The organism is Stenotrophomonas sp. SY1 (assembly GCF_021202945.1).
Taxonomy (GTDB): Bacteria; Pseudomonadota; Gammaproteobacteria; order Xanthomonadales; family Xanthomonadaceae; genus Stenotrophomonas.
Window position 1 is genome coordinate 344,967 of sequence record NZ_JAJOYR010000001.1, and the last position, 56,638, is coordinate 401,604.

The following is a 56,638-nucleotide window of genomic DNA, read 5'->3' on the forward strand; positions in this document are numbered from 1 at the left end:
TGGTGGAGAGTGGCGCTACGCGAACTGCCCACCGGCATGGTGCTTGGCGGCATTCTTGGTGTGCTGGCGATCGTGCGCATCACCATCTGGCAGCTGGGCGGGCTGCACGATTACGGCGAGCACTGGGTGCTGCTGGCGGTGACGATCGGCGCGGCGCTGGTGGGCATCGTCACCTTCGGCTCCTTGTCGGGCTCGATGCTGCCGTTCGTGCTCAAGCGTCTTGGCTTCGACCCGGCCAGTGCCTCGGCGCCGTTTGTGGCCACGCTGGTGGATGTGACCGGGCTGGTCATCTACTTCAGCATCGCCGCGATGATCCTGGGCGGGACGTTGTTGTAGCGGGCGAGCATGTCGCTGGGTGGAGAGGCAGGCGGCTCAAGGGAATGAGCCGTTGGACCCTGCCGCAGAAATCAGCGCATCCCGCTCAAGGTGATCGTTTGTACCAGCCCGATCAGCATGAAGATCATCGCGCTGAAGACCAATGGAAGCTTGCTTCTGTACTTGTAGGTTTCTCCATTTCGTTTGGCGAAAACATCGCCAGTTGCGCAGATCAGGAATAACCCGGGGATGAACACGAGCAGCATCAACAACAAGAACCAGCGCCTTCGATAAAAAGGCACATCGTCATAGGAAAGAGTGGTGTGTATGAAGTTGGGGTTGGGTTTTTCCATGAAGATGTTTGCTATGCGAAAGGACAAGGGCGATCAGTTCAGAGTGAAGAGGGGGCCGTGCGGCTGGGTGATCTGCCCGCCGCATAAGCAGGCTTTCAGTTGGCCGGGTCCTTTGCTGTGTGAACCGTCTCGTTGACCCTGGATAGGCTAGCTGCCACTGGAGGCGCTGGAGAATGTGCTCCAGTCCTATTTGAGGTGGAGTTCTTGAGAGCTGTCGTGCTTGGATGGCACTGGCTGGAAGATCTGAAGAAATCTAGGCAGCACGGCTGTCGCTTTGCTCACACCTGCCTTCTGCATCCTCTGCCGTGAACGGGAGAGGAATTGATGTGGCAGCAAGGGTTGCTGTTACAGCCACAGCCACCGCGACCGAAACTTCAGCTTCAACCGAAGCTGCAGCAGCAACACCAACAAGGCCACATGCTGCGATTGCAGCCGCAGCCGCAGCCGCAGCCGCAGCCGCAGCCGCTGCGGCCGTTGCTGTTCAAGCTTTCCCCTCTCCCGCCTGCGGGAGAGGGGTAGGGGTGAGGGCGTTTCTGCTTCTGCTTTTGTCTTCGCAGGTGGCGTTGCTCCGTCTCCTCCTTTCCGCACGAGCCCCTGCTTCACCCATCCCTCACATCCCCAACTTGATCCAAAGCAAGCCCAACGCGCATCCAGCCGTGTACCTTTGACCCGGTTCCCGCAACAGGCGTCGCCATGAGCACCTATCACCTGCAGACCGTGTTCCGTCCCCGCTCGGTGGCCGTCATTGGCGGCAGCCCGCGCGAACGCTCGGCCGGGCGCGCGGTGGTGCGCAACCTGCGCGCGGGAGGCTTCGCCGGGCAGATCGGTTGGGTAAACCCACGCCACGCCGAAATCGACGGCATGCGCACGGTCAAACGGCTCAAGGACCTGCCATGGGTTCCGGACCTGGTGGTCATCACCGCACCGGCAACGATGGTGCCGCAGGTGGTGGCACAAGCCGCCGAGCTGGGCGTGGCCGGCGCCATCATCCTCACTGCAGGGCTGGGCAAGGGCCCCGGCTCGCTGGCTGCACAGGTGGAAGCGGCGGCGCGGCCCAAGGGCATGCGCGTGCTTGGCCCACATTGCCTGGGCGTGATCGCGCCGCATGCACGGCTCAATGCCAGCATTGCCGCGCATACACCGCAGGCCGGAGATCTGGCACTGATTTCCGAATCCAGCGCAATTGCCGCCGCGCTGGTGGAATGGGGCGTGGCGCGCTCGATCGGCTTCTCGGCGGTGGTGTCGCTGGGCGACGCGCTGGACGTGGACTTTGGTGACCTGCTCGATTACTTCGCCACCGATTACCGCACCCGCGCCATCCTGCTGTATGTCGATCAGATCAGCGACGCGCGCAAGTTCATGTCCGCTGCGCGTGCGGCGGCGCGTGCCAAGCCGGTGGTGGTGGTCAAGTCCGGCCGCCAGCCCAAGGCCAATGGTGAAGCGCTGGGCACGCATTCCCAGGCGCTGGCCGACTCCGATGCGGTGTACGGTGCCGCCTTCAATCGTGCGGGCCTGTTGCGCGTCAATGCGCTTGATGAGTTGTTCACCGCTGCCGAAACACTGGGCCGGCTCGGCACTTTTCCGGGGCGTCGCCTTGCCATTCTCAGCAACGGCGGTGGCGTGGGGCGGCTGGCGGTGGACCAACTGCATGCACTTGGCGGCACCCTGGCCGAACTGTCGCCGGCCACCATCGCGCAGCTGGACAACGCGCTGCCGCAAGGCTGGTCCCGCGACAACCCGGTGGACATCGTGGTCGATGCCGATGGCGGCCGTTACGCCTCGGCCATCGAGGCACTGCTGTCCGATGATGCCAACGATGCGGTGCTGGTGATCAACGTGCCCACCGCGTTCACCTCTTCGGCCGAGGCCGCACAGGCGCTCACCCAAACGCTGGGATTGCGCTCGCGGCAGCTGCGCGACAAGCCGGTGTTCGCGGTGTGGCTGGGCAACGATGAGCGCGCAACAGTGACCCTCAATACCGCGCGTGTGCCCACTTATCCCAGCGAAGCCGAAGCGGTGCGTGGCTTCCAGCATCTGGTGCGCTACCGCCAGGCGCAGGCGGCGTTGATGGAGACCCCGCCCAGCCTGCCGGCCGATTTCGTGGTGGATGTGGCCGCGGCACGCGCATTGGTGGAAGCGGCCTTGGCCAACGACCAGCAATGGCTGGACCCGGTCGCCACGCATGCGTTGTTGCAGGCTTACGGCATTCCGTCGCTGGAAGTGATGGTCGCGCGCGATGCGCACGAGGCGATGGACCTGGCGCAGCCTTTGCTGGAACAGGGCCAGACCGTGGCGGTCAAGATTTTCTCGCCGGACATCCCGCACAAGTCCGAAGTCGATGGCGTGCGTTTGAACCTGGGCACGTTGCAGGCGGTGCAGCAGGCGGCCAATTCCATCCTGCAACGCACCCGCGTGCAGCGCCCGCAGGCGCGCATCGAGGGCGTGCTGGTGCAGCCGAGCCTGATGCGGCCCAAGGCGCGCGAACTGATCGCCGGCATCGCCGACGACCCGGTATTCGGGCCGGTGGTGGTGTTCGGGCGCGGCGGTACCGCGGTGGAAGTGATCGGCGACAAGACCCTGGCATTGCCGCCGCTGGACCTGCGGCTTGCCCACGAAGTGATCGGCCGCACCCGCGTTTCGCGCATCCTCAAGGCCTATGGCGATGTGCCGGCGGCCAACGAACGCGCAGTCGCGCTGGTGCTGGTGAAGCTGGCGCAGCTGGCTGCCGACATTCCCGAGATCCGCACGCTGGACCTCAATCCGCTGCTGGCCGACCGCAACGGCGTGGTGGCGCTGGACGCGCGCATCGCCATCGCCCCGGCCAAGCGGCTGCACAAGGGGCGCGGCCATCCGCGCTTTGCGATCTTCCCGTATCCCACCGAGTGGGAGCGCACCATCGAACTGTCCGACGGCGGCAAGGCCTTCATCCGCCCGGTGCGTCCGGAGGACGATGCCTTGTTCCGTGCGTTCTTCGCGCGCGTCACCGATGACGATCTGCGGCTGCGCTTCTTCCAGTCGGTCAAGCATTTCAGCCACGAGTTCATCGCCCGCCTGACCCAGTTGGATTACGCGCGTTCGATCGCGCTGGTGGCCATCGACCCGAAGAGCGGCGACATGCTCGGCGCGGTCCGTCTGCATGCCGATGCCGATTACAACCGCGGCGAGTACGGCATCCTGATCCGCTCGGATCTCAAGGGCCACGGCATCGGCTGGAAGCTGATGCAGATCATGATCGAGTACGCACGCTGGCAGGGCCTGAACATGGTGGAAGGCCAGGTATTGCGCGAGAACACGACCATGCTGGCGATGTGCCAGAGCCTGGGCTTCAAGGTGAAGTCCGATCCGGACGACTCGACCCTGATGATTGTCACGCTGCCGGTTGGGGAGAGTGCGTTGTAGCGCGAAGCCAGAGCGGAAGCACCCCTCCCCAGCCCTCCCCTTGCCTGCGGCAAAGGGAGGGGGTGGTTCTGCATCATCTGTCGGATAGCAGAGCAAGCCGCTTCTGCCCCCTACCTTTGCCGCAGGCAAGGGGAGGGCTGGGGAGGGGTGCTGTTCGCGGCAAACCAACAACAACCACTGCATTCCAGCCATGACGCTGCGAGCTTCTCCCGGAAGCTTCAAACTACGGCCATGGAAATTGCCCACCCCGGGAACCAACCCGAAAAGATCCCCCTGCTGCTCCTGCCCGGCCTGCTCAACGACGCCACGCTGTGGCGCGCGCAGCTCGACGCGCTGGCCGATATCGCCGATTGCCAGGTGGGTGATCTCACCCGTCACGACACCCTGCGCGCCACCGCCGAGGACGTGCTGGCTAACGCGCCGGCTCGGTTTGCACTGGCCGGCTTCTCGCTGGGTGGCTACATCGCCCAGGAGATCCTGCGCATCGCCCCGGAACGCGTGCAGCGGCTGGCGCTGCTGGATACCTCGCACAAGGCCGATTCACTCGAACGCGCCGCGCAACGTGTGGCGCAGCAAAACAGCGTGCGCATGCCGGGCAACTTCCACGGTTTCGGCGACAAGCTGATGCGCAGCTACATCGATGCATCAAGATTCGACGATCACGTGCTGGTGGAAACCGTGCGTGGCATGACCGCGCGACTGGGCGCGGAGGTGTTCATCCGCCAGAGCCGGATCGCGCGGGTCGATGGCAGCGAGGTGCTGCGTGCATGGAAGGGGCCGACACTGGTCCTGTGCGGGCGCAACGATGCGATCACACCGCTTGCCGTCAGCGAACAGATCGCCGCGCTTATGCCGCAAGCGCGCCTGGTGGTGCTGGACGACTGCGGCCATCTGGCGCCGCTGGAAAAGCCGGAGCAGGTGACTGCGGCAATGCGTGAGTGGCTGTTGCAGGATATGCCTGCCTGAGCGCGGAGGGCGCTGCTGGTGCGCCCTCCATTTCCAGCAGTTACGCATCAATAAGCGAACGCATCACGGTGCTTGCGGATGAAATCCGGCCACCGCACCGGCTCGCGGCCGGTGATCTGCGCGAAGTTGTCGTACGTATTCTCGATGCCGGGGACCCGGCGCTCGGCAACACGCCGGAAGTTGTCACGCACGCATTCCATGTAGGCCATCTCGGCGCCAGCTGCGCGCATGTCCTCCAGGAAAACGTCCGGGCTCAGGGCGTCATAGCGGAACGCCTGGCCGAGCATCTCGCTCATCAATGCGGCAACCTCGCCATAGGATTTCGCGTCATAGCCCAGCCGGTAGGTCTGGCCGGCGTGCCGCTGCGGGTGCATCAGCGCCTGCGCGGCCACGGCGGCCACGTCATCGCCATCAACCCAGCTGAAGCGTGCATCGCCGGTGTATTGCCGGATCACCCCGGAAACAACCGCGCGGGTGCCGTCATAGCTCAGCAGGTTCTGCATGAACGCTTCGGGCCGCAGGTGGGTGAAGGAGAACCCGTGCCACTCGATGTAACGCTCCACCAACTGGTGCCACGCCCAGTGGCCGATGCTGGCGTCATCGCCACCGCAGGCGCCCAGATGCACGACATGCTGCACGCCCGCCTGTTTAGCCGCATCCAGGAACACCTTGCTCTGGCGCAGCATGTCCACGGTGTAACCGGTGACCAGCAGCACGCGATCGATGCCCTGCAACGCTGGCAGCAACGTCTCCTCCTTGTCGAAATCGAGAATGACGGTGCCGATGCCGCGTGCCTGGAAGGGCGCGGCCTTGGCCGTCGAGCGCACCGCCGCGACCGGTGCCACGGCGTCATCGAGGAGAAGGTGTTTCAGTGTTTCACCGCCGATCTGGCCGGTTGCGCCGGTGATGAGGACGGTGGGGCGTTGCTGGGTCATGTGCTGCCTGGGTACGGTTGCTCGGAAAGTGCGGGCAGCCTATCGTGGCCGTGGATTCCGTTCCGCGATGGTTTCTATCGTTTTTACGGAACCAGATTCCCGAATAAGGACGGCCCTGCCGATGCATCCCTCTGAACGATTGAAAGGCCTTGATGTGTTCGTCTGCGTCGCCGATGCCGGGAGCTTCACCGCGGCCGCAGAGCGGTTGCACCTGACAGCGTCGGCAGTCGGAAAGTCCATTGCGCGGCTCGAAGAACGACTGGGTCGCCGCCTGTTCCATCGCACGACGCGGCGCATGTCACTGACCGAAGCGGGCATCGCCTTCCACAGGACCTGCATCGCCGTGCTGGCGGACCTGGAAGAAGCCGAGGTGTCATTGCGTGCGGAGGACGCCGAGCCCAGCGGTCGCGTGCGCATCGATCTGCCGGCCGCGTTCGGGCGGCTGCAGGCGCTGCCGATCATCCTGGGCTTTGCCCAGGCGTATCCATTGGCGCGGCCGCAGGTTTCGTTCTCCGACCGCTTCATTGATCCGGTCGAAGACGGCGTGGACATCCTCGTGCGGATCGGTGGACCAGACTCCTGGTCAACGCAGCTGGAACACCGTTTGCTGGGCCATGAGCGGCACGTGTTCTGCGCGGCACCGGCCTATCTGGCGGCGCATGGCGTGCCGGCAACGCTGCAGGATCTGGAAGCACACCGTTGCATCGCCTATGGCCGTGCCGACGGTTCCATCAGTCCGTGGCGCTTTGCCGCCGCGACGCCCGGGGAGGTGGATCACCGCGTGATTCCTTCGCCACTGGTGGTGGGCGATGGCGAAGGACAGGTCACGGCGGCGCTGGTGGGATGCGGCATCGTGCAGCTTCCCACCTGGCTGGTGCGCAGCCACCTTGAAGACGGTGCGCTGATGGAAGTGCTGCCGGATCTGGCCAGCGAAGGTTTGCCGCTTACCTTGGCATGGATGAAAAGCCGGCAGGACCTTCCCACCGTCAGCCTGTTGCTGGACGCGCTGGCCGAAGGACTGGCGCCGCGTATCCGCTAGGGCGGTGCGAGCGTTCCCTGCCGAGCGCTGCTCGGCACTACCCGGTGGTTTCAATCCCAAGCCGGAGCGATTTCCGGATTGGCCACGCGCTCGCCACGATCCAGTGTGGCGATCTTCGCCATGTCCTCATCGTCCAGGCGCAATGCCGCCGCCTTCAGATTGCCCGCCAGATTCTCGCGCCGCGTCGAGGACGGAATCACCGCGTAGCCCTGCTGCAATGCCCACGCCAACGCCACCTGCGCGGTCGTTGCCTGATGCTTCTCCGCGATGGCCTGGATCACCGGGTCTTTCAGCACTGCGCCATACGCCAGGCTCATGAACGCGGTGACATGGATGCCCTGTTCGCGCAGGTATGCGATCAACGCGCGGTTCTGCAGATACGGGTGCACTTCGATCTGGTTGGTGGCGATGGCATCGGCACCGAGGATGTCGATGGCCTGGCGGGTCAGGTCGATGGTGAAGTTGGAAATGCCGATAGCGCGGGTCAGGCCCTGTGCTTTCGCCTCCGCCAATGCGCCGAGGTACTCGCGCATCGGTACTTCATCATTCGGCGACGGCCAATGGATCAGCGCCAGATCGACATGATCGGTACGCAGCTTGCGCAGGCTTTCGCGCAGGCTGGCCAGCAGGTCGTCGTGGTGGAAGTTGCTGATCCAGACCTTGGTGGTCAGGAACAGCTCTTCGCGCGGTACGTTGCCGCTGTCCAGCGCGGCGCCGAGGTCGGCTTCGTTGTCGTAGATCTGCGCGGTGTCGAAGACGCGATAGCCAAGGTCCAGTGCGTTGTGCACGGAATCGGTGAGTACCTGGCCTTTCAGGCGGTAGGTGCCAAGGCCGATGGAAGGAACAGTCATGGGGAGTCTCCACAATGATGTCGCGATACAGGCCGCGCCGCGCATCGCGAACGGAAAGTAACGAGGGATGTCAGTGCGCGGCGACGGCGATGCCTTCGGCGCGGTCGTCGATGCCATCGCGGCGATCCAGACGGCCGCTGAGCACGGTCAGTCCATAGGCGCCCACCACGACCAGCGCGCCCAGCCATGGCGTGTGCATCAGGCCGACGTGGTCAACGACCAGGCCACCGAGCGATGCACCCAATGCGATGCCGACATTGAATGCGGCGATGTTCAGTCCCGAGGCAACATCGGCGGCCTGCGGAACGAAACGCTGCGCCTGCTTGACCACGTACACCTGCAGGCCCGGCACATTGCCGAAGGCCACCGCGCCCAGCGCCAGCACCGTCAGCAGCACCAGCCAGGTGTTGTAGGCGGTGAAGGTGAGCACGAACAGCACCAGCGCCAGCAGCGCGAAGATGCGCTTGAGTGCGGGAATCGGGCCCATGCGGTCGGCAAGGCGGCCGCCCCACAGGTTGCCGATCGCCACCGACACGCCATACACCAGCAGCACCAGGCTCACCGCATTGGCGGAAAAACCGGTCACGTCCTGAAGGATCGAAGCCAGGTAGGTGAAGGACAGAAAGGTGCCGCCGTAGCCCAGCGCGGTGATCGCGTACACCAGCAGCAGGCGTGGTTGTGCCAGTACCGCGAACTGCTGGCCGAACGTGGCCGGTGCGCTGCGCGGCAGGTTGCGCGGTACGAACAACAGGCTGCCGACCAGCGCGATCACACCCAGCGCGGCCACGGCCAGGAAGGTCGCGCGCCAGCCCAGGTGCTGGCCGATGAAGGTGCCCAACGGCACGCCGGTGACCAGTGCGACGGTCAGGCCGGTGAACATGATGGCAATCGCGCTGGCGGCTTTTTCCTTCGGCACCACCGAGGTGGCGATGATCGAGCCGATCGAGAAGAACACACCATGCGCCAGGCCGGTCAGCACCCGCGCCACGATCAGCGAGCCGTAGCCCGGCGACATCCATGCGATCAGGTTGCCAACGGTGAACAGCACCATCAGCGCGACCAGCAGCGCCTTGCGCGGCACCCGGCCGGTAAGCGCGGTGAGCACCGGCGCGCCGACTGCCACGCCCAGCGCATAGAGCGACACCAGCAGGCCGGCCGAAGGCAGGCTGACGTGCAGGTCGGCGGCGATGGTCGGAATCAGTCCGACGATGACGAATTCGGTGGTGCCGATGGCGAACGCGCCTAGCGTCAGCGCCAGCAGGGCAAGGGGGATGCCACGGGACATGGGGCGTTTCCGGGAAGGGACAGGCTGCGAAGTCTGGGCGCCCGACTCTTGCTGAAAAAGCGGTCTTCACGCCAATGACTGTTGAGTTTCAGTCAATAATTGGCCGTCCCCCTCGAATGCACGCCGATGAAAACCACCCTCGATGAGATGCAGGCCTTCATTGCGGTGATCGACGCCGGCTCGATCACCGCCGCGGCCGAGCAGCTGGACCAGACCACCTCCGGGGTCAGTCGGGCGCTGGCGCGGCTGGAAGAGAAGCTGGGCACCACGTTGCTGACCCGCACCACCCGGCGCCTGCGCCTGACCGAGGAAGGCGAAGCCTTCCTGGAACAGTCACGCGCGATTGTCGCGTCGGTGGAGGCGGCTGAAGAGCAGATTGCCGCGCGTCGCGAGCGTCCTTCTGGCCGTTTGCGGGTGGATGCGGCCATGCCGTTCGTGCTGCATGTCATCGCACCGTTGGTCGCCGGTTACCGCGCCCGTTACCCGGAAGTCGCGCTGGAGCTCAACAGCAGCGAGCGTTACATCGACCTGCTTGAACGCCGTACCGATGTCGCCATCCGCATCGGCCCCTTGGCCGATTCCACGCTGCACGCAAGGCCATTGGCGCACAGCCGGCTGCGGGTGTTGGCCAGCCCGGTCTATCTGCAGCAGCACGGCGTGCCGAAGAATCTGGCGAGGTTGCACGAGCATGCCTTGCTGGGCTTCAACGAACCCGACTCGCTTAACCATTGGCCGCTGCGTGATGAGGACGGCACGTTGCTGCACGTACGTCCGGCGTTGGCGGTATCCAGTGGCGAAACCCTGCGCCGGTTGGCGTTGGAAGGCGTCGGGATTGTCTGTCTGTCCGACTTCATGACCGAGCGTGACCGCGAGGCCGGCACCCTGGTGGAAGTGCTGCCGAAACAGACCGTGGAAGTGCGCCAGCCGATTCACGCCGTGTACTACCGCAACACCGCGGTATCGGCGCGGATCACCTCGTTCCTGGATTACCTGGCGCAGGCGATGGTGAACGCACCATTCGCAAGGTGAGCGCTGCGCTGCTGCGTTGCTTTTGCTTAAGCCCCTCTCCCCTTGCGGGAGAGGGGTTGGTGAGAGGGAGCCGCAGCCGCGCTGATGGCCCAATGTCAGTCTTTCCGAAGCCGATCAAAAAGCGCAGAGGCCCCTCATCCGCCCCTTCGGGGCACCTTCTCCCGCATGCGGGAGAAGGGAAGAGCACATGCCAAGAGCGGGAGCCAAAGCCAAGAGCCAAGGCCTTGGCATTACAGCCTTGTCATCGGCGCCGAGTCTCAACTCCTCAATGCAGTCCCCGACCTGATTCCGCGTGGTGCCACGCGCGCCGTACCAGCCAGCGCGCTTCATCCCAGGGCACTGCCAATGAGGGTTGGTGACGGTGGTAGCTGTCCTGCAGCACGCGGTAGAGCTGCGCTTCGTTGGCGCGTGGATGGGCCTGGTAAACGTCGTAACTCATTTCCAGCAGGCGCTGGTAATGGTCGAAGTCATGCTGACCAAGCCGGCCGATGGCATGTACGCCGCGCCAGTAGGCAAGTTCGGCGTCACGGTTGAAGCTGCGTTGGGCTGCGGATGTGGTTTTCATGGGCAGGACTCCACTCGCGGTCGGCTACCCCCTGTCCGGCCGATGCTACGGCGCGCCGTCCTTGGCGTCCAATCCGTAGCGCATTCAGTTTTGTTCGGCGCTGGCCTGGTCCAACTGCACGATTTCCTGCGGCGTCAGTTGCAGGCGGGCGGCGGCCAGCACGTCGTGCAATTGCGCCACGCTGGTCGCACTGACGATGGGTGCACTGATGCCGGGGCGGGCCATCAGCCAGGCCAACGCGACCTGTGCCGGCGTGGCCAGGTGCTTGGCGGCCAGGTCGTCCAATGCGGTCAGGATGCGCAGGCCGCGCGGGTTGACGTAGCGGTCCACCACCTTGGCGCCGCGCGCGCTGCTCTTGGTGGCGTCATCGGCATGGCGGTACTTGCCGGTGAGGAAGCCACTGGCCAACGAGTAGTAGCTGATCACGCCCAGCCCATGCTCGCGCGCCAGGGGTTCCAGCTCGGCCTCGTAGCCGGTGCGGTCGTAGAGGTTGTATTCGGGCTGCAGGGTTTCGTAGCGCGGCAGGTGGTAATCAGCAGAGACCTTCAATGCATCACGCAGGCGCTCGGCGCTGTAGTTGGATGCGCCAATCGCACGTACCTTGCCGGCCTGGATCAGGCGCGCGAAGGCGCCAAGGGTTTCTTCCAGCGGTACCGATTCATCGTCTTCATGGGCCTGGTAGAGATCGATCACATCGGTCTGCAGGCGTCGCAGTGAATCCTCGACCGCGGCATTGATGTTGTCGGCGGAAAGCCCCGGACGTTCGGCCCATTTGGCCACCTTGGTGGCGATGAGCACCTTGTCACGTTTGCCGCCGTGCGCGAGCCAGCGGCCGATGATGGTCTCCGATTCGCCGCCGCGATTGCCCTGCACCCAGGCCGGATACACATCAGCGGTGTCGATCAGGTTGAAGCCGGCATCGACGAAGGCGTCGAGCAGGGTAAAGGCCGTTTTCTCGTCCGCACTCCAGCCAAAGACGTTGCCACCGAAGGCGATGGGGCTGGCCTGCAGGCCGGAGCGACCAAGTTCGCGGCGCGTGGTCATAAGCATCTCCCTGATTTTTTCCCAAGCCTCGCAGCATAGACGCAGATTGTTCCGGATCGAGGACGTGCGAGTGAAAACAGCGTTCCGCCGCACGAGGCCGCGCTAACGCCGTGTGAACATTTACCCCCGCTCGCCCGTCGCTTGGCGCGTGCTAGGCTCGCGCCACATCCACTGCCGGAGTAGCCCATGAACAAGCCCGTCCCGTTGCTGTGTGCCTGCCTGCTGGGAATGAGCGTGCTGATCTCCAGCCTGCCCGCCGATGCGAAACAGAACACCGTGGCCGCTGCCCAGATCCAGGTGCCCGCCTCGCTGCAGGCGGCGGTGGACGGCAGCTGGCGCACGCCGGCCAATGTGCTGCGCGATGAGTACCGGCACCCGGCGCAGACGCTGGCTTTCTTCGGCCTGAAGCCGGACCAGACCGTGGTCGAGATCACCCCGGGCGGCGGTTGGTATGCGGAAATCCTGGCGCCGTACCTGCGCGACGGCGGCAAGTACATTGCCGCCGTGGTCGATCCGCAGGCGCTGCCGGCCGGCGGTGGGCGCGATTACCAGCAGCGCTCGCGCGACGGGCTGGCCAAGAAGTTCGCCGAGTCGCCGGCGCAGTTCGACCGCGCCACCGAAGTGGCCTACGACCCGGCCGCGCCGGTGCTGGGCGCGCCCGGGTCGGCTGACCTGGTGCTGACCTTCCGCAACGTGCACAACTGGCGTTCCAACAACCAGGCCGAGGGCCTGTTCCGCGCGTTCTTCGACGTACTCAAGCCCGGCGGCACGCTGGGTGTGGTCGAGCACCGCGCCAAGGCCGATGTGCCGGCCGATGACAAGAGCGGCTATGTGGGCCAGGCGCAGGTGATCGCGATGGCTGAGGCGGCCGGCTTCCGGCTTGACGCCAGCAGCGAGGTCAACGCCAATCCGCGCGACACCAAGGATCATCCCAAGGGCGTGTGGACGCTGCCGCCGTCCAACAGCCACGACGCAGCCGATGCCGCCAAGTACAAGGCCATCGGCGAAAGCGACCGGATGACGCTGCGTTTCATCAAGCCGTGAGGCAGTACGGCCGGGAATAGGGAACAGGGAACCGGGAATGGGACAATGCAGGTCTGTCGCGCTGGCCGGTTGTGGCCGGGCGCAGGGCTGGTGAAGGCGCGGATCTGAGGTCCGCGCCCGGCAACCATTCCCGATTTCCCGTTTCCCATTCTCCGCCTCCGATGCTCATCGCCTTCAACAAACCCTTCAACGTGCTGTGCCAGTTCACCGACCGCAGCCAGCCGCCGCGCGCGACCCTTGCCGGCTTCGGCCTGCCGGCCAACGTGTATGCGGCAGGGCGCCTGGACTACGACAGTGAAGGACTGTTGCTGCTCACCGACGACGGCAACCTGGCCCACCGCCTGACCGACCCGAAGCACAAGCAGCCCAAGACCTACTGGGTGCAGGTGGAGGGCGTGCCGACGGAGGAGAAACTGCAGGCGCTGCGCGATGGCGTTGTGCTCAACGACGGTCCCACGCTGCCGGCGGGGGTGCAGCTGCTGGAAACCGCGCCGGCGTTGTGGGAACGCGATCCACCGGTACGCTTCCGCAAAACCGTGCCTGATGCGTGGCTGGCGGTGACCCTGCGCGAGGGCCGCAACCGCCAGGTACGGCGGATGACCGCTGCGGTCGGCCTGCCGACACTACGGCTGGTACGCGCTTCGATGGGACCGCATGCGTTGCAGGATCTGCAGCCGGGGCAGTGGCGGGAAGTCTGAGAAACGCAGGAGCTTCCGGCGATGGGGGCCAGAAACCAGCAACAGCAGAAGCTTTGGCTTTTACGGGTTACCGGTTTCTGTCCACCAATGCCTGGCTTTAAGCGTCGCTGCCGATATCGCTGGTTTCATCGGTGACGCTGGCCGCGTGACGGCGGCGCTGGGCAATCTGGCGTGACTTGGCTTCCACCGCTTCGTTGTCGCGCTTGTTCTTGCGGTACAGCGCGTAGCCGAGCAGGCCCAGGCCAACGGCGGCCACGGCGATGGTGGCGGTGGGGTTGCGCTTGGCAACACGGGTGACGGCACGGCCACCGGTCTTCATCGCACCGATCGCGGCGCCGGCCTTGAGCCATTCGGCGGCATTGGCACCGCCACCCTTGATGCTTCCGCCTGCGTGGTTGACCAGCTCCAGAGCACGTTCCAGTGCCGGGCCGGTGATATCGCTGAACTTGCTCATGTGGGGACTCCTCTGTCGCGGGCAGGCACCCAGTGTGGCTGCACGGGCGTGTAAAGGATGTTAGCCGGACGCGGGCGTGGGTTTGAAGGGGGCTGCGTGAACGGAAGGCGCGATGGTAGGGGCCGGAGCGTGATGCAACGGCACCCCTCCCCAACCCTCCCCTTCGCTGCGCGAAAGGGAGGGAGCGCAGCGCCTGCACTGCGATCTGCGCACGCCGGAGCTTCTCTCACCACGCGCTGGAACCGCCCCCTCCCTTTCGCGCAGCGAAGGGGAGGGTTGGGGAGGGGTGCTTGTGCTGTAGCAGCCGCGACACCCGCACCCGCTCACGCATCACGTCCCGCGCGGCTTTGCGCGGTGGGTGGCGGTTGCGCTCCAAGGATCGTCCGGCCAGGGATGTCGCGGATACCGGCCCTTCATTTCCTTTTTCACTTCCGCGTAGGTGTTCTGCCAGAAGTTCTTCAGGTCGCCGGTGACCTGCAGGGGCTTGCCGCCGGGTGAAAGCAGATGCAGCAGCAACGGCACCCGGCCATCGGCGATGCGCGGCGTGTCGGCCAGGCCGAACAATTCCTGCAGTTTCACCGCCAACACCGGTGGCCTAGGAAGGACGCCTTCATCGTCCAGCGCGTATTCAATGCGCCGGTCCATGCCCGAAGGCACGTTGATGCGCAGCGGCGCGTACCGATCGATCAATTGCCGCGTGTTCCAGTCGATGCCGGATTTCAGCGCTTCACCGAGCTCATCTTCGGACAACGCCTCCAGACGCGTCTTGCCGTTGAAGGCAGGCAGCAGCCAGTCGTCCAACGCTGTCAGCAGGGCCGTGTCGGAGGGATCGGGAAGTTCCAGCTCCGGCATCCAGTGGCGCAGGCCCATCACCCGCCAGCGCCATTGCTGCAGGTTCTCGGTCCATGGCAGCGCGTCCAGGCCCAGTTCGCGCACGGCGTCGGTCAGTGCACGTGCGGCGTGCGCGGGGTTTACCTGCCCGGCCGGGCGGCTGTCGAGCACGATGCGCTCGAAGCTGCTTTCGCGGCGTGCTTCCAGCGCACGCTTGGCGCTGTTCCAACGCACCACGTCCTGCTGCCGGAAGCGCTCGGGAAAGTCGCTGCGCAGGCGCGCCTCATCCACCGGTGCGGCACGCAGGATCAAGGCATCGCGCGGATCGTGGCGCAGCTCGCTGATGACCAGCCACGGTTCGCCACGCAGGTCGCTGTTGTCGAACTGACGCGCGCTGCGGCCATTGGCCAGCTGGTAGCGCTGCGGATCGTTCGGATGCTGCACGGCGATGCGGTCGGGGAAGGCGTGAGCCAGCAGGTCGCCAAGTTCATGTGCTTCGATATCGGCCGGCGGCGTGGAATCGCAGCGCAGCCGACGGCGCCATTGCTTTGCTGCGGCATCGATGGCGGCCAGCGCGCTGCGGTTGGCATCATGCGGTGCGCGTCCACTGCGGAAGGCCGCGAGCGCGCGCCAGCGGGCAGCCAATGCGTCGCCGCCCTGGCGCAGCGGATCGCGCGCTTCCAGCAGTGCAGCCAGATCCGCGGCGAGGGCTTGTTCGCGGGCGTTCGCTGCGGACAAGAGCATCGCGGCCATGCGCGGGTGCGTGCCCAGGCCGAGCATGCGCTTGCCCAGCGCGGTGATGGTGTTGTCCTTGCTCAATGCGCCCAGGCGTTGCAGCAGTTCGCGTGCGGCGGCCAATGCGCCCGCTGGTGGTGGATCGACGAAGCGCAGTTCATCGCTGCCCCAGGCGGCCAGTTCCAGCGCCAGCGACGCAAGCTCCACCTGTGCCATTTCCGGACGGCGCTGTGGTTCCAGTCGTTGTGACTGCGGCCACAGGCGCCATGCCCAGCCCGCAGCGACGCGCCCGGCGCGGCCGGCGCGCTGGTCGGCCGAGGCCTGCGAAATGGCTACTGCATCCAGTCGAGAGAAACCGCTGTTGGGGTCGTAACGCGGCTCTCGCGCCAAACCGGCGTCGATCACCACGCGCACGCCGGGCAGGGTCACCGAGGATTCGGCCACGTTGGTGGCCAGCACCACGCGGCGACGGCCGTCCGGGTCGGGTTGCAGCACCCGCGATTGCTGCTCGATCGGGAGTTCGCCGTGGAGCGGGAGCACTTCGTACCCTTCTCCCTGCGGGAGAAGGTGGCGCGCAGCGCCGGATGAGGGTGCGCGCGAAGCTTGGTGTTGTTGAGAGTTGTGGGAGGCTGCGGCTCCTACCCTCTCCCCAACCTCTCCCCCGGAGGGAGAGGGGCTTAAGGCAGCCTGCACCTTGGCGATCTCCCGCTGCCCCGGCAGGAACACCAGTACATCGCCCGGATGCTCGGCCAATGCCTGTTCCACTGCCCGTCGGGTCTGCGCTTCCAGCGACTCGTCACGGCGGGCCGGGAAGTGGCTGACCTCCACCGGGTAGCTGCGGCCTTCGCTGGACAGGCGCGGCGCATCGAGGAAGTTGGCAAGGCGTTCGCCGTCGAGCGTGGCCGACATCACCACGATGCGCAGGTCATCGCGTAGCTGACTTTGCACATCCAGCGCCAAGGCAAGGCCCAGGTCGGCGGACAGGTGGCGCTCGTGGAATTCGTCGAACAGCAGCGCGCCGACGCCTTCCAGCAGCGGGTCGTCCTGCAGCATGCGGGTGAGGATGCCTTCGGTAACGACCTCGATCCGGGTGCGTGCGGACACCTTGTTCTCGAAACGGATGCGGTAGCCGACTGTCTCGCCAACCGGTTCGCCCAGTTGCCGGGCCATGAACAGCGCGGCGCTGCGTGCGGCCACGCGGCGCGGTTCGAGCATGATGATCTTGCGCCCGGCCAGCCACGGCGCATCCAGCAGCGCCAGCGGCACCTGGGTGGTCTTGCCGGCGCCGGGCGGGGCTTCCAGCACCAGGCGCGGATGCGCGGCCAGGTGTTGGAGGAGCTCGGGGAGCAGCGGGGAGATGGGGAATGCGGGTGACATGCCGCACATTGTAGAAGCCCTGTAGAGCGCAGCCATGTGCGCGGGAGCATTACCGGGAAAGCCCCGGCGAGCGTGGCTCGGAGCCACCGGGCGGCACAATGACTACAATTCCCCGTTCCCGCTTCCCTGTTCCCCGCATCAATGCAACTGATCGACATCGGCGCCAACCTCACCCACGAATCCTTTGATCGCGACCTGGACGCGGTGCTCGAGCGCGCCCGCGCTGCCGGCGTGGTGCAGATGGTGATCACCGGCGCCAGCCGCGAACACTCGCCGATGGCACTGGACCTGGCACGACGTCACCCCGGTTTCCTGTACGCCACGGCCGGCGTGCATCCGCACCATGCCAGCGAATACACCGACGAATGCGACGCCGAAATGCGCGCGCTGCATGCGCACCCGGAAGTGGTGGCAGTGGGCGAGTGCGGGCTGGATTACAACCGTGATTTCTCGCCGCGCCCGGCGCAGCGCAAGGCCTTCGAGCGTCAGTTGCAGATCGCCAGCGAGAATGGCAAGCCGTTGTTCCTGCATCAGCGCGATGCGCATGATGATTTCATCGCGATGATGAAGAACTTCGACGGCCAGCTCGGTCCGGCAGTGGTGCATTGCTTCACCGCCGAACGGCGCGAGCTGTTCGACTATCTGGACCGCGATTACTACATCGGCATCACCGGTTGGCTGTGCGATGAGCGCCGCGGCGCGCACCTGCGTGAGCTGGTCAAGCACATCCCGGCCGAGCGCATGATGATCGAGACCGATGCGCCGTACCTGCTGCCGCGCACGCTGCGTCCGATGCCGAAGGACCGCCGCAACGAGCCGGCGTTCCTGTCGCATATCGTTGAAGAGCTGGCGCGCGATCGTGGCGAAGACGTGGCATTGACCGCCGCCAACGCCACTGCCGCCACGCGCGCGTTCTTCCGCCTGCCGCCGGTCTGACGGCAGGCGGAGCCAATCAACCGGCGCGCTGCGCCTCGTAGGCCTGCAGATGGCAGTACGCCGTCTGCAGCAGCGGTGCCGCCTGGCCGGCGGCGAGCGCACGTTCGAGCATGTCGCCGACGATGTGCGCCGCTTCCACGCGCTGGCCGGCTTCCAGATCACGCAGCATCGAAGCCTTGATCGGTGAGCCGGGCTTGGTTACCGCCGTCAGCGCGATGTCCTGTGCTTTCTGGGGAATCGGCTGCCCGGCCTGCGCCGCAACGGCCAGGCATTCGTTGTACAACGCCTGCATGAAGGCAGTGCCGTGGTCGGTGGCGACGATGTTGCCGACGTCGGCACGCATCAGGCAGGTGCCGGCGGCCAACGCGGTGAGGAAGGTGTACTTGATCCACTGCTCCTGGGCGATATCCGTCGAAGCGACGTGATCCAGGCTGGCGCTTTCACACGCCGCCGCCAGGGAAGCAACGCGCGCACTGATCGCACCGCCGTCGCGTTCGCCGAAGGTGAGTTTGGCCGGCTTGTCCAGATGCAGCACCGCGCCATCATCGGCCTTGGTCGCGCTGATGAAGCACAGCCCGCCCAGCACGTTGTCGCGACCGAAGCGTGCGTCCAGTGCAGCGTAGTGGCGTAGGCCATTGAGAATCGGCAGCACGGTGGTGTTGGCACCCACGGCCGGGGCAATCGCCTCGATGGAGCTGTCCAGGTCGTAGGCCTTGCAGCTGAGGATCACCAGGTCGAACGGCCGCGCCTGCGCAAGTTGCGGCAATGCATCGGCGGTGACATGCGCTACCGGGAATGCGGCATCGCCGAGCGGGCTGCGGATCACCAATCCATCGCGATCCAGCTGTGCGGCGCGGTTGGGCCGCACCAGGAAGGTCACATCGACACCGGCCTGCGCCAGGCGACCACCAAAGTAACCGCCGGTACCGCCGGCGCCGAGAATCAGGATACGCATGAGATCGAACGTCCATCCATCAACGGGAAACGAGTGCGGCCATGATAGGCGCAAGCGGCAGCACGATGCGCCCCTGTAGGAGCGGCGTGAGCCGCGAAGCTGATGGTGCTGCGGCTACCAGAACAACTGCAATTGCAGATGAAAAGGTGGGTGGAACCATTATCAGCTTCGCGGCTCACGCCGCTCCTACAAGAGCGCAACAACAGAAGCGCAAAAGCAAACGGCGCCTTTCGGCGCCGTTTGTGCAGAACAACCCAGCCAGTTCAGCTGCGCAGGCCAACACCACGCTTGAGCAGCCACAGCGCCAGTGCGGTGAGTGCGGCGACAAAGCCCAGCATCAGCGCATAGGAAATCCACAATGGCACGTCGCTGCTGCCCAGCAGGCCATAGCGGAAGGCGTTGACCATGTAGAAGATCGGGTTGGCGTGGGTCATTGCCTGTGCCCAGCCCGGCAGCAGCGTGACCGAATAGAACACGCCGCCCAGGTAGGTCAGCGGGGTCAGGATGAAGGTCGGCACGATCGCCACGTCATCGAACTTCTTGGCGTAGACGGCGTTGATGAAGCCGGCCAGCGAGAAGATCGTGGCGCCCAGCAGCACCGTGCTCAGCGTCACCAGCGGATGCGGGATGCGCACCGGGGTGAAGAACATGGCGATGATCAGCACGATCACGCCGACCATCAAGCCGCGCAGCACCGCACCGGCGACATAGCCGCCCAGGATCACCCAGTTGGGCATCGGGCTGACCAGCAGTTCCTCGATGTGACGGCCGAACTTGGCGCCGAAGAACGAGGAGCTGATGTTGCCGTAGCTGTTCTGGATCACGCTCATCATCACCAGGCCCGGCACGATGAACTGCATGTAGCTGTAGCCGCCCATCGGCCCGATCTTGGAGCCGATCAGGCCACCGAAGATCAGGAAGTACAGGGTCATGGTGATGGCCGGCGGCACCAGCGTCTGGCCCCAGATGCGCAGGATGCGGTTGACCTCGCGGCGCACGATGGTGCCCAGCGCGACCCAGTTGCGTTGGCCGTTGCTCGGCACGTCGGCGCCGTCGACGTGCTTGGTGATAGGCGTGTTCATGCGGCGGGAGTCTCCAGGTTGCCGGTCAGGCGCACGAACAGCTCTTCCAGGCGGTTGCTCTTGGTGCGCATCGAACGCACGCGGATGCCGGCGGCATTGAGCGCCTCGAACACGCGGTTCAGGTCCATCGCGCGCGGCATGTCGATGTCCAGCGTGTGGCTGTCAGTAGCGATCAGCGTGGCGCCTTCGATGTGCGGCAGCTGCGCGGGCAACTGGCCGTCGATGTCGAACAGGAAGCCTTCCACGTCCAGCTTGGCCAGCAGGCTGCGCATCGGGCCCTGCTCGACGATGCGGCCATGGTTGATGATGGCCAGGTTGCGGCACAGCTGCTCGGCTTCTTCCAGGTAATGCGTGGTCAGGATGATGGTGGTGCCGGCGGCGTTGATTTCCTGCAGCGTCTTCCACATGTCGCGGCGGATTTCGATGTCCACGCCGGCGGTGGGTTCGTCGAGGATCAGCAGGCGCGGCCGGGTCATCATCGCGCGGGCGATCATCAACCGGCGCTTCATGCCGCCCGACAGCGTGCGGCTCATCATCTGCGCCTTGTTCCACAGATGCGCACGCTTGAGTTCTTCCTCGGCACGCGCCTCGGCCTGGGCACGCTCGATGCCGTAGAAGCCGGCATAGTTGACCAGGATGTCGAAGGGCTTCTCGAACAGGTTGAAGTTGATCTCCTGCGGCACCAGCCCGATCAGCCGCATCGTGGCGCTGCGCTCGGCCACCAGATCGGTGCCGAACACCTCCACCTGGCCTTCACTGAGGTTGACCAGCGAGGAGACGATGCCGATCAAGGTGGACTTGCCGGCGCCATTGGGGCCGAGCAGGGCAAAGAAGTCGCCGGGGGCGACTTCCAGGCTGACGCCCTTGAGCGCCTGCACGCCGTTGTCGTAGGTTTTGCGCAGATCGTGGACGCGCAACGCCGGCGCCACTGGGGAAGTACGGGAATCCAAGCTCGGGCCTTCGCGCCGGGTATGCGGCGCTGGATGAGTGCAGGTCGGCCATTATAGGTGCCCGGAGGGTCCCGGCCCGGTTACACACTGTTTCTTGTGGCGGCACAATTTTGCCCGGAACCGGCCTGCCATGGCCGGGCGGTGCCGGTATCATGTGAGCCCCCGCGGCACCTGCCCGGTTACACACTGTTTCTCGTGCCTGTCCAATTCCCCCTCAAGCTGGTCGGCCGGCGCATGCTGGCGCCCACCGTCGGTCACTATCAGTTCGTCCGTGATGACGGCCAGCCGCTGGATTTCCTGCCCGGGCAGTTCATCCAGGTGCATTTCAGCTACGCCGATGGCACCGCCACCAAGCGCAGCTACTCGCTGGCAACCATTCATGACCACGCGCTGGGGCCGGGCGATGCGGTGGATATCGCGGTCAGTTTCGTGCCCGGCGGTGCGGCTACCGCGCTGTTTGAAGGCCTGGAGCTGGGTGGCCACATCAGTGGCAGCGGCCCGTTCGGGCGTTTCTGCCTGAACCCGGGCGACCACAATGCCCGTTACCTGCTGATCGCCACCGGCACCGGCGTCACTCCGTACCGCTCGATGCTGCCGCAGCTGCGCCAGGCCATCGAGCAGCGCGGCGTGGAGGTGGTGCTGCTGCAGGGCGCGCGCACGCCTGAGGAACTGCTGTACAGCGAGGATTTCCGCGCGTTCGCCGAAAGCACGCCGGGTTTCCGCTACATGCCGTGCCTGTCGCGTGAACTGCCGGCCGACCCGCATCCGGATGTACGCCAGGGCTACGTACAGCAGCAACTGGCCGAAATCGACCCGGACCCGGCACGCGACATCGCCTACCTGTGCGGCAACCCGGACATGGTCGATGCCTGCGCCGAGCTGTTGAAGGCAGCCGGCCTGCCGCCAGCGCAGATCCGGCGTGAGAAGTACGTCAGCAGCAAGTAAGCCGGCGGTGTCGGCCTGCCGCCTGGGCTTCACGGCGGAGTAGACCGTGGTCGGAGCAATCCGCTGCGAATGCCCCGTTGCTGGAACATCGATGATCGCTCTGTGCACTGCGCCGTTCTCGGGAGCTCGCAGCTCTGCTCACGCTTCCATGATGGTCCTCATGGTGAACGGGCGATGCAGCTTCCGGCGGGCGGCAAGGGCATCAACAACGCAACCGGGTGGCTGGTGTGTTTGTCCCGGCTATCAGCCGCTTCTGTCAGTAGCGGCACATCAGGAACCTCTGGCCAACCAGTCCTGCCTCCTCGTTGCCTGCGAGGGGAATAGACGATTGGCTCCGAGCCAGCAGACGGCTGTGATGCGTTCAATCGCATCAGCTACGTACTGATATAGGCCGAGTCCTATGCTTGCGCCCCCCCTCCTGGGGCCCGCCTGATCGTTGTCTGTGATCAGGCCTGAAACAATTGCGCCATCGCATTGCAGTGGGCTGAGAAGTGTCCGCTGAAGCAGACACTCCAGGGATTGGTATGTGCTTTTCGATCCGCCTTGAGGAAGTGCTTTGAGCGCTGCTTGGCCTCACCGAACCCATCAGGCTTGTTTGAAGGGTGCAGTAAGTGCTCAGGACGATGCTGGACTTTCCGTCGGATTCGTCTCGCAGTCTGCTCTTCGATAGCAGGGATGCGTTTGCGAAGTTGATTGTTTACAAATCCGAGAGGCATTAATGAAAAATTTCCGCAAGATCCTCAAGAACCTCGTCTTCGTGGCCGCGTTAGTCGGCGCGAATGCAGGTGCCATGGCTGCGGTTACGTGTACTTCGGCGCCGTCGGGCATTTACCGCGTGCCGATCAGTACGCCGAGCAGCATTGCAATCGACCCGGATGTTGACGATGGCACGGTCCTGAAGATCCTGACCTTCAATAACAGGCCTTCCGGATTTCCGACAGTTACCTGCAAGAACGGCAGCACCAACGTTTCTCCCATCAGCCTCCGGTATGCAATGGTCACCGGAGCCCTGCAGACCGACGGAATTACCTACGCCAGCGGGATAGATGGCATCGGATTGAGGCTGATGACTCCGGGCGGGGCATACCTTCCACGGACCGTGGCGAGCCAAGTCGCGCCATTCCAACCGGGGATTGACGGCACCGCTCAACTGTTAATCGTCAAGATCGGAGCTATTTCCGGAAAGGGCGTTTTGGGGGCGAAGAGGGTCGCGGAGGTCCGCACGGGGCCGACGTCCGGCGACTACCTGTACACGTCCTATGAGCTTGCAGGTGCCGTGGAGATCGTCCCGCAGAAGCCGACGTGCTCTGTTACCAACTCCGTCATCCCGGTTTCCATGATGCCGGAACAGCATCTGCCATTCACGGGTGTTGGCAGTACTTCCCGCGAGGTGCCATGGGCAATCAAGCTGAGTTGCGGCGGCGGGTTGGCAGGCTCGTCCGTAGCCGTCTTCGGCGTGCTGACGGATGCGGCCAATCCAATGAACAGGTCTGACATGCTGCCGTTGAGTGCCGATTCCTCCGCCAAAGGCATCGCGATCCAGGTGCTGCGTGAAGGCAAGTTGATCCACTTCGGACCGGACTCGGCTGAGGCGGAGGTCGAAAATCAATGGGCTGGTGGACGTGCCCCGAACGGTACTTACAGCATTCCATTTACGTCACGCTACGTGCAGACCGAGCACCTGGTAACTTCGGGTACAGCCAATGCGCGTGCCACTTTCACGCTCAGCTATCGATAAAAGCAGCATGGCTGTATTAGCCACTGGACAACCCAGTGGCTTTCCGATCACGTGACGCCAGAAGGAATCGCGCATGAAATATCTGCTCCAGGTTGATTTCCCCTACGCAGGTCCGTGGGGCATCGAGATGGCGACGGCAATGCAGGACCTGGCCGCCTCGATCGCCACGGAGAAGGGGCTGATCTGGAAGATATGGACCGAGGACGCGGCGAGCGGACGTGCCGGTGGCGTCTATCTCTTCCAGAGCAGGGAAGAGGCGCAGGCCTATCTCGACATGCACGCCGCGCGGCTGGCAACGTTCGGTATTCCCGAAGTGCGGGGCATGATCTTCGAGGTCAACGAAGCACTGTCGGCCATCGACCGGGCGCCGCTGTAGGACCCCCCGAGGAAAAGGCCGGGGCGGGCAAGGCGATTGCAGTTGCGCCAGGAGCCATCCTGATTGCCGATGCCCGGCTGACCTGATCCGGTGTCGGTGGCATACCGGAGTGCACGTGCCCGGTCCGTCGCATCGGCATGAACTCCCGCTCCCTGCGCCGCACGCCAAGCACGCGGCTCTGTCGTGCGATCCGCCGCTGTCCCGACCGCAGATGATGCTTCCCGCACGTTGGGTTGCAATGATCGGCGCGGGTGTTCGATCAGCGTGTCCGGCGCTAGCTCTGATCGCAGGGAACGTCCTGCGTCATGCCGTTCCTGCAGGCCCAGCGGACCGGCGCCTCGTCGGCAGCCGCGCTGCGGTTGTCGGCCGGATCATCATTGCTTGGTCACACCGGGCACCGCGTCGATCCGGTCCAGTTCTCCTGCGACGGCTTCGGCTTCCGTCTGCTCGCACGCGAGGGCGGCTGGTCTTCGAGCAGGACGTGACGCCTTGATCGTCAGGCCATTCGTCGGCCACGGCCGCCGCGTGGTCGAGGTGGCTACAACCGCTTGACCCTGCTTCCCATACAGGGCCGCCTTCATCGTCAAGGGCAGCACAGGCGATCCGTGCAACGCGGGCGCAGAGGCGACAACGCTGCACATCACCCGGGTCAGGGCACAGCTGCGTGGGCTGAAATCAGGTGTCGCCGGGAAGCTCCATCCACCTTGAGTTGGTCATGGTGCGTTGAGCGGCATATTCGGAAAAGCCTGATCGTTGTCGACTACCACGGTTGAAAGAATGGCGCCTCCTCAAGAGGCGTAGCACCACACACGCCAGTCGCCACCGCCGGTGGTCAGGTTGTCGGGTGTGGGCTCGGGAAGCGGCTTGCTTCCCTTCATTCCATTTCGATCAGGACGCAGGTGCCCGGATGAACAGAAGAACATGCACGACCGCGTGGCCGGTCGTTGTGACCTTGTTGCTGGGTGTCAGCGGCACGGCCATGGGCGAGGTCTGCACCACCAATACCGGTCAGCCGAGTACCTTCGTGATGGCGCTTCCCGCGAAGATCAACATCGATCCGGATGTCGGCGAGGGCAACGTACTGGCCGATATCAGAGGCACCATGATGCTGCGGTCTCCCACGGAGACCCGCTGTCCTGGCATCTCCGGTGAGGTCCCGAACAAGTACATGTTGTCCAGCGGCGCCTATCTGGGCGGGAGCATCTATGAGAGTGGAATTCCTGGAGTCGGTGTACGGTTCTCCTTCAATGAATCCGTGTTTCCTCTGGAGAACAAATTTATCTTTCCCTACATGGACAGCCACAGCTGGCCGGCGCGGCTGCAGTTGGTGAAGACCGGGCCGATAAGCCAGTCGGGCTCGCTTGCGGGTTTGCGGGGGGGCGCGTACCTGACCAGCAACGGAAACCACGAATGGCGAGTGTTCGTGTTCAGTGGTGCGACGGATGTGGATGCCGGCAGGCCGACCTGCAGGGTTGTTACGCCATTGGTGCCGGTGCCCATGGGCTCGGCCATGCTGAAGCACTTCAACGGCATCGGCAGCACGGTGGGCGGGCAGAGCTTCAAGATCGCCATTTACTGCGAAGGCGGACGCCCGCAGATCTCCACGGCGGTGTACGGATTGCTGATGGACCAGAACGATCCGCAGAACAGTTCCACCACCTTGTCCCTGAGCAGCGGTTCAACCGCAACCGGGATAGGCATGCAGGTGCTCCATGCCGGTCAGGTGCTGGCTTATGGCGGAAGTTCCGGCGATCCGGGTGCAGGTGCCCGCTGGTTCGCCGGGCGGACCCGAAACGGCAACTTCGATATTCCGCTGGAGGCACGCTACGTACAGACGCAGCCGGTGGTCACTGCAGGAAGCGCCAATGCCAAAGCCGCCTTCGTGCTGAGCTACGAATAAGGCCGCGACGCGCGCGTGTGACGAACACGTCCGCGCGGCTCACGTCTGCAATGGCTTGCGCTGCTGCAATGCATGACGGCCTTGGTCGCGCAGAAGGGTCAGTTCAGCGCGTAGTGCGGCAAGGTCTCGTTGCTCCAGCAGCGCTTCCATCTGTGCACATCGCGCGGTCAAGCTTGTTTCATGGATCAGCGCAAAGCCGCCACGGACGGAATGCAGTTGCTGGCCTATGTTGCCGAGGATGTCATCGGTGGTGGCAACGCCGGTTGAATCATCGACCTGGTTGATCAGGTGGTCCAGCGTGTCCAATGACTGCTCGAACGCGGCATCCAGGGCCGAATGCACCGCCTGCGGCAGTGGGCCTGCCGCGAGGTCGGATGCGCCGGCTTGTTGGGCCGGTGCGAACGCAGCTGATGGTTCCTGCGCAATGATGCGCGTGATTCTTTCCAGCAGCACCGGCTTGACCAGTACCTCACTGATACCCGCCTCCGCGCAGCGTTGCCGGTCATGTGCGGACGCATGCGCGGTAATGGCGATGATCGGCTGCACAAAGCCGCGGGCGCGCAGTGCGCGGACCAGCATGCAGCCGTCCATCTCGGGCATGTTGAGGTCGGTGAACACCACGTCGTAGGCGTGGTGCTCCTGCAGTGCCAATGCGTCGGAAGCGGAGGCCACGATGTCCGCCTGCTGGCCGAGTGCATCGAGCTGCATCCGCATCAGTTCGCGGTTGGCGGGGTGGTCGTCGACCACCAGGACACGCCGTCGCACGAGGGATGGTTCGGTAGCCTGTCGCACATCCGTGGCCAGCATCGCCGCCGGTGCAGGCTGCAGTGGCAAGGTCACCAGGAACGTGCTGCCCTTGCCCGGCACGCTGTGCACCTGGATGCTGCCGTGCATCAGTTCGACCAGCGCCCGGCACAGGGCCAGGCCCAGGCCGCTGCCGCCGAAACGGCGGGCGATGGAGCTGTCCGCCTGCGAGAAGCGCTGGAACAACCCGGCCTGCTGCTCGGTGCTCATGCCGATGCCGGTATCGCTGACGCCGATCACCAGCGCCGAATCCGGCCGGTCTTCATCCTGCAGGTACACCTCCAGCAGCACATCGCCTTGGTGGGTGAACTTGAGCGCGTTGCCGAGCAGGTTGTAGAGAATCTGGCGGATGCGGGTGGGGTCGCCCTGGTAAGCCGGGGCCAGTCCGTCGTCCAGGCTCGTCTCCAGCGCCAGGCCCTTGGCCTGTGCCATCGGCGTGAAGAACGCCGCCGTTTCGATGGCAAGGGCCTTCACGTCGAAGGCAATGGACTCCAGCTGCATCTGCCCGGATTCCACCCGCGAGAAATCCAGGATGTCGTTGATGATGTCCAACAGCGTGGACGAGGATGAAACCACGGTGCGCACCTGCTGCAGCTGGCTACCGTCGAGCGGCGAGCGCTCCAGCAGTTCGAGGTTGCCGAGGATGGCATTGAGCGGCGTGCGGATCTCGTGGCTCATCGTGGCCAGGAACGCCGACTTGGCCTGGTTGGCCGCGTCGGCGGCGCGGCGTGCCTGTTCCAGTTCCTGCTGGACCTTCTTGCGCAGCGTGATGTCCTTGAAGTTGCACAGCAGTGCCTGCCTTCCCTGGTAGCGGGTAGGCACGGCCACCACCAGCAGGTCGCGACGTGAGCCATCGGCCATGGCCAGGCCGAATTCGGCTTCGCGTGCGGACAGGTCTTTGTCGACGGGGCCGAACCATTGCAGCAACTGCTGATGCAGCGGCGGATCATCCGGACGTGCCCGCTCGGCATAGGACTGCATCACCGCGTTCTGCAGCAGCACCTGGCCGCTGTCCGGCGAGAGCAGTGACAGGCCGAACGGTGCCGTTGTCACCATCGTGCGATTGAGGTCTTCGCTTTCGATGATGCGCAACGATCGTGCATGGGCGGGTCGGAATACCTTTCGATCGATCAGCGAGAGCACGTACCAGACGAAAGCGATCACCAGCAGCATCGCGCCGGTATAGGCGGCCAGGCGGGGCCACAGATCGGCCAGCACGGTCCGCCAAGAGAACGTGTGCACGAGCTTCCAGCCTGATGCGGACACAACGTCGGCGGCGACGAAATGACCATCGAGGTAGTGGAAGTCCTCCGCCATCGACGGCAGCGTCAGTGCCGCCTGCAGTACACCTGACGTGCTGGAAGTGCCCTCCGGTTCCAGCAGCAGGCGTCCTTCATGGTCGGTGATCAGAAACTGCTCATGCGGGCGCTCGGTGCGCAGCCGCGAAGCGGTGACCTCTGCCGGGTAGGCGGCCACGAAAATCGCGAAGAGCTTGCCTTCGTGGGCCGCACCCTGCACCAGTCGAATGGCCGGCAGACCGCTCAGCGGGTCCCGGGAAAGCGGCAGCCACAGCGGAACGGTGGGGTCCAGCAACCGTGCCACCACGCTGGGATCCTGCAGATTGCCCAGGTCCGGTGCGACACGGCTGATCAGATCCGCCGCATCGGCATTGCCGAATTGCTCGGCCATGTCATCGGAGCGGAGTGGCCCCAGGCCGATGAAGCTTCGTTGCGGGTTGTAGAAGTATCCCGATGCCAGCAGTGCATGGGAGTAGGCGCCGGCCTGGTAGCTCACTTCGTCGGCCAGACGAAGATAGGGCGCATGCACCTCCAGCGGGTGCTGCGCGGTGATGTCGCCGCGCACCAGAATCGGCGGAAAGCTGCTGTTGCGCTGCAGGATCATCCGGCCATGGTGAGCGCTGAAGGCGGCCAGTAGCGCCGGATCGGGAAGCTGTCGGGTCGACCAGGCGTATTCCTCCTGCCTGACATTGATGCGCATGGCCCCTTCGTGGATCGCGAACTGGGACCGCAACGCGGTGCGTCGCATGACGAAATCGCCATGGCGCTCGCTGATGTAGTCATTGATCTGCGCGTACAGCATCACTGCGGTGACGGCAGCCAGCACCAGTGAAGTCACCAGCCCGCCCACATACAGCAGCAGTCGCTGGTGACGGCTCAGCAGGCTCAGCGCGTCGCTGCCTCGCCCCGGGCGTCCCGGCTGCGTCTTGCCGGACTCTGTCTGCGTTGTCATCGCTGGGGCCCTGGGCTGAATGGCACCTCATCATAGGGCCAGACCGGGCGCGGAAATGTCCTACCTGGCAACCGGAAGAATAGGACTGAGCCGATTGGGGCACATGCCAGCCGTTGGAACAATGTCTCCTGACAAAAAGCCAACAGCGGCACCAGGTCTGCCGCCCGGAGACGTCCACCATGAACGCACAGCTACGCCGCGCCTTTCCCCACGCTGATGTGCACCCGATTTCCTCCGCCTTGGTGGTGGATGCGAATGAGCTGCATCTGGCGTCCCTGCAGAAGACGTTGGCTCAGCTGGGCGTGGGCACGGTCAAGGGCATGCACGAGGGAGGCGCCGGCATCCAGGCCCTGCGTGAGGGTGACTGGGGTGTGGTGTTCGTGGACCTGGACCTGCAAGACGTCACCGGCATGCAGCTTATCGACGTGCTGGCCGACCGCGGCAGCAACGCCGGGTTGGTGATCACGAGCAGCCATTCCAGTCGCATCCTGCACGCGGCCTCGTTGCATGCCACCGCACGCGGGCTGGATGTGGTGGCTACCCTGCGCAAACCGCTGGACACGGTCCTGGTCAAGGACGTGTTGGATGACCTGGTGCTCGCGCGTGCAAGGGCGGTACATGCACCACAGGCTGCTGATTCAGCCATACCGGACTTCACGCTGGACGAACTGCGGCAGTCGTTGTTGTCCCAGCCGATAAAGCCCTATTTCCAGCCACAACACGATGTGGTGACCGGTGCGCTGCGCGGTGCCGAGCTGCTGGCACGCTGGCATCACCCCGCTGGCAAGGTGCTGGGGCCACATGTGTTCCTGCCTGCCTTCGAGCGCGCCGGAATGATGGAGTGCCTGACCAACTACATGCTCTCCTGCGCCCTGGATGCGTTGGCCAAGGACCCCCACGGCGCGGGGTGTTCGCTGGCAGTGAACGTACCGGCGGCGGTGGCCTGTTCCGTGCAGTGGGCGCAAAGCATCGCCGACCTGGCCAAAGCAGCGGGCGCGGATCCGGCTCATCTGATCATCGAGATCACCGAAGACGGTGGTCCGGCCTGCAACGCGACGCTGTCCGGGGCGGTTACCCAGCTGCGCCTGCGTGGTTTTCAATGTGCCATTGACGACTTCGGTACCGGCGATTCTTCGCTGGATCGGCTGATGGGTGTTCCTTTCAACGAGATCAAGATCAACCGCGGGATGATTCTGCAGGCGCGGGAGCACGTCCATGCCCGCAGCGTGCTGGCCAGCATCATTGCGATGGGACGACAGTTGGTGGCCACCGTGGTGGCTGAAGGCATCGAGGACGAAGAGGACCTGCAGATGGTGCGGAATCTGGGTTGCCAGGTAACGCAGGGTTATCTGCACGCGCGACCGATGTCACGTGCTGCCTACATGCGTTACGCACTGCGCAGCAACAACGTCTGATCCTTGTTCCAGCGTCGGTGAAGGTCGGTGATGGCGCGGGCGCTCATGCCCGCGCATGCCATTCATGCCTCTACGATGATTTACGCCGGCGCTGGTGGCGCCTGGTCATGTTCATGAAAGGCGCGGACGCGGCGCCGGTGTGCTGCTCCTCCTGACTGCCTTGTCCGCGATGGAAAGCAGGTAACGGACGGATGCTTCCGGGAGCTACCGCAATCTGTGCGGCGGGATGGTTCACGAAGATCAGCATCCGGTTGAAGCGGAAGCCTTCGGCAGAAGTCATTGCAGGCCGCGCGTTTCCACCCAGCAGTGCATGAGCGGATTGGTTTCAGTTGATTGGGATTAATCCTACTCGGAAGAGGCGCTAATTCAGGCGCGGCCGATTATCCGGCGCCGGACAGAATTCTAGACTTCCCACGCCCTGACGACACAGCGCACGACACGCATGACCGGGCGGAAGTCAGGCCCTTGTTGCAATCCAATCTCTCAATCCAGGAACACTCAAATGAACAAGCTCTCCCTCGCTTCTGCCCTCGCCCTCGCCCTGCTGGCCGCTCCGGCCGCCTACGCCGCCGACGGCACCATCGAGTTCACCGGTAACGTCACCGCCGTCACCTGCACCATCAATGGCGGCAGCGCAGATTTCAACGTGGTCCTGCCGACCGTCTCCGCTGGTTCGCTGGCCACCGAGGGTGACGTCGCCGGTCGTACCCCGTTCAAGATCGAAGTGAGCGGCTGCACCCCGGATACCGGCTCGATCTCGGCCTTCTTCGAAGCCGATGCCCAGGTGAACTCGCAAGGCCGTCTGGACATCGACGCAGGCGGTGCCAAGAACGTCGAAGTGGCCCTGCTGAATGACAGCCACAATGAAATCATGCTGGGTGCCTCTGGCAACCAGGGTTCGCAGAAGGTCAGCCTGGCCGGCGGTTCCGCTGTCCTGAATTACTACGCGCAGTACTACTCCCTGGGTGGCGCCGAAGCCGGCGCAGTGGCGACCCGCGTCCGCTACACCATGTCCTACGAGTAAGCCGATGCCGCGTGGCGGCACCGCCGCCACGCACGGTTTTCCGTCGCGCCGTCTCCTGCGGGAAGACGGCGCGACAACCGGGTCCCACGGCCCCCAGGAGAAACGACCATGAACAGCGGTATCCGTACATTGATGATGTCCACCAGTGTCGCACTGGCCATGTTTGCATCGCAGGCCGACGCGAGCGTGGTGATTGCAGGAACCCGCGTGATCTTTCCGGGCCAGGACAAGGAAGTAACGGTTCAGCTGGACAACGCCGGGCAACTGCCAGCGCTGGTCCAGGCCTGGCTGGATGACGGTGATGCCGCTGCATCGCCGGAAACGATCAACGTGCCCTTCACCCTGACCCCGGCGATGTTTCGCCTGGATCCGGGCAACGGCCAGGCACTGCGCCTGCTGCATACCGGTGCCGCGCTACCCAAGGACAGGGAAAGCCTGTATTGGCTCAATGTCCTGGAAGTGCCGCCGAAGGTGAATGACGATGCCAACCGCCTGCAGCTGGCGATGCGCACCCGGATCAAGGTGATGTACCGCCCGACCGGTCTGCCTGGCAAGGCGGCCGACGCACCCGCTGCGGTTCGCTGGGAACTGCAGATGCAGGAAGGGGGCAAGGGCTACGCGCTCAAGGCCAGCAACCCGACCCCGTACTACGTGAACTACGGCAGCATCAGCCTGGGTAGCACCGAAGGCACTGTCAGTGCTGGTGCAGGCCATGTTGCTCCGGGCAGCTCCAAGCTGTTCCCGTTGGAAGCAGTGAAAACTGCCGGATTCACCCGCCCCGAAGTGCAGTACAGCGCGATCAACGATTGGGGTGGTGCAATGCAGGGCACGCAGCAGATCACCGCGCCAGCCCCTCGGTGACGCGTGCGCCGCCTGGAGCGGCGTCCCGCTGAGACCTTCAACACTCCCGCACCCGGGGCTTCCGGAAACGGAACAACCGCGGAACGGATTCCCGAATCGAACAGCAGGTGCCCCGAACCGGGGCCGCCTGGTGCGTACCTGGATGACTGCCGTGAAACTGCACGCCGACTCTTGCTCCCGCCCTGTGGCACCGCCTACGCGCCGGCAGTTGCCCGCCTTGATCGTCGCCATACTCGCGACTCAGTGCATGGAAGCGGCGGGCCGCGAGACGGCCATCGCGGCTGCAGCGGTGGTCCAGTTCGATACCGAGTTCCTGGTTGCCGGTGGCGGGCGCAATGTCGATATTTCCCGCTTCGAGAAAGGCGTCGTCGTGCTGCCCGGTGTCTATCGCGCCGACGTGCAGGTCAATGGTGACTACGTCACGCGCATGGACGTCCAGTTTCGCAGCATCGGGGACGACGTCGATGCGGTGGCCTGTGTCGATGAATCCATGCTGGCCCGCTTTGGCGTGGATATGGGCCAGCTGGATGAGGCTACTCGCGCCCGGTTCGCCGCCGCGGCCGCCTGTGAGCGCATCGAGGATGCCATCGCCGATGCGACCGTGCATTTTGATTTCGCCGCCCAGCGCCTGGACGTGAGCATTCCGCAGGCGGCCATGGTGCGCCGCGCCCGTGGCTATGTGGATCCGTCGAACTGGGATGCCGGTGTCAATGCGGCATCGCTGGGTTACAGCTTCAATGCCTACCGGCAGAAGATGCGCGGCTACGATGCCGTCACCCAGGGCTATCTGGGGCTGAACGCTGGCCTGAATGTCGCCGGCTGGCGCCTGCGCCACGATGGCTCCTACAGTTTTGATACGCGCGGGCGCCGCGATTACCAGGCCATGGCGACCTACGCCAAGCGGGAAGTGGCGGCATTGTCGGCCGAGTTGACCATTGGTGAAGCCTTCACCAGTGGCGACCTGTTCGATTCGGTCGGCTTCCGCGGCGTGCGCCTGGAAACCGATGACCGCATGCTGCCCGAATCGCGTCGCGGCTATGCACCTACCGTGCGTGGCGTGGCCAACAGCAATGCCAGGATCACCATCCGCCAGAGTGGTTCGCTGATCCACGAAACCACGGTGGCCCCGGGTGCGTTCGAGATCGATGATCTTTATGCCACCGGTTACGGCGGTGACCTTGAGGTCACCATCCAGGAAGCCGATGGCAGCCAGCGCGTGTTCTCGGTGCCGTTTGCCGCAGTGCCGTTGTCGTTGCGCCCAGGGGTGAGCCGCTTCAGCGCCACGATGGGTGAGCTGCGCCAGACCCAGGCGCAGAAGGAGCCGCTGTTCGCGCAGGGCACCTGGCAGCATGGCCTGTCCAACCGGGTTACCGGTTATGCCGGCATCACCGCTGCGCAGAACTATGCCGCCGGCATGGTCGGCGTGGCGCTGAACACCCGCCTGGGTGCGTTGGGTGCCGATGTCACCCAGTCCTCGACCGAATTGACCGCAGGCAATGCCGTGCGCGGTGCCAGCTACCGGCTCAGCTACGCACGTGACATCGCTGCCAGCGGTACCAACGTCTCGATTGCCGCATACCGCTATTCGACCGGCGGCTTCTATGGGCTGGGTGGGGCGATGCAGGCGCGCGAAGCCGAACGTCACAGCGATGTCTGGGCGCCGCAGCGTCAGCGCAATCGCGCTTCGTTGAGCCTGGGGCAACGCCTGGGCGAGCGTCATGGACGCATCCATGCCACCGCGTCGCTGTCCGATTACTGGAACCGCCAGGGTTCGGACGTGAACTATTCCTTCGGCTACAGCGGCTCGCTGGGACGCATGAATTACGGCGTCTCGGCCAACCGCCTGCATGCGGCCAATGGCCGTGCGGAAACCCAGTACTACGCCAGTCTGACGATCCCGCTGGGCGATGCGGGCCGTACACGCACCCTCACCAGCAATCTGTCCCACAACGACAGCGGCCGCTCGCGTGTACAGAGCACGTTGTCCGGCACTGCGGGCGAGGGTCATCAACTGGCTTACGGCCTGTCGGTGGCGCATGCACGTGGCGGTGACATGGCCAGCGACTCGGACCTCAATGCCAACCTGATGTACCGCGCGTCCAAGGCCGACCTGCAGGCCAGCATGGCGCTGGGCAGCAACTATTCCCAGGCATCGGTGGGTGCGCGTGGCGCGCTGGTGATCCATCCCGAGGGCTGGACATTGTCGCAGCCGCTGTCGGAAACCTTCGGCATTGTCGAGGTGGCCGACGCGCAGGGCGCACGCGTGCTCAATGCCTCCGGTGTGAAGGTGGATGGACGGGGTTACGCGGTTGTCCCGCACCTGACCCCGTACCGCTCCAACACGATCAGCATCGATCCGAAGGGCCTTTCCACGGACGTGGAACTGAAGCTCAACAGCCAGCAGGTCACCCCGCGTGCCGGTGCCGTGGCGATGGTGCGCTTTGCCACCGAATCGGGGCGCTCGGCAGTGCTGGAGGTGCGTCGCCAGGACGGTTCGGTGCTGCCGTTCGGTGCCAATGTGCTTGACGAAGATGACAAGGAAGTCGGTGTGGTGGGGCAGGGCGGTCGCATCTTCGTACGCGGTCTGCGCGAGGAGGGCATGCTGAACGTGCGTTGGGCCGATGATGCACGTGCCCTGTGTCGCATCGACTACCGCCTGCCTGCGCGCGCGGGCAGGGACGAGGGCATCCAGGTGGTGCCGGGCCAGTGCGTTACCCAGGTGGCCGACACCCGCGAACCGGATGCTTCGCCGGTGTGGAACTACGTCAGCGGCGAATGAACCTCGACGTCGAGCGTGACCGCGTGCCGCTCGCCGTCAGCCGACGCTCGCAGGCCCTTGCGCGCATGCCTGAAGGCTGACATAGAATCGCCCCAACACATGGTCCGCATGTGTGCCGATGGGCGAACCCTCCAAGGGCCGCCCGTCAGCTGGCGACGGCGTCGGAGGGAATCGGGTGGACAGTTTCAGGATCCGGGTAGTGTTGGCCGATGATCATCCGGGCATGATCGCCGGTGTACGTCATGAACTGTCCAATGTATCCACCGTTGAGCTGGTGGGCACGGCCACTGATTCGGCCGCACTGATGGCGTTGCTGGCGGACGTGCCGTGCGATGTCGTGGTGTCCGACTACGCCATGCCCGGAGGCGAGGTGGGCGATGGCGTGGCCTTGTTCGGCCTGATGCGGCGCCGCTTCCCGGATGTGAAGCTGGTCGTGCTGACCATGCTGGACAACCCGGCGGTACTGCACACCCTGGTGACGCAGGGCGTGCAGTGCATCGTCAGCAAGTCCGATGCGATCAGCCACCTGGTGCCGGCCATCCATGCCGCACGAACGCAGGGCAAGTACTTCTCGCCAAGCATCGAGCGCGTGGTGGGCAGCGTGGACTGGAACCGCCGCAGCCGCAATCCGGATGGTGTGCTGAGCCAGCGCGAGGCGGAAGTGGTGCGGCTGTTCGCGTCGGGGTTGACGGTCAACGAGATAGCCGAGCGGCTGCATCGCAGCAAGAAGACCATCAGCACGCAGAAGGCCAAGGCGATGGAGAAGCTGGGCGTGACTCGTGATGTGGACCTGTTCCGCTACGCGATGGAGAACGGTCTCGTCGCCGCTTCGAGCAAGAGCTCCGACGGCTGAAGGTCAGGTCCGCAGAGTTCATTTCCCGTTTCCATGACGGGTGCTCCTTTTGCCCGGCCCGCGCACATGTCCGGTTGGCGTAGCGTCAGTTGAATGAAGAAGCATCGCAGCGGCCGTCGATGGTTTGATGCGACAGTTTTCCTGCCGCGAACGATCTGCTGCCGTCATCGCGGCCGGGCACATACTTCGGTGCTGTGCGTTCTGCTGGGGTGAAAGCGGCAGGAACGCGATGAGCAGGTTCTCCACGTTTACAACCTTCGCGTTGATCAATGCGTGCTTCCGCGACGCCGGTCCAGTTCAATGCCAATGCCCGGTACGGGCCGTATCACCGGATGTGGCATCAAACGCGAATGGGCGCGCAGTACCGAGTCCGACGCTGATCGCCGACATGGATTGTGTCCATCCAACAGGTGATCGGATTTCCTGAGGCTTTCGGGTGAGCGTTGGTGCAGACCAAAGCACCCATGGGCAGCGTATATGCGTGAGGCTGCATGCATTCTTCCGGATTTCCGGTAATTGCCGGATGGGATCAATCTCGAACGTGGGTTTAGGGTTTGTCCTATGTTCCCGGAGAATGCATTGGGGCTTGGCCCCATTACTTTGTCGGCAGGCGAGCAATATAGTCACATTCCGCACAGTTCGACCCCGAAGGCACCCGTACCGTGGACGCTTCTTGCGACGAACTGAATGCCTGCGTCCCTCTCGACGTGGGCAGTGACCTTCCCTCTGCCGAAATCAACCTGCCATGAAACCACTCAGCCTTCGCGTCGTCATTGCGGATGATCACTCCGCAGTCCGGGCCGGGCTTCAAGCCGTGCTCAGCACCGGCGGCACGGTATCGGTCGTGGGTTCGGTACGGGATTCCGGTGAGCTGCTGGAACTGCTCGCCCGCGGCGCCAGTGATGTTCTGGTATGCGATTACTCCATGCCGGGTGGGCGCTATGGTGACGGCCTGCCCTTGTTCAAGCTGATCAAGCAGCGCTACCCCGCCGTCCGCATCGTGGTGTTGACCATGCTGGAAAACCCCGGTGTCGTGCACTCGCTGTTGAAGTTGGGCATCAGCTGCATCCTGAGCAAGTCCGACTCGATGAGTCACCTGCTTCCGGCGGTGCACGTGGCCTTTGCCGATGGCCGCTACCTGTCGCCGACCATCGCCGGCATAGTCAGCACGTTGAGCGCTGGCGGCCCGGAGCTCATCGCGTTGACCGCGCGGGAGCTGGAGGTCGTCCGCCTGTATGTGTCCGGCCTGACCGTCAACGAGATCGCCGAGCGCCTGAGTCGCAGCAAGAAAACCATCAGTACCCAGAAAGGTGCGGCCATGCTCAAGCTGGGTATCCGTCGCGACGTGGACCTGCTGCGCTATGGCATCGAATCGGGCCTGGTGGCCGCCGATCCCGGCGTGACGCCGCATCGCTACCAGTGATGCCGGAACAGGCGCGTGGGCAACCGTCCGGGTTGTAACGGAAGCATGCAGCCGATCGGTGATGGGCTGCATGCTGATCTGGTCGCCGGTGCGGCCTTGTGTCGGACCACCGCCACTGCACGGACATGTGCCGGAAGCGGAAACAGAGGAAATGGCGTCCGAAGCGGTGTAAAGCTCGCTTGACATCCTTCAGGGTGGCGCGGCAGAGTAGGTCAAGCGTCCTTTACAGGGGTTGGTCATGCGTTCGTGGCGTTGTCCCTCTGCTTCCCCGCTGCGTTCATCCCTGCATTTGCACGGATTGGGCGCAGCAATCGTGTTGCACGGCGTGCAATCAGTCTCCCTTTGCGGGCGAGCTGCCCATCGTTGTTCCGATGTTTCCCCGCTAGCGCAGATGCTTCCGGTGCAGGCATGACCCGCGCCGGGCAGACGCGGTGGCTGCTGTCGGGTGCGGGCACGCTGGTGGTATCGGCCGCCTTGCTGCTGATGTTTGCGCAGTTCTCTGGCAGCTCGCGTGTTGCTGGTGGCCTGTTCGGAATGGCGTTGGGGTTGACCTTGGCAGCGTTGCTGCAGCGGCTGCTGCCCGATGACTGCGATGCCGCGCCGCCGGCACTGCGCAGGCGTTACACCCGCGAGCTGATGTCGGCGATGGGGCTGTATGTGGTGCTGCTGGTGCTGTCGCTGTTACTGCTCAGGGCAGTGGAGCTTCCGCTGCTGCGCGCGCTTGTCGCGCTGTTGCCAGTGCCGGCGATCGTGCTGATGCTGCGTGCAATGATCCGCTACATCCGTGATGTCGATGAATTGCAACAGCGCATCGAACTGGAAGCGGTGAGCTTTGCCACCGCGTTCGTATCGTTGGTCTATCTGACCGGGGGCTTCCTGCAGTCGGCCAAGGTGATCGACGTACCATCCAATGTGGCGATGATCTGGGTGTTCCCGCTGGTGTGCCTGTCCTACGGCCTGGCCAAGGCCGTGGTCATGCGGCGGTATCGCTGAGGCCGCTGGATGGACAACCAATTGCGTGAGCTGCGCCAGGCCCGGGGCTGGTCGCAGGGGGAGTTGGCCGAACGCCTGGAAGTATCGCGGCAGACGGTCAACGCGCTGGAAACCGGCAAGTACGATCCCAGCCTGCCGCTGGCGTTCCGCATCGCCCGGTTGTTCGGGGTGGGGATCGAGCAGATTTTCTTTCCGGATGTCACATAGCTGGCTGCATCGCGTCTGGATGCAGGTAGAACCGTTTTTTCCTTCAAACCGTGGGGGCTGTTCCGATGATGTCCCGCAAGACCCAAACCCTTCTGGCCGTGGCGGTGATCGCCGGCATCGTCGGCTACCGGCTCACCCGGCCGGCCGCTGATGCTGCGCCGACCACCGTCGCAGCTGCGTCCGCCGCCGAAACCGTGGCGGCCAAGCCGCAGCTGCTTGGCAGTCTGAAGTTCCAGCCCTGCAGCCTCAGCTCGGCCTCCAGCCGTACCAGCCTGGAGGCGCACTGCACGACCTTCGAGGTGCCTGAGGACCGGGCCAACCCGCAGGGCCGCAAGATCGCCTTGAACATCGCCTGGCTGGCACCTGAGAAGGAAGGCGATGTGCAGGCCGACCCGCTGTTCTTCCTGGCCGGTGGCCCCGGGCAGTCGGCGGTGGACAGCTTCCAGCAGATGGGCCCGGCCTTTGCCGAAGTACGCAAGCACCGCAACGTGATCCTGGTGGACCAGCGCGGCACCGGCAAATCCAATCTGCTGGCGTGCACGGCGGGACAGGGCGATGACATGTCGGTGGCGGCGATCCGTGCCGAAACCACCCGCTGCGCGCAGACGCTGGCGGCCAAGGCCGACCTGCGCCACTACACCACCACCGATGCGGTCGCCGACCTGGATGCGGTGCGTCAGGCCATCGGTGCGCAGCAGCTCAATCTGTACGGCGTGAGCTACGGCACCCGAGTGGCCCAGCAGTACGCCATGCGCCATCCACAGCACACGCGCAGCATCGTGCTCGATTCAGTGGTGCCCAATGACCTGCAGCTGGGCAACATCGTGGCCCGCAATCTGGACGAGGCGCTGGCGCTGCAGTTCGCGCAATGCACCCGCACCGCGTCGTGCAAGGACAAGCTGGGCGACCCGCGTGCGGAGCTGGATGCGCTGCTGGTCAAGCTGCGTGCGCAGCCGGTGACGGTGCGCTACCGCGACGCGACCAGCGGCGAACAGCGCGAGGACGTGCTGCGTGCGGAAACCGTGGCCGGGCTGGTGCGCATGTACGCGTACATGCCGGCGGCCGCATCGCTGCTGCCCAAGCTGATCCACGAAGCCGGGCAGGGGCGCTATGAGAATCTGATGGCGCTGGCGCAGATGCTGCAGGGCGACATGCAGGACAGCATGGCGATGGGCATGCAGTTGTCGGTCATCTGCAGCGAAGACCGCAAGCAGATCACCAGCCAACAGGGCGATGAGAACACCGTACTGGGCAACCAGATGGCACAGAGCCTGGCGGCGATGTGCGAGGTGTGGCCGAAGGGAACCGCGCCGGCCGACTTCCATCAGCCGCTGGCCACGCCGGTGCCGGCGCTGGTGCTGGCCGGTGAGTTCGATCCGGTGACACCGCCGCGCTATGGCGAGGAGGTGGTCAAGCACCTGCCCAACGGCCGCCTGTTCGTGCTGCGCGGCCAGGGCCATGCGGTGCTCGGTGCCGGCTGCATGCCCAAGCTGTTCGCCCAGTTTGTAGAAAAGGCCGATGCCAAGCCGCTCGATGGCGCCTGCCTGGACAAACTCAACTACGTGCCGCCGTTCACCAGCTTCAATGGCTGGGAACCGTGACGTCATCGCATTGCCAAGGAATCCGCTGAAATGATCGTTGCAGAACGACTCCGCAAGACCTTCCCCGGCAAGGGCAAGGACAAGAGCCCGGTGATTGCTGTCGATGACGTTGGCTTCACTGCCCACGATGGACAAATCACCGGCCTGCTCGGCCCCAACGGCGCCGGCAAGACCACCACGCTGCGCATGCTGTACACGCTGATGACGCCGGAAAGTGGCCGGGTGCTGGTTGACGGCGTGGACCCCGCCGTCGATTCCAACGCCGTGCGCCGCAGCCTGGGTGTGCTGCCCGACGCGCGTGGCGTCTACAAGCGCCTGACCGCACGCGAGAACATCGACTACTTCGGCCAATTGCATGGCATGAGTGCCGGCGACATCGCCGCGCGCACCGCACGCCTTGCCGCGGCGTTGCAGATGGAGGATTTCCTGGACCGCGCCACCGAAGGCTTCAGCCAGGGCCAGCGCACCAAGACCGCCATTGCCCGGGCGCTGATCCATGACCCGCGCAACGTCATCCTCGATGAGCCGACCAATGGCCTGGACGTGATGACCACCCGTGGCCTGCGCGGCTTCCTCAAGGAGCTGCGCGAGGAAGGCCGTTGCGTGATCTTCTCCAGCCACATCATGCAGGAGGTGGCCGCGCTGTGTGACCGCATCGTCATCATCGCCCATGGCCGGGTGGTGGCGCAGGGCACGCCGGAAGAACTGCGCGAACAGGCGCAGGAAATGAACCTGGAAGATGCATTCGTCAAGTTGATCGGCAGCGAAGAGGGCCTGCACGCATGAACCGGATTGGATACTTCAGCGTCATGCTGACGGTGATGCGCAAGGAGCTGCGTGACTTCGTACGCGACCGCCGCACCTTCCTGCTCACTCTGCTGACCGCACCGCTGCTTTACCCGCTGCTGTTCCTGGGCATGAACAAGCTCACCAACCTGCGTGCCGAAACGCAGCTGGACAAGGACATGACGATGCCGGTGGTGGGCATGCAGCACGCGCCCAACCTGGTGGCGTTCCTGGCCAGCCGTGGCATCAACGCCACCGAAGCGCCGAAGGACATCGAGGCGTTGATCCGCAGCCAGCGTGAGGACGTGGCTTTGGTGATCGCCCCGGAGTTCGCCAGCGACTGGCATGCGGGCAAGCCGGCCAAGGTGGAGATCGTGGCCGACACCACGCGCCGCACCAGCGACGTGCAGGTGGCGCGCGTGCGCAGCACCCTGAACGAGTACGGGCAGTCGGTGGGCGCGTTGCGGTTGCTGGCACGCGGCGTCAATCCGGCGGTGGCCGCACCGGTCAACGTGGGCATCCGCGAACTGGCTACCGCCGAGGCCAAACGCGGCATCTTCCTGTCGATCGTGCTGCCGCTGGTGCTGATGCTGTTTGCCTTCGTCGGTGGTTCGCACATCGCGATGGACACGACGGCCGGCGAGCGCGAACGGCAGTCGCTGGAGCCGTTGCTGGCAACGCCTGCCGCCCGTGGCGCGCTGGTCAGCGGCAAGATGCTGGCCGCCGTAGCGATGGGCCTGGCGTCGATGCTGCTGATCCTGCTGTCGTTCAAGCTCAGTGCCAGCATCGGCAGTGGCGCGGCACGCTCGCTGGACGTGAGTTTCGCGGCGATGGGCAAGCTGCTGGTGATCCTGCTGCCGCTGGTGGTGATCGGTACGGCACTGCTGACCTGCCTGGCGGCCAGTGCCAAAAGCATGAAGGAAGCGCAGAGCCACATGGTGTGGCTGATGCTGCTGCCGATGCTGCCCGGTTACGCACTGATGGCCTATCCGTTGAAGGACACGCAACTGTGGCAGTACGCGGTGCCGTTCCTGTCGCAGAACCAGATGCTGGTGAAAGTGACCCGTGGCGAGATGCCATCGATGTCGCAATGGGGCGTGTATCTGGCCGCGTCGGCCGCACTGGCGATGGTGCTGTGGGCGATCGCGGTGTGGCGTTATCGGCAGGAGCGGTTGGCCATTTCGGGCTGATGCGGTTCGGTCGGTTCGATTGAGTTGAATGTTGTGGAGCAAAGGCCTGGAGAGATCCGGGCCTTTGTTTTTTTCCGGGGCGGTGAGTTCAGAAGCGCAGAGCACCCCTCCCCAACCCTCCCCTTGGCCTGCGGCCAAAGGGAGGGGGCAGAAAGCGGCTTAACTGCAATCGCAAAGAGCACAGGAGCCACCCCCTCCCCTTGGCCTGCGGCCAAAGGGAGGGGGGCAGAAAGCGGCTTGACTGCAATCGCAACGATCACAGGAACCACCCCCTCCCTTTGGCCGCAGGCCAAGGGGAGGGCTGGGGAGGGGTTGTCTTTGCTTTTGCTTTCGCCTGCTGCTTCAGTCACCAACATCAGACACAAAAAAAGCCCGGATCGCTCCGGGCTCTTCATGCCTCACTGCCAGCGCGCTTACTTGTTCGGCGCGAAGGCCAGGGTGCGACGCGTGGTCGTCGGGTTGCCGATCGGCTCGAACTTCCAGCGCTTGACTGCTGTCAGTGCCTCGCGGTCGAACACGCGTGCCGGGTTGGCGCGCAGGATGCGTGCGTCGGTGACCGAGCCATCGGTACCCACGGTGATTTCCACCAGCACTTCACCGGAGGTGCCCGAACGCAGTGCGTCGGCCGGGTAACGCGGTGCCGGCGTGCTCACTGCGCGCAGCGACGGTGCGGCCGCGGCCGGCCTGGGGGCTGCGGCCTGCTGGGCGGCGGCCTGGGCGGCACTGCGCTGCTCGGCCTCACGGCGGGCAGCGGCGGTGCGCTCGGCTTCGACGCGCTCGCTTTCCTTGCGTGCGGCTTCCTGCTTGGCGGCCAGCTGCTGTGCTGCGGAGGCTTCAGCGGCCTGCTGCTGGGCCAGGCGCTGCTGCTCGACCTGCAGCTTGGCGCGGTTTTCGGTTTCCTTCTTGGCCTTGTCGGCCTCTTCCACGGTGCGGCGCTCGGCCACCTGCATGCTGCTGGCCACGCCCTGCTTCAGGCGCGGCAGCGCCGGTGCGCTCGGGTCGACCTTCTCCACCAGCGTGATCAGGCGCTGGGCTTCGGCAAAGTCTTCGCGGCCCAGGGCCTGTTCGGCGGCGATCAGCGTGTAGGGCTGCAGGTCGGTCAGTGCGCTCTTGATCGTGCCGTCGTCGGGCAGCTTGTCGCGCAGGGCCAGGTAGTACTCCATCGCGTTGTCGCCAGCCGGGGCGTACATGCGGTTTTCGCGCAATGCGGTGCTGGCCGAGTCACGCAGCTGGCTGGTGTCCATGCCCTGCACTTTGTCGGCGGCCACCGGTGCCGGTGCTGCCGGGGCGGCAGGCGCGGCAGCAGCAGGTGCGGCGGCCGGCGCTGCGGTTTCATCCTTGCCCGAACAGGCGGCAAGCGTGGCCAGCAGAAGAACGGGCGCAAGCAGGCGTGCCTTGCCCTGGATCATGACGTACGACATCAAACATCCCCTTGAACGACGAACGTGGACCGCCAGTGCCCGATGGGCATTGGCGCGGCACTCCCGATGCCGCGCCAGCTGACAGCGAAGCGCGAATCTAGCATCGCCGGCCCGGGCTGCGGGAGCGTGCCATGATTGCAGGGTGAAAAAGTGATGGGCGTCACACTTGAGGGGCGCCCATCAGGTCGGCGATCAATGCGCGGCCTGGGCCTTGCTGTGGCTGTTGGACATCAGCTTGTCGGTCCAGGCGATGCCGATGGCCGAGAGGATGAACACGCAGTGGATGATGGTCTGCCACATCACGCCGCCGGAGGTGAACTTGGTGCAGGCGGCCTTGGCGGCCAGCAGTTCCGGGGTGCACAGCGGCATGCCCAGCTGGCCGGCTTCGATGAAGGTCTTGAGCAGGTGGATGGAGGAGATGCCGATGATCGCCATCGCCAGCTTCACCTTCAGCACCGAGGCATTGACGTGGCTCAGCCACTCCGGCTGGTCCGGGTGGCCCTGCAGGCCCAGGCGCGAGACGAAGGTTTCATAACCGCCTACGATCACCATCACCAGCAGGTTGGAGATCATCACCACGTCGATCAGGCCCAGCACGATCAGCATGATCTGCTGCTCACCCAGATCGTTGGCGCCGTGGATCAGGTGCCACAGTTCCTTGCCGAACAGGTAGACGTAGACGCCCTGCGCCGCGATCAGGCCCAGGTACAGCGGTAGCTGCAGCCAGCGCGAGGCGAAGATCAAGGTGGAAAGCGGGCTCAACGGTTTCGGTGCGGACATGTGAAGGATGCTGCGTTGCGAGGAGGCGGCAGGTTACCGGGCGTCCCAAACGCTGCCAAGCGGCTACCTTAGACATTCTTCCTGAGCGGGTAACCGGAGTGCACTCATGATCGACCTCTACTACTGGCCGACTCCCAATGGCCACAAGATCACCCTGTTCCTGGAGGAAGCCGGGCTGGAATACCGCATCCATCCGGTCAACATCGGCAAGGGCGACCAGTTCCAGCCGGAGTTCCTGGCCGTATCGCCGAACAACAAGATGCCGGCCATCGTCGACCATGCACCGGCCGACGGCGGCGCGCCGTTGAGCGTGTTCGAATCCGGCGCCATCCTGGTGTATCTGGCCGAGAAGACCGGCCGTTTCCTGCCCGGCGACCTGCGCGGCCGGGCTGCCGCGCTGGAATGGCTGTTCTGGCAGATGGGCGGGCTGGGCCCGATGAGTGGGCAGATGGGGCACTTCAATGTCTACGCGCCGGAGCGCATTCCGTATGCGATCGAGCGCTACGACAGCGAGGTGCGGCGCCTGCACCGGGTGATGGACAAGCGCCTGTCCGAATCGGAGTACCTGGCCGGCGCCGAGTACGGCATCGCCGACATGGCCAGCTACCCGTGGATCGGGGCTTACAGCAAGTTGCCGGCCGATTTCGAGGCCTTCCCGTACCTGCACCGCTGGCACCAGGCCATTGCCGCCCGCCCGGCCACGCAGCGCGCCTATGCGATCGGGCCGACGGTGAACCCGCAGGCGGGGCAGCCGCTAAGTGACGAGGAGCGCCGGCTGCTGTTTGGCAAGCGGGACTAACGTCAGGGGCGAGCGCCGACCAGCTCGGCTAGGATGCCCCGATCCACACTGTCTTCGACAGGAACACCATGCGTCCCTTGTTCATTGCCCTTGCCCTGATGCTCACCACGCCCGCCGTTCATGCCGAGAAACTCACCCTGGAGGCCATCACCGGCAACGCGCCGCTGTCCGGCCCCACGCTGATGAAGCCCAAGGTGGCTCCCGATGGTTCGCGGGTGACCTTCCTGCGCGGCAAGGACAGCGACCGCAACCAGCTGGATCTGTGGGAATACGACATCGCCAGCGGCCAGACCCGGCTGCTGGTCGATTCCAAGGTGGTTCTGCCCGGCACCGAAACCCTCAGTGACGAGGAAAAGGCCCGCCGCGAGCGCCAGCGCATCGCCGCAATGACCGGCATCGTCGATTACCAGTGGTCGCCCGATGCCAAGACCCTGCTGTTCCCGCTGGGTGGCGAGCTTTACCTGTACGACCTGGGCAAGCAGGGCCGCGATGCGGTGCGCCAGCTCACCCACGGTGAGGGTTTCAGCACCGATGCCAAGCTCTCGCCGCTGGGCGGCTTTGTCAGCTTCGTGCGCGCACGCAACCTGTGGGTGATCGACCTGGCCAGCGGCAAGCAGCTGCAGCTGACCAACGATGGCAGCGCCGTCATTGGCAACGGCGTGGCCGAGTTCGTCGCCGACGAGGAAATGGACCGCCACACCGGTTACTGGTGGGCGCCGGATGATTCGGCCATTGCCTTTGCCCGCATCGACGAATCGCCGGTGCCGGTGCAGAAGCGCTACGAGATGTACGCCGACCGCGTGGAGATGATCGAACAGCGCTACCCGGCCGCCGGCGACAGGAACGTGCTGGTGAAGCTGGGCGTGGTCGCCCCGCGTGCCGGTTCCGCACCGGCCTGGGTGGACCTGGGCAAGCAGCAGGACATCTACCTGGCCCGCGTCAACTGGCGCGACCCGCAGCACCTGACCTTCCAGCGCCAGAGCCGCGACCAGAAGCTGCTGGAGCTCATCGAAGCCAACCTGGCCGATGGCAAACAGCGCACGCTGGTCAGCGAAACCAGCAAGACCTGGGTGCCGCTGCACAACAGCCTGCGTTTCCTCAAGGACGGTCGCTTCGTGTGGTCGTCCGAGCGCAGTGGCTTCCAGCACCTGTACCTGGCCAGCGCCGACGGCAAGACGCTCACCCCGCTGACCTCGGGCAACTGGCCGGTGGACGAACTGCTGGCGGTGGATGAAGACGCCGGCAAGGCCTACTTCCGTGGTGGCGTCGAGTCACCGCTGCGCAGCGAGATCTATGCCGTACCGCTGGCCGGCGGTGCGCCGGTCAAGCTGTCGCGCAACGCGGGCATGCACAGCGCCGCGTTCGCCAACAACGCCAGCGTCTACGTCGACAGCTGGTCCAACAACCGCACGCCGCCGCAGATCGAGCTGTACCGCGCCAACGGCGAGAAGATCGCCACGTTGCTGGACAACAACCTGGCCGATCCCAAGCACCCGTATGCGCAGTACCTGGACGCACAGCGCCCGGTGGAATACGGCACGCTGACCGCTGCCGATGGCAGGACCGAACTGCATTACAGCCTGATCAAGCCGGACGGTTTCGACGCGTCGAAACAGTACCCGGTGGCGGTGTATGTGTACGGCGGCCCGGCGTCGCAGACCGTGACCGACAGCTGGCCGGGCCGTGGCGATCACCTGTTCAACCAGTACCTGGCGCAGCAGGGTTACGTGGTGTTCTCGCTGGACAACCGTGGCACGCCGCGTCGTGGCCGTGACTTCGGCGGTGCGCTGTACGGCGTGCAGGGCACGGTGGAAGTGGCTGACCAGCTCAAGGGCGTGGAATGGCTGAAGTCGCAGCCGTGGGTGGATGCCAAGCGCATCGGCGTGCAGGGCTGGTCCAACGGTGGCTACATGACGCTGATGCTGCTGGCCAAGGCGTCCAACCAGTACGCCTGCGGCGTGGCCGGTGCGCCGGTCACCGACTGGGGCCTGTACGACACGCATTACACCGAGCGCTACATGAACCTGCCGGCGGCCAACCCGGCCGGTTACACCGAAGGCCGCGTGCTCACCCACATCGACGGGTTGACCTCGCCGCTGTTGCTGATCCACGGCATGGCCGATGACAACGTGCTGTTCACCAACTCCACCGGCCTGATGAGCGCGTTGCAGAAGCGCAGCCAGCCGTTCGAGTTGATGACCTACCCGGGCGCCAAGCACGGCCTGTCCGGTGCCAATGCGCTGCACCGCTACCGCATCGCCGAGAACTTCCTGGGCCGTTGCCTCAAGCCTTGATTCCTGTTTGAAGGGCAGGGGCGTTTTACCCCTCCCCAACCCTCCCCTTGCCGATGGCAAAGGGAGGGGGCGGTTCTGCAATGACCTTGAAGGTCGTGGGAAACCCGCTTCCGCTCCCTCCCTTGCGCCGAAGGCGGAGAGGAGGGTTGGGGGAGGGGTAGCTTCCCGCCCCACGCACACGCAATCGCACAACACTCCAGCTGGCACTTGTCGCTCCGCAATCGACTGCGTAGGGTCGCCGTTCGACCTTCAGGAGCCGCCCATGAAACCGCTAGTCCTCGCCGTTGCACTTGCCCTGGCCGCTCCGTTGCCGCTGAACGTGGCTGCCGCACCGGCAACAAAAACCGCGCCGTCGGCACCGGCCTGGGTCGCGCACAGCAACGAACTGGCGCAGATCCTGTTGCAGGCGCAGGCGCCGTTCCAGCCGGAAATGACCAGCTTCTTCGGCGTGCCGGGCTACGACGACAAGGTGGTTGACCTCGGTCCGAACAACACCGCCCGTTATCGCGAGGCGCTGGGCAAGGCGCGCGAGCAGCTGCGCGAAAAACTCCAGCTCGAACGCAACCCGAACGTGCGCCAGGATCTGGAGATCATGATCGCCGCGGCCGAGCGCAACATCGAGAACAGCACGCTCAACGAACAGCACCTGATGCCGTGGGTGGACGTGCCGCAGGTCGTGTTCGGCGGCATCAACGGGTTGCTGTCCGACCAAGTGCCGGAACAGCGCCGGGGCAAGGCGCTGGATCGGCTGAAGGCCTACCTGGGCCAGGCGCCAGGCACGCAGCCGCTGGCCACGCTGGCGCGGCAGCGTTACGAAGAAAAGAGCGGCACGCCGAACCTGCTGCAACCCACCAAGATCGAAGTGGACCAGGCACTGGCCAACGTCGACACCTACATCGCCGGTATCGGCAAGCTGTTTGCCAAGTACAAGATTGAAGGCGCCGACGCCTCGCTGGCCGAGTTGTCCACGCAGATGAAGGACTACATCGCCTGGACGCAGAAGGACGTGCTGCCGCAGGCACGCACCGACACGCGCCTGCCGGCCGAGCTGTACGCCTTCCAGCTCAAGGAAGTGGGCGTGGACATCAACCCGTCGCTGCTGATGCAGCGGGCGCAGCTCGAATACATGGAAACCCGCGCGGCCATGCGCCAGCTGGCGCCGCTGGTGGTCAAGGAGAAGGGCCTGAAGGTGGCCGACCCGAACGACTACGTTGCCGTGATCCGCGCGCTGAAGCAGGACAAGATCGGCAACGACAAGCTCGAATCGCACTACCGCAGCGTGATCGATGCCATCGACCCGATCATCCACAAGCAGGGCATCGTGGACGTGCCGCAGCGCCCGTTGCAGATGCGCCTGGGCAGTGAAGCTGAAAGCGCCGCATCGCCCGCACCGCATTACCTGCCGGCGCCGCTGGTGGGCAACACCGGGCAACAGGGCACCTTCGTGCTGCCGATGGGCAATCCTGCCTCCGGTGAAAAGGCGCAGTACGACGATTTCAACTTCGGCTCGGCGGCATGGACGCTGAGCGCGCATGAAGGCCGCCCCGGCCATGACCTTCAGTTCGCGGCGATGGTCGAGCGTGGCATCTCGCTGGCGCGCACGCTGTTTGCGTTCAACTCGGTCAACGTCGAAGGCTGGGCGCTGTATGCCGAAGCGGAGATGGTGCCGTTCGAGCCGCTGGACGGGCAGATGATCGCGTTGCAGTTCCGCCTGCTGCGTGCCGCACGCGCCATGCTCGATCCGATGCTCAACCTCGGCCAGACCGACCGCGAGCAGGCACGGCGCGTGCTGATCGACGGCGTGGGCCTGTCCGAAGCGATGGCCACCCAGGAGCTGGACCGCTACACCGTGCGGGCGCCGGGCCAGGCGTGCAGCTACTTCTACGGCTACACGCGGATCATGGAACTGCGCATGCAGACCGAGCTGGCACTGGGTGACAAGTTCGACCGTCTGGCATTCAACAACTTCCTGCTCGACCAGGGCCTGCTGCCGCCGGACCAGCTGGCTGCAGCAGTCAACGAAGTATTCGTTCCCGCGCAGCGGAAGAAGTAAACAGGAAGGGCGCCGCAAGGCGCACTTCTTGCTTGCGTTGTCGAAGTGGCTTCAGCCGCGCAGCTGGCGCCGTTGTAGGAGCGGGCTTAGCAGCGAAGCTGGCAATGCCCGAAGCCTCCGGAGCATTCGCCACCACAGCTGCCTGCTTGTGTAGGAGCGGCGTAAGCCGCGAAGCTGGCAATGCCCGAAGTCTTCGGAGCATTCGCTATCACAGCTGCCTGCTTGTGTAGGAGCGGCGTGAGCCGCGAAGCCAGTGGAGCCTGAAGTTCTCAAGTCGCTCGCCATTGCAGCTGCGCGGCGTTGTAAGAGCGGCTCACGCCGCTCCTACAAGGAGGCTTCAGCGGCCCGCGCCCGGCGGCACCCAGATCGCCACACCGGCCGCACGCTTCTGCTGGGTGGGAATACCCACGCTCAGGCCGCCGCCGACATGGCTGCCAAAGGTGCCGGCGCCGACCGACATGCCCACCGGCGAACCGGCACCGCCCACGCCCATCAGGATCACGCCGTTGGCACCGAGCGCGGCGGCCTCGCGTTTGAGCCGGGCGATGGCGGCATCGGTCTGGCCCTGGGTGCCGAAGCCGACCGCGCTGGACGATTCCAGCTGCGCGATCTCGACCGAACCCGGCGGCGGCGTGGAGTAGATCTGCACACTGGCCGGGTCCACCGGCGCACGCGCCTGGCCGAGCATCACGCGGGACGTGCTGGCGCAACCGGTGGCGGCCAGGACGACACCCAAGGCAATGGCAAGCGGCAGTTTCATGGTTTCACTCCCCGATGATGGGTACTTGCGGATGATCCTCGGCCAAGGGTGAATTGGCCGCGAACGCCAGCTTGCGACAACCGGCACTTGAATACCAATGTTTCCCGGCTATCTTGCTGGCAGTGTCATATGGAGAAGAACAATGGGGTTGATCAGTCTGGTGTGGGGCATCGTGGCACTGCTGTGGATGGTGCTGGCCTTCATCCCGCTGCTGGGCTGGGGGAACTGGTTCCTGATTCCGTTTGCCGCAGTGGGCGCGATCATTGCCGCCATCGGCATTCTGTTCACCCACGCCAGCAAGCGTGGTCGGGCCAGGACCGGGCTGCTGCTCAACGGCATCGTCATCGTGGTCGGCGTGATCCGGCTGAGTATCGGCGGCGGCTTCATCTGAGGCGTCGCTGCGGTTGTCCGGCCTTGTACAGGCCAGGGGCGTAAAATACGGCGATTGGCCGGGCCGGCGCCCGGCGTGACTGCATTGCCATGATCATCCGTCCCCGCCCCAGCGGCTGGCAGCTGCTGTACATCCTGCGTGGTTCCATCGTGCCGGCCATCGCTCCCAAGGTGCTGGCCATCGGCGCGCTGGCGGTGGCAGTGGCCGCTTTCGAGCGGTATTGGCATCCGTTCGGTCGCGATGGGGTGACGGTGGTGCCGTTCACCTTGCTGGGGCTGGTGCTGTCGATCTTCCTGAGCTTCCGCAACAGCGCCTGCCATGAGCGCTGGTGGGAAGGGCGCAAGCTGTGGGGACAACTGCTGATCGAATCACGCGGCTTTGCCCGTCAGGCCGCCGCGTTGCTGGCGGCCGAGCCGGTGCTGCGCGAACGTGCCTCGCAGCTGGTGATCGGCTTTGCCTATGCGCTGGCCGCACGCCTGCGTGGTGCCGACGAGGCGGCCGCTGCCGCGCCGTGGCTGGCGCCGGACCAGGCGCCGCTGTTGGAACGGCGCAACATTCCCGATGGATTGCTGACACAGCTCTCGGTCGAACTGGCGCTGCCACTGCGCGAAGGCCGGCTCGATCCGTATCTGTACGGCCAGTTCCAGGCCCGGCTGCAGGGCATGGCCGGCGTGCAGGCGGCCTGCGAGCGCATCGCCGGTACGCCGCTGCCGTTTGCCTACACGCTGTTGCTGCATCGCTGCGCATGGCTGTTCTGCGTGTTGCTGCCGTTCGGCCTGGCAGGCGCGCTGGGCTGGGCTACGCCGGTGGTGTCGATGCTGCTGGCATATGCCTTCTTCGGCCTGGACCAGTTGGGCGAAGAAATGGAAGAACCGTTCGGCCTGGAGCCCAATGACCTGCCGCTCGATGCGATGGTGCGCACCATCGAGATCGACGTGCTGGATGCGCTGGGGCGACGGCCGTTGCCCGAACCACTGCAGCCGCAGGGTTACCTGCTGCGCTGAACCCTGTTTTTCTGAATCAAGGAGTACGTCCATGGGCCACCCCCATTACCGCCCGCGTCGCATGCGTCATGACGAGTTCACGCGCCGGCTGATGCGCGAGCACACGCTCACCAGCGACGACCTGATCTGGCCGGTGTTCGTGCATGAGCTGGACGGTCGCGCGCCGGTGGCTTCGATGCCGGGCGTGGACCGCATGTCCATCGACGAACTGCTGCGCGAGGCCGAGCAGGCGCTGGAACTGGGCGTGCCGGTGATCGACCTGTTCCCGGTGATCGACCCGTCACGCAAGACGCTCGATGCGGCTGAAGCCTGGAACGAGGGCGGCCTGGCGCAGCGTGCGATCCGCGCGCTGAAGTCGCGTTTCCCCGAGCTGGGCGTGATGACCGACGTGGCGCTGGACCCGTACACCACGCACGGCCAGGACGGCATCATCGACGAGCGCGGTTATGTGCTCAACGACATCACCGTCGAAGCACTGGTGAAGCAGTCGCTGTCGCATGCACAGGCCGGCGTGGACATCGTATCGCCCTCGGACATGATGGATGGGCGCATCGGTGCGATCCGCACCGCGCTGGATGCGGCCGGCGACATCAACGTGCGCATCATGGCCTATTCGGCCAAGTACGCCTCCGCGTTCTATGGCCCGTTCCGCGATGCGGTGGGCAGCTCGGGCAACCTGGGCAAGGCCGACAAGAAGACCTACCAGATGGACCCGGCCAACAGCGACGAGGCCATGCGTGAAATCGCGCTGGACCTGGAAGAGGGCGCGGACATGGTCATGGTCAAGCCGGGCATGCCGTACCTGGACATCGTGCGCCGGGTGAAGCAGGAGTTCGGCGTGCCGACCTTCGCGTATCACGTCAGCGGCGAGTACGCGATGCTCAAGGCCGCCGCGGCCAATGGCTGGCTGGACGAGCGCAAATGCGTGATGGAGACGATGATCGGCTTCAAGCGTGCCGGCGCCGATGGTGTGCTGACCTACTACGCGCCGCAGATCGCGCGTTGGTTGAAGGAGGGATGAAATGAACGCTCCTGGCCTTGAGGGCTACAACTGGGCGGTGTGGCTGATTGGCGTGTTGTTGTTTGCCGTGCTGATTGGTGTGTTCATCGCCGCCATCGTGCGCGCCTCGCGGCGTCCGCCGGAACTGCATTCAGCGGCCGAACGCCTGAAACGTGAGGCGCCGCAGAAGCCGGACGTGGAGGTGAAGCTGCGCGAGCTGAGTCTGTTAAAGGAGCACGGGCAGATCAGCGATGCCGAGTATGAGAAGCGCCGTGCCGAGGTGTTGGCCGGGCGTTGAGTTCTGGCTGCCGGGGGCACCCCTTCCCCAAGAGGCACCCCTCCCCAACCCTCCCCTTGCCTTTGGCAAAGGGAGGGGGCGGTCATGCGCGGTCGGTCAGGTTGCGGCAAAGCTCCGCTCTTGCCCCCTCCCTTTGCGTCGGCAAGGGGAGGGTTGGGGAGGGGTAAGCAACTGCCGGCATCTCAACGGCAATCGCCGCTGCCATCCACGCCCGGTGCCTTCATCCGGTAAAGGTCCAGGCCACCGGCACGTGGTGCACGGGCCCGTCCACTGACCACCAGTTCGCCGGGCTTGTTGGCATCGATCAGTACCCCTCGCGTGTCGCCGTCGGCGCTGTTGAACGACAGCGGCAACAACGCCGCCTCGCCCCATTGCCCTTGGCGGCACTGCGACACCCACAACTGCGCACCGCCCTGGCCGTTGCCACGGGCGAACACCAGCCCGCGACCGCCGCCGAGCCAGCTGCCGTCGATCTCATCGCCGGGCGTGTTGGGCCCGGCCAATGCCGCCGGCGCCCCGAAGCCATCGGCCTGGAACGGCGCCGACCACAGGTCCCAGCCGCCGGCCCCGCCGTCGCGGTTGCTGGAGAACAGCAGGCGGCCATCGTCAGCCAGGGCCGGCGACCGTTCGTCGCGGCGGCTGTTGATGGACGGGCCAAGCACCTGCGGGGCACCGATGCTGCCGTCGGCGGCAAGCGGTGCCCGGTAAAGATCGAACCCGCCACGCCCGCCCTTGCGGTTGGAGGCGAAGTACAGCCAGCGCCCGTCCGCGCTCAGGTACGGATCAACCTCGTCGGCGCTGCTGTTGAGCGCCAGCGGCTGCGGCTGGGTCCAGCGCTTGTCCTGGAGGGTGGCCTGCCACAGATCCCAGCCGCCGGCACCGCCCTCGCGGTTGCTGGCCCAGACGATGCGCTGGCCGTCGCCGCTGAGCGTGGCACGCAGCTCATCGGCGCGCGTGGAGACCACACCCATGCCTTCGATGCCGTACTCCGAAAGCGCCGAGGCCACGGGGGTAAAGAGTAGACTCGCTATCAGCGCGAGCAGTTGTGGTCCGGTCCGCATGAAGGTCCCGCAGGTGACAGTCGCGTCCAGTCTAGGTCATGCAGAGGATGAGGTTTCCCATGAGCGCTCCCCGCTACGCCGTATTCGGCCAGCCCATTGCCCACTCGCAATCGCCGCGCATCCAGTCGGCGTTCGGCAAGGCACATGGCATTGCGGTTGATTACCGTGCCATCGAGGCATCGCCGGAGCAGTTCCCGACCATGCTGGAGGCGTTTGCCGCCGACGGTGGCGTAGGTGCCAACGTGACCCTGCCGCACAAGGAAGCCGCGTTCGCGCTGTGTACCACCACCACTTCGCGTGCGCAGCGGGCCGGTGCGGTCAACACGCTGCTGCGCAAGGGTGATCGCTGGCATGGCGACAACACCGACGGCATCGGCCTGGTGCGCGACCTCACCGGCCGCCACGGTCTGGACCTGCGTGGCCGTCGTGTGCTGCTGCTTGGTGCCGGTGGCGCCGCGCGCGGTGTAGCACCGGCACTGCTGGATGCCGGCATCCTTGAACTGATCGTGGTCAACCGTTCGCCCGAGCGCGCCGATGCGCTGGTCGATGCGATGAGCGAGCCCGGTCGTGCCATTTCCGCGTATTGGGATGCACTGCGCGAGCAGGGCGACTTCGAGCTGATCATCAACGCCACCTCGGCCGCGCGCGGTGGCGAAGGCGGCTTCAACCTGCCGCTGTCGCTGGTCAACAGCATGACCACCGCGGTGGACCTGAATTACGGCGAGGCGGCCATTCCGTTCCTGGCCTGGGCGCGCGCGGCCAGCTGTCGCAACAGCTTCGATGGGCTGGGCATGCTGGTCGAGCAGGCCGCCGAGAGCTTCCAGCAATGGCACGGCATGCGCCCGGAGACCGACGCGGTCTACGCCGAACTGCGCGGCCGTGACGCGCTGCTGGTCACGGCGGACTGAGGCGGGCATGGACAGCAGCACCTTGTTGCAGACCTTGTTGGTTTCCGTTGGTTACCGGCTGCCGATCCTGATCGCACTGGGCGTGGCCTGGGTGATGCTGCTGGACACACCGCGCGGCAAGGTGCGCGCGGTGGCCTTGTGGGCCGTGGCCATCCTGCTGCTGGCCGGCATTGGCGCCGGCGTCCTCAACGTGCTGCCGCTGTTGTTCATCGCAGCCGGCAAGTTCGACGCGCTGGGCGGGCTGAACACGTTGCTCAGCGTGCTGAACTTCATCCTGTCGCTGGTTCAGGCGACGGGCTTCGTGCTGCTGGCTTGGGCGCTGGTGCAGGCCCTGCGGCGTCCGCTGGCACCGGCAAACACCTGAACCACCGCGGCATTCGGTGAATGCGGGCGGGTATGGGAAAATGCCCGCCTTGATTGCAGCAGGTGGCAGGTTGGCGTGACGGAAAAAGTGGAAGCACCGCGAGCGCTGACCGAGGATCTGAAGGCCGGCATCCGCGACGCCTACGCCAAGCTGCAGGCCAATACGCCGGGTTTCAGCACGCGCCGTTCGCAGAGCCAGATGATCGGCGTGGTGTCGCGCGCGCTGGCCACCGGCGGTGTCGGCGTGGTCGAGGCGCCCACCGGCGTCGGCAAGAGCCTGGGCTATCTCACTGCCGGCGTGCCGATTGCGCTGGCCAGCAAGAAGAAGCTGGTCATCAGCACCGGCACCGTGGCGTTGCAGTCGCAGCTGGTCGAGCGCGACATCCCCAATTTCCTCAAGTCCACCGGCCTGCAGGCCACGGTGGCGTTGGCCAAGGGCCGCACCCGCTACCTGTGCACGCGCAATGCCGCCGAAGCGCAGGGCGAGGGCGCCCAGGAAGGGATGTTCGGCGACGAGGTGCAGTTGTACGACCGGCCGCTGGCGCCGATTGAAATGGACGTGGCCGAGAAGTTGACCAAGGCCTTCATCGAAGGCCGCTGGAATGGCGACCTCGACAACGCGCCGGAAACGATCTCCACCACCTTGCGCATGCGTATCACCACGCCGGCCTCGGCCTGCGCGGGCCGCCGTTGTGCGTACTCGGCGCAATGCCCGGTGCTGCGTGCGCGCACCGAAGTACGCGATGCGCAGATCGTGGTGACCAACCACGCGCTGCTGCTGTCGGCGCTGTCCATTGGCGAAAGCGACAGCGGTCAGCCTTTGATCGCACCACCGGGCGACATGCTGCTGGTGCTGGACGAAGGCCACCACATCGGCAATGTCGCCATCGACCAGGGCGCGGCCAACCTGCCGCTGGATGACATGGCCAAGCGCACCGGCCGCCTGCAGATCCTGATCGCCGGTGCGTACCGCGCGGTGGACAAGGACAAGATCGGCAACCTGCTGCCCAATGAAGCCATCGAAGTAGCCTCGCGTGTGAGCAAGCTGCTGAAGAGCTTTCGCGACGACATCGCCAACGTGTGGATTCCGCAGCCGGATGATCGCGAACCGATGTGGCGCGCGGCCAACGGGCGCCTGCCCGAAGCATGGAGGCAGCCCATCGAAGTGCTGGCCGATGAAACCCGCAGCCTGCTCAACTGGGCCACGGCGGCAACCGCGCTGGTGGCCAAGGGCAAGCCTGAGGATGCCGGCCACGAGCGCCTGCAACGCAACCTGGGCATGGCGCTGGAGATGATCGAGCAGCAGTACAACCTGTGGGCTGGCTGGCGCCGCGAGGACAAGGAAGGCCAACCGCCGATCGCGCGCTGGGTGACCTTGTCGCGCGAGGGCGACTACATCCTGCATTGCTCGCCGGTGTCGGCGGCGATGGTGCTGCGCAAGCTGCTGTGGGACGAAGTGGATTCGGTGGTGATGACCTCGGCCACGCTGACCGGCGGCGGTGATTTCCAGTCGCTGGC

At 65.0% G+C, this 56,638-nt stretch carries 51 protein-coding genes (2 of these 51 only partly in view); 34 read left to right on the forward strand and 17 right to left on the reverse strand.

Going from position 1 to position 56,638, the window contains the following annotated elements; genetic code table 11:
- Positions 1-336, forward strand: partial view of a magnesium transporter gene (gene mgtE / locus LR961_RS01295; protein ID WP_232146621.1) — the 3' end only. It extends 1,035 nt beyond the left edge of the window; only the last 336 of its 1,371 coding nucleotides appear in the window; its start codon lies off the left edge, out of view; its stop codon occupies positions 334-336.
- 71 nt (positions 337-407) lie between these two features.
- Here mgtE and LR961_RS01300 read toward each other — a convergent pair whose 3' ends face one another.
- Positions 408-668, reverse strand: a complete 261-nt coding sequence (locus tag LR961_RS01300; RefSeq protein WP_232146622.1) for a hypothetical protein — start codon at positions 666-668, stop codon at positions 408-410.
- A gap of 693 nt (positions 669-1,361) precedes the next feature.
- On the opposite strand from LR961_RS01300, the gene LR961_RS01305 reads away from it, so the two are divergent.
- Positions 1,362-4,067, forward strand: a complete 2,706-nt coding sequence (locus LR961_RS01305) for a bifunctional acetate--CoA ligase family protein/GNAT family N-acetyltransferase (RefSeq protein WP_232146623.1) — start codon at positions 1,362-1,364, stop codon at positions 4,065-4,067.
- A gap of 231 nt (positions 4,068-4,298) precedes the next feature.
- On the forward strand, positions 4,299-5,033 hold the full coding sequence (locus LR961_RS01310) for an alpha/beta fold hydrolase (RefSeq protein WP_232146624.1): 735 nt from the start codon (positions 4,299-4,301) through the stop codon (positions 5,031-5,033).
- 47 nt (positions 5,034-5,080) lie between these two features.
- On the opposite strand, the gene LR961_RS01315 is transcribed toward LR961_RS01310, so the two are convergent.
- A complete protein-coding gene (locus tag LR961_RS01315) occupies positions 5,081-5,968 on the reverse strand; it encodes an SDR family oxidoreductase (protein WP_232146625.1) in 888 nt (295 codons plus the stop codon).
- 121 nt (positions 5,969-6,089) lie between these two features.
- Here LR961_RS01315 and LR961_RS01320 point away from each other — a divergent pair, with 121 nt between their 5' ends.
- Positions 6,090-7,007, forward strand: coding sequence for a LysR family transcriptional regulator (locus LR961_RS01320; RefSeq protein ID WP_232146626.1), 918 nt, complete (start codon positions 6,090-6,092; stop codon positions 7,005-7,007).
- A gap of 50 nt (positions 7,008-7,057) precedes the next feature.
- Here LR961_RS01320 and dkgB read toward each other — a convergent pair whose 3' ends face one another.
- Together dkgB and LR961_RS01330 are read right to left on the reverse strand one after the other, a co-directional pair.
- On the reverse strand, positions 7,058-7,858 hold the full coding sequence (gene dkgB / locus LR961_RS01325) for a 2,5-didehydrogluconate reductase DkgB (protein WP_232146627.1): 801 nt from the start codon (positions 7,856-7,858) through the stop codon (positions 7,058-7,060).
- A 70-nt stretch (positions 7,859-7,928) separates the two neighbouring features.
- Positions 7,929-9,143 carry an MFS transporter gene (locus LR961_RS01330; RefSeq protein ID WP_057634344.1) on the reverse strand — a complete coding sequence of 405 codons (1,215 nt, stop codon included), beginning with the start codon at positions 9,141-9,143 and terminating at the stop codon, positions 7,929-7,931.
- A gap of 126 nt (positions 9,144-9,269) precedes the next feature.
- On the opposite strand from LR961_RS01330, the gene LR961_RS01335 reads away from it, so the two are divergent.
- Entirely contained in the window at positions 9,270-10,172 is a 903-nt protein-coding gene (locus LR961_RS01335; RefSeq protein WP_232146628.1) for a LysR substrate-binding domain-containing protein, read from the forward strand.
- 265 nt (positions 10,173-10,437) lie between these two features.
- Here LR961_RS01335 and LR961_RS01340 read toward each other — a convergent pair whose 3' ends face one another.
- Both LR961_RS01340 and LR961_RS01345 read right to left on the reverse strand, forming a co-directional pair.
- Positions 10,438-10,737, reverse strand: a complete 300-nt coding sequence (locus tag LR961_RS01340; protein WP_232146629.1) for a hypothetical protein — start codon at positions 10,735-10,737, stop codon at positions 10,438-10,440.
- An 84-nt stretch (positions 10,738-10,821) separates the two neighbouring features.
- On the reverse strand, positions 10,822-11,781 hold the full coding sequence (locus LR961_RS01345; protein WP_232146630.1) for an aldo/keto reductase: 960 nt from the start codon (positions 11,779-11,781) through the stop codon (positions 10,822-10,824).
- A 186-nt stretch (positions 11,782-11,967) separates the two neighbouring features.
- On the opposite strand from LR961_RS01345, the gene LR961_RS01350 reads away from it, so the two are divergent.
- Both LR961_RS01350 and LR961_RS01355 read left to right on the forward strand, forming a co-directional pair.
- Positions 11,968-12,825, forward strand: a complete 858-nt coding sequence (locus LR961_RS01350; RefSeq protein ID WP_232146631.1) for a methyltransferase — start codon at positions 11,968-11,970, stop codon at positions 12,823-12,825.
- A 161-nt stretch (positions 12,826-12,986) separates the two neighbouring features.
- Positions 12,987-13,523, forward strand: coding sequence for a pseudouridine synthase (locus tag LR961_RS01355; RefSeq protein ID WP_232146632.1), 537 nt, complete (start codon positions 12,987-12,989; stop codon positions 13,521-13,523).
- Positions 13,524-13,620: 97 nt separating this feature from the next.
- Here the strand turns inward: LR961_RS01355 and LR961_RS01360 are convergent, their stop codons facing one another.
- Together LR961_RS01360 and hrpB are read right to left on the reverse strand one after the other, a co-directional pair.
- Positions 13,621-13,977 (reverse strand): hypothetical protein, encoded by a 357-nt coding sequence (locus tag LR961_RS01360; protein ID WP_232146633.1) that lies wholly within the window; start codon positions 13,975-13,977, stop codon positions 13,621-13,623.
- A 330-nt stretch (positions 13,978-14,307) separates the two neighbouring features.
- Entirely contained in the window at positions 14,308-16,929 is a 2,622-nt protein-coding gene (hrpB, locus tag LR961_RS01365; protein WP_232146634.1) for an ATP-dependent helicase HrpB, read from the reverse strand.
- Between the two features lie 132 nt (positions 16,930-17,061).
- Here hrpB and LR961_RS01370 point away from each other — a divergent pair, with 132 nt between their 5' ends.
- Positions 17,062-17,856 (forward strand): TatD family hydrolase, encoded by a 795-nt coding sequence (locus tag LR961_RS01370; protein WP_232146635.1) that lies wholly within the window; start codon positions 17,062-17,064, stop codon positions 17,854-17,856.
- Positions 17,857-17,872: 16 nt separating this feature from the next.
- Here LR961_RS01370 and panE read toward each other — a convergent pair whose 3' ends face one another.
- The 3 genes from panE to LR961_RS01385 form a co-directional block, all read right to left on the reverse strand.
- A complete protein-coding gene (panE, locus tag LR961_RS01375) occupies positions 17,873-18,811 on the reverse strand; it encodes a 2-dehydropantoate 2-reductase (protein ID WP_232146636.1) in 939 nt (312 codons plus the stop codon).
- 263 nt (positions 18,812-19,074) lie between these two features.
- Positions 19,075-19,893 carry an ABC transporter permease gene (locus tag LR961_RS01380; RefSeq protein ID WP_232146637.1) on the reverse strand — a complete coding sequence of 273 codons (819 nt, stop codon included), beginning with the start codon at positions 19,891-19,893 and terminating at the stop codon, positions 19,075-19,077.
- Positions 19,890-20,843, reverse strand: a complete 954-nt coding sequence (locus tag LR961_RS01385) for an ABC transporter ATP-binding protein (protein WP_232146638.1) — start codon at positions 20,841-20,843, stop codon at positions 19,890-19,892. The genes LR961_RS01380 and LR961_RS01385 overlap by 4 nt, the downstream gene beginning before the upstream one ends.
- A gap of 195 nt (positions 20,844-21,038) precedes the next feature.
- Here LR961_RS01385 and LR961_RS01390 point away from each other — a divergent pair, with 195 nt between their 5' ends.
- The 5 genes from LR961_RS01390 (at position 21,039) to LR961_RS01410 (ending at position 25,802) form a co-directional block, all read left to right on the forward strand.
- The gene (locus LR961_RS01390) at positions 21,039-21,788 is read left to right on the forward strand and encodes a ferredoxin--NADP reductase (protein WP_332311005.1); all 750 of its coding nucleotides are present in this window, start codon (positions 21,039-21,041) and stop codon (positions 21,786-21,788) included.
- Between the two features lie 718 nt (positions 21,789-22,506).
- Complete coding sequence (locus LR961_RS01395; protein ID WP_232146639.1) at positions 22,507-23,526, forward strand: fimbrial protein; 1,020 nt, start codon at positions 22,507-22,509, stop codon at positions 23,524-23,526.
- Between the two features lie 73 nt (positions 23,527-23,599).
- Positions 23,600-23,902: a monooxygenase gene (locus LR961_RS01400; protein WP_232146640.1), complete on the forward strand. Its 303-nt coding sequence runs from the start codon at positions 23,600-23,602 to the stop codon at positions 23,900-23,902.
- A gap of 305 nt (positions 23,903-24,207) precedes the next feature.
- Positions 24,208-24,387, forward strand: a complete 180-nt coding sequence (locus tag LR961_RS01405) for a hypothetical protein (RefSeq protein WP_232146641.1) — start codon at positions 24,208-24,210, stop codon at positions 24,385-24,387.
- 461 nt (positions 24,388-24,848) lie between these two features.
- On the forward strand, positions 24,849-25,802 hold the full coding sequence (locus LR961_RS01410; protein WP_232146642.1) for a fimbrial protein: 954 nt from the start codon (positions 24,849-24,851) through the stop codon (positions 25,800-25,802).
- Between the two features lie 39 nt (positions 25,803-25,841).
- On the opposite strand, the gene LR961_RS01415 is transcribed toward LR961_RS01410, so the two are convergent.
- Entirely contained in the window at positions 25,842-28,856 is a 3,015-nt protein-coding gene (locus LR961_RS01415) for an ATP-binding protein (protein ID WP_232146643.1), read from the reverse strand.
- Positions 28,857-29,035: 179 nt separating this feature from the next.
- Between LR961_RS01415 and LR961_RS01420 the strand changes: the two genes are divergently transcribed.
- The 5 genes from LR961_RS01420 to LR961_RS01440 all read left to right on the forward strand — a co-directional run bounded on the left by LR961_RS01420 (position 29,036) and on the right by LR961_RS01440 (position 35,788).
- Entirely contained in the window at positions 29,036-30,271 is a 1,236-nt protein-coding gene (locus LR961_RS01420) for an EAL domain-containing response regulator (RefSeq protein ID WP_232146644.1), read from the forward strand.
- Between the two features lie 502 nt (positions 30,272-30,773).
- Positions 30,774-31,295 (forward strand): fimbrial protein, encoded by a 522-nt coding sequence (locus LR961_RS01425; RefSeq protein ID WP_232146645.1) that lies wholly within the window; start codon positions 30,774-30,776, stop codon positions 31,293-31,295.
- Positions 31,296-31,403: 108 nt separating this feature from the next.
- Positions 31,404-32,156 (forward strand): fimbria/pilus periplasmic chaperone, encoded by a 753-nt coding sequence (locus LR961_RS01430; protein ID WP_232146646.1) that lies wholly within the window; start codon positions 31,404-31,406, stop codon positions 32,154-32,156.
- Positions 32,157-32,403: 247 nt separating this feature from the next.
- On the forward strand, positions 32,404-34,935 hold the full coding sequence (locus tag LR961_RS01435; protein ID WP_232146647.1) for a fimbria/pilus outer membrane usher protein: 2,532 nt from the start codon (positions 32,404-32,406) through the stop codon (positions 34,933-34,935).
- Between the two features lie 199 nt (positions 34,936-35,134).
- Positions 35,135-35,788, forward strand: coding sequence for a response regulator transcription factor (locus LR961_RS01440; RefSeq protein WP_232146648.1), 654 nt, complete (start codon positions 35,135-35,137; stop codon positions 35,786-35,788).
- Between the two features lie 85 nt (positions 35,789-35,873).
- Here the strand turns inward: LR961_RS01440 and LR961_RS01445 are convergent, their stop codons facing one another.
- Positions 35,874-36,089, reverse strand: coding sequence for a hypothetical protein (locus LR961_RS01445; RefSeq protein ID WP_232146649.1), 216 nt, complete (start codon positions 36,087-36,089; stop codon positions 35,874-35,876).
- Positions 36,090-36,533: 444 nt separating this feature from the next.
- Between LR961_RS01445 and LR961_RS01450 the strand changes: the two genes are divergently transcribed.
- From LR961_RS01450 to LR961_RS01475, 6 genes are all read left to right on the forward strand, one after another.
- Positions 36,534-37,211, forward strand: coding sequence for a response regulator transcription factor (locus LR961_RS01450; RefSeq protein WP_269670529.1), 678 nt, complete (start codon positions 36,534-36,536; stop codon positions 37,209-37,211).
- 408 nt (positions 37,212-37,619) lie between these two features.
- Positions 37,620-38,204: a hypothetical protein gene (locus LR961_RS01455; protein ID WP_232146651.1), complete on the forward strand. Its 585-nt coding sequence runs from the start codon at positions 37,620-37,622 to the stop codon at positions 38,202-38,204.
- Positions 38,205-38,213: 9 nt separating this feature from the next.
- Positions 38,214-38,411, forward strand: a complete 198-nt coding sequence (locus tag LR961_RS01460; RefSeq protein ID WP_232146652.1) for a helix-turn-helix transcriptional regulator — start codon at positions 38,214-38,216, stop codon at positions 38,409-38,411.
- A gap of 68 nt (positions 38,412-38,479) precedes the next feature.
- A complete protein-coding gene (locus tag LR961_RS01465) occupies positions 38,480-40,012 on the forward strand; it encodes an alpha/beta hydrolase (protein ID WP_232146653.1) in 1,533 nt (510 codons plus the stop codon).
- Between the two features lie 30 nt (positions 40,013-40,042).
- A complete protein-coding gene (locus LR961_RS01470) occupies positions 40,043-40,798 on the forward strand; it encodes an ATP-binding cassette domain-containing protein (protein ID WP_232146654.1) in 756 nt (251 codons plus the stop codon).
- Positions 40,795-41,988, forward strand: a complete 1,194-nt coding sequence (locus LR961_RS01475) for an ABC transporter permease (protein ID WP_232146655.1) — start codon at positions 40,795-40,797, stop codon at positions 41,986-41,988. Before LR961_RS01470 ends, LR961_RS01475 begins: the two co-directional genes overlap by 4 nt.
- A 413-nt stretch (positions 41,989-42,401) precedes the next feature.
- Here the strand turns inward: LR961_RS01475 and LR961_RS01480 are convergent, their stop codons facing one another.
- Both LR961_RS01480 and LR961_RS01485 read right to left on the reverse strand, forming a co-directional pair.
- Positions 42,402-43,409, reverse strand: a complete 1,008-nt coding sequence (locus tag LR961_RS01480) for an energy transducer TonB (protein WP_232146656.1) — start codon at positions 43,407-43,409, stop codon at positions 42,402-42,404.
- 192 nt (positions 43,410-43,601) lie between these two features.
- Entirely contained in the window at positions 43,602-44,189 is a 588-nt protein-coding gene (locus LR961_RS01485; RefSeq protein ID WP_232146657.1) for a TIGR00645 family protein, read from the reverse strand.
- 106 nt (positions 44,190-44,295) lie between these two features.
- Here LR961_RS01485 and LR961_RS01490 point away from each other — a divergent pair, with 106 nt between their 5' ends.
- From LR961_RS01490 to LR961_RS01500, 3 genes are all read left to right on the forward strand, one after another.
- Positions 44,296-44,988 (forward strand): glutathione binding-like protein, encoded by a 693-nt coding sequence (locus tag LR961_RS01490; RefSeq protein ID WP_232146658.1) that lies wholly within the window; start codon positions 44,296-44,298, stop codon positions 44,986-44,988.
- 68 nt (positions 44,989-45,056) lie between these two features.
- On the forward strand, positions 45,057-47,282 hold the full coding sequence (locus LR961_RS01495; RefSeq protein ID WP_232146659.1) for a S9 family peptidase: 2,226 nt from the start codon (positions 45,057-45,059) through the stop codon (positions 47,280-47,282).
- 262 nt (positions 47,283-47,544) lie between these two features.
- The gene (locus tag LR961_RS01500) at positions 47,545-49,335 is read left to right on the forward strand and encodes a DUF885 domain-containing protein (protein WP_232146660.1); all 1,791 of its coding nucleotides are present in this window, start codon (positions 47,545-47,547) and stop codon (positions 49,333-49,335) included.
- Positions 49,336-49,672: 337 nt separating this feature from the next.
- On the opposite strand, the gene LR961_RS01505 is transcribed toward LR961_RS01500, so the two are convergent.
- Complete coding sequence (locus LR961_RS01505; protein ID WP_232146661.1) at positions 49,673-50,095, reverse strand: hypothetical protein; 423 nt, start codon at positions 50,093-50,095, stop codon at positions 49,673-49,675.
- A 142-nt stretch (positions 50,096-50,237) separates the two neighbouring features.
- Between LR961_RS01505 and LR961_RS01510 the strand changes: the two genes are divergently transcribed.
- From LR961_RS01510 to LR961_RS01525, 4 genes are all read left to right on the forward strand, one after another.
- Positions 50,238-50,486 carry a hypothetical protein gene (locus LR961_RS01510; RefSeq protein ID WP_232146662.1) on the forward strand — a complete coding sequence of 83 codons (249 nt, stop codon included), beginning with the start codon at positions 50,238-50,240 and terminating at the stop codon, positions 50,484-50,486.
- Positions 50,487-50,575: 89 nt separating this feature from the next.
- The gene (locus tag LR961_RS01515; protein ID WP_232146663.1) at positions 50,576-51,490 is read left to right on the forward strand and encodes a bestrophin family protein; all 915 of its coding nucleotides are present in this window, start codon (positions 50,576-50,578) and stop codon (positions 51,488-51,490) included.
- Between the two features lie 31 nt (positions 51,491-51,521).
- Positions 51,522-52,511, forward strand: coding sequence for a porphobilinogen synthase (gene hemB / locus LR961_RS01520; protein ID WP_232146664.1), 990 nt, complete (start codon positions 51,522-51,524; stop codon positions 52,509-52,511).
- Between the two features lies 1 nt (position 52,512).
- Positions 52,513-52,788, forward strand: coding sequence for an SHOCT domain-containing protein (locus tag LR961_RS01525; protein ID WP_232146665.1), 276 nt, complete (start codon positions 52,513-52,515; stop codon positions 52,786-52,788).
- A gap of 182 nt (positions 52,789-52,970) precedes the next feature.
- On the opposite strand, the gene LR961_RS01530 is transcribed toward LR961_RS01525, so the two are convergent.
- Positions 52,971-53,849: a TolB-like protein gene (locus LR961_RS01530; protein WP_232146666.1), complete on the reverse strand. Its 879-nt coding sequence runs from the start codon at positions 53,847-53,849 to the stop codon at positions 52,971-52,973.
- 59 nt (positions 53,850-53,908) lie between these two features.
- Between LR961_RS01530 and aroE the strand changes: the two genes are divergently transcribed.
- The 3 genes from aroE to dinG form a co-directional block, all read left to right on the forward strand.
- Entirely contained in the window at positions 53,909-54,757 is an 849-nt protein-coding gene (gene aroE / locus LR961_RS01535) for a shikimate dehydrogenase (RefSeq protein ID WP_232146667.1), read from the forward strand.
- Between the two features lie 7 nt (positions 54,758-54,764).
- Positions 54,765-55,121 (forward strand): hypothetical protein, encoded by a 357-nt coding sequence (locus tag LR961_RS01540; RefSeq protein ID WP_232146668.1) that lies wholly within the window; start codon positions 54,765-54,767, stop codon positions 55,119-55,121.
- Between the two features lie 75 nt (positions 55,122-55,196).
- Positions 55,197-56,638: the 5' portion of an ATP-dependent DNA helicase DinG gene (gene dinG / locus LR961_RS01545; RefSeq protein ID WP_232146669.1), read on the forward strand. It continues 658 nt past the right edge of the window; the window shows 1,442 of its 2,100 coding nt (coding positions 1-1,442); it begins with the start codon at positions 55,197-55,199; the stop codon falls past the right edge of the window.

What these genes read in the sequence shown, in the direction of transcription:
- LR961_RS01300 (WP_232146622.1), bottom strand. Translation starts at nt 668, where the DNA reads ATGGAAAAACCCAACCCCAACTTCATACACACCACTCTTTCCTATGAC.
- LR961_RS01305 (WP_232146623.1), top strand. Translation starts at nt 1,362, where the DNA reads ATGAGCACCTATCACCTGCAGACCGTGTTCCGTCCCCGCTCGGTGGCC.
- LR961_RS01310 (WP_232146624.1), top strand. Translation starts at nt 4,299, where the DNA reads ATGGAAATTGCCCACCCCGGGAACCAACCCGAAAAGATCCCCCTGCTG.
- LR961_RS01315 (WP_232146625.1), bottom strand. Translation starts at nt 5,968, where the DNA reads ATGACCCAGCAACGCCCCACCGTCCTCATCACCGGCGCAACCGGCCAG.
- LR961_RS01320 (WP_232146626.1), top strand. Translation starts at nt 6,090, where the DNA reads ATGCATCCCTCTGAACGATTGAAAGGCCTTGATGTGTTCGTCTGCGTC.
- dkgB (WP_232146627.1), bottom strand. Translation starts at nt 7,858, where the DNA reads ATGACTGTTCCTTCCATCGGCCTTGGCACCTACCGCCTGAAAGGCCAG.
- LR961_RS01330 (WP_057634344.1), bottom strand. Translation starts at nt 9,143, where the DNA reads ATGTCCCGTGGCATCCCCCTTGCCCTGCTGGCGCTGACGCTAGGCGCG.
- LR961_RS01335 (WP_232146628.1), top strand. Translation starts at nt 9,270, where the DNA reads ATGAAAACCACCCTCGATGAGATGCAGGCCTTCATTGCGGTGATCGAC.
- LR961_RS01340 (WP_232146629.1), bottom strand. Translation starts at nt 10,737, where the DNA reads ATGAAAACCACATCCGCAGCCCAACGCAGCTTCAACCGTGACGCCGAA.
- LR961_RS01345 (WP_232146630.1), bottom strand. Translation starts at nt 11,781, where the DNA reads ATGACCACGCGCCGCGAACTTGGTCGCTCCGGCCTGCAGGCCAGCCCC.
- LR961_RS01350 (WP_232146631.1), top strand. Translation starts at nt 11,968, where the DNA reads ATGAACAAGCCCGTCCCGTTGCTGTGTGCCTGCCTGCTGGGAATGAGC.
- LR961_RS01355 (WP_232146632.1), top strand. Translation starts at nt 12,987, where the DNA reads ATGCTCATCGCCTTCAACAAACCCTTCAACGTGCTGTGCCAGTTCACC.
- LR961_RS01360 (WP_232146633.1), bottom strand. Translation starts at nt 13,977, where the DNA reads ATGAGCAAGTTCAGCGATATCACCGGCCCGGCACTGGAACGTGCTCTG.
- hrpB (WP_232146634.1), bottom strand. Translation starts at nt 16,929, where the DNA reads ATGTGCGGCATGTCACCCGCATTCCCCATCTCCCCGCTGCTCCCCGAG.
- LR961_RS01370 (WP_232146635.1), top strand. Translation starts at nt 17,062, where the DNA reads ATGCAACTGATCGACATCGGCGCCAACCTCACCCACGAATCCTTTGAT.
- panE (WP_232146636.1), bottom strand. Translation starts at nt 18,811, where the DNA reads ATGCGTATCCTGATTCTCGGCGCCGGCGGTACCGGCGGTTACTTTGGT.
- LR961_RS01380 (WP_232146637.1), bottom strand. Translation starts at nt 19,893, where the DNA reads ATGAACACGCCTATCACCAAGCACGTCGACGGCGCCGACGTGCCGAGC.
- LR961_RS01395 (WP_232146639.1), top strand. Translation starts at nt 22,507, where the DNA reads ATGAAAAATTTCCGCAAGATCCTCAAGAACCTCGTCTTCGTGGCCGCG.
- LR961_RS01400 (WP_232146640.1), top strand. Translation starts at nt 23,600, where the DNA reads ATGAAATATCTGCTCCAGGTTGATTTCCCCTACGCAGGTCCGTGGGGC.
- LR961_RS01405 (WP_232146641.1), top strand. Translation starts at nt 24,208, where the DNA reads ATGCCGTTCCTGCAGGCCCAGCGGACCGGCGCCTCGTCGGCAGCCGCG.
- LR961_RS01415 (WP_232146643.1), bottom strand. Translation starts at nt 28,856, where the DNA reads ATGACAACGCAGACAGAGTCCGGCAAGACGCAGCCGGGACGCCCGGGG.
- LR961_RS01420 (WP_232146644.1), top strand. Translation starts at nt 29,036, where the DNA reads ATGAACGCACAGCTACGCCGCGCCTTTCCCCACGCTGATGTGCACCCG.
- LR961_RS01425 (WP_232146645.1), top strand. Translation starts at nt 30,774, where the DNA reads ATGAACAAGCTCTCCCTCGCTTCTGCCCTCGCCCTCGCCCTGCTGGCC.
- LR961_RS01430 (WP_232146646.1), top strand. Translation starts at nt 31,404, where the DNA reads ATGAACAGCGGTATCCGTACATTGATGATGTCCACCAGTGTCGCACTG.
- LR961_RS01435 (WP_232146647.1), top strand. Translation starts at nt 32,404, where the DNA reads ATGGAAGCGGCGGGCCGCGAGACGGCCATCGCGGCTGCAGCGGTGGTC.
- LR961_RS01450 (WP_269670529.1), top strand. Translation starts at nt 36,534, where the DNA reads ATGAAACCACTCAGCCTTCGCGTCGTCATTGCGGATGATCACTCCGCA.
- LR961_RS01455 (WP_232146651.1), top strand. Translation starts at nt 37,620, where the DNA reads ATGACCCGCGCCGGGCAGACGCGGTGGCTGCTGTCGGGTGCGGGCACG.
- LR961_RS01460 (WP_232146652.1), top strand. Translation starts at nt 38,214, where the DNA reads ATGGACAACCAATTGCGTGAGCTGCGCCAGGCCCGGGGCTGGTCGCAG.
- LR961_RS01465 (WP_232146653.1), top strand. Translation starts at nt 38,480, where the DNA reads ATGTCCCGCAAGACCCAAACCCTTCTGGCCGTGGCGGTGATCGCCGGC.
- LR961_RS01470 (WP_232146654.1), top strand. Translation starts at nt 40,043, where the DNA reads ATGATCGTTGCAGAACGACTCCGCAAGACCTTCCCCGGCAAGGGCAAG.
- LR961_RS01475 (WP_232146655.1), top strand. Translation starts at nt 40,795, where the DNA reads ATGAACCGGATTGGATACTTCAGCGTCATGCTGACGGTGATGCGCAAG.
- LR961_RS01480 (WP_232146656.1), bottom strand. Translation starts at nt 43,409, where the DNA reads ATGTCGTACGTCATGATCCAGGGCAAGGCACGCCTGCTTGCGCCCGTT.
- LR961_RS01485 (WP_232146657.1), bottom strand. Translation starts at nt 44,189, where the DNA reads ATGTCCGCACCGAAACCGTTGAGCCCGCTTTCCACCTTGATCTTCGCC.
- LR961_RS01490 (WP_232146658.1), top strand. Translation starts at nt 44,296, where the DNA reads ATGATCGACCTCTACTACTGGCCGACTCCCAATGGCCACAAGATCACC.
- LR961_RS01495 (WP_232146659.1), top strand. Translation starts at nt 45,057, where the DNA reads ATGCGTCCCTTGTTCATTGCCCTTGCCCTGATGCTCACCACGCCCGCC.
- LR961_RS01500 (WP_232146660.1), top strand. Translation starts at nt 47,545, where the DNA reads ATGAAACCGCTAGTCCTCGCCGTTGCACTTGCCCTGGCCGCTCCGTTG.
- LR961_RS01505 (WP_232146661.1), bottom strand. Translation starts at nt 50,095, where the DNA reads ATGAAACTGCCGCTTGCCATTGCCTTGGGTGTCGTCCTGGCCGCCACC.
- LR961_RS01510 (WP_232146662.1), top strand. Translation starts at nt 50,238, where the DNA reads ATGGGGTTGATCAGTCTGGTGTGGGGCATCGTGGCACTGCTGTGGATG.
- LR961_RS01515 (WP_232146663.1), top strand. Translation starts at nt 50,576, where the DNA reads ATGATCATCCGTCCCCGCCCCAGCGGCTGGCAGCTGCTGTACATCCTG.
- hemB (WP_232146664.1), top strand. Translation starts at nt 51,522, where the DNA reads ATGGGCCACCCCCATTACCGCCCGCGTCGCATGCGTCATGACGAGTTC.
- LR961_RS01525 (WP_232146665.1), top strand. Translation starts at nt 52,513, where the DNA reads ATGAACGCTCCTGGCCTTGAGGGCTACAACTGGGCGGTGTGGCTGATT.
- LR961_RS01530 (WP_232146666.1), bottom strand. Translation starts at nt 53,849, where the DNA reads ATGCGGACCGGACCACAACTGCTCGCGCTGATAGCGAGTCTACTCTTT.
- aroE (WP_232146667.1), top strand. Translation starts at nt 53,909, where the DNA reads ATGAGCGCTCCCCGCTACGCCGTATTCGGCCAGCCCATTGCCCACTCG.
- LR961_RS01540 (WP_232146668.1), top strand. Translation starts at nt 54,765, where the DNA reads ATGGACAGCAGCACCTTGTTGCAGACCTTGTTGGTTTCCGTTGGTTAC.